At 68.7% G+C, this 55,819-nt stretch carries 52 protein-coding genes and 1 tRNA gene (1 of these 53 cut by a window edge); 29 read left to right on the top strand and 24 right to left on the bottom strand.

Annotation, left to right across the window (positions count from 1 at the left end; genetic code table 11):
• From cysS to KHC19_RS00255, 3 genes are all read left to right on the top strand, one after another.
• Nucleotides 1–982 carry the 3' portion of a cysteine--tRNA ligase gene (cysS, locus tag KHC19_RS00265; RefSeq protein ID WP_213350031.1) on the top strand. It extends 428 nt beyond the left edge of the window, so only the last 982 of its 1,410 coding nucleotides appear in the window; its start codon lies off the left edge, out of view; the stop codon is at nt 980–982.
• Nucleotides 979–1,491 (top strand): GNAT family N-acetyltransferase, encoded by a 513-nt coding sequence (locus KHC19_RS00260; protein WP_213350030.1) that lies wholly within the window; start codon nt 979–981, stop codon nt 1,489–1,491. The genes cysS and KHC19_RS00260 overlap by 4 nt, the downstream gene beginning before the upstream one ends.
• A gap of 95 nt (nt 1,492–1,586) precedes the next feature.
• Nucleotides 1,587–1,835 (top strand): DUF2188 domain-containing protein, encoded by a 249-nt coding sequence (locus KHC19_RS00255; RefSeq protein ID WP_213350029.1) that lies wholly within the window; start codon nt 1,587–1,589, stop codon nt 1,833–1,835.
• A gap of 40 nt (nt 1,836–1,875) precedes the next feature.
• On the opposite strand, the gene KHC19_RS00250 is transcribed toward KHC19_RS00255, so the two are convergent.
• The gene (locus KHC19_RS00250; RefSeq protein ID WP_213350028.1) at nt 1,876–2,487 is read right to left on the bottom strand and encodes an LOG family protein; all 612 of its coding nucleotides are present in this window, start codon (nt 2,485–2,487) and stop codon (nt 1,876–1,878) included.
• A 137-nt stretch (nt 2,488–2,624) separates the two neighbouring features.
• Here KHC19_RS00250 and KHC19_RS00245 point away from each other — a divergent pair, with 137 nt between their 5' ends.
• From KHC19_RS00245 to pssA, 5 genes are all read left to right on the top strand, one after another.
• Nucleotides 2,625–3,125 (top strand): peptide deformylase, encoded by a 501-nt coding sequence (locus KHC19_RS00245; protein ID WP_213350027.1) that lies wholly within the window; start codon nt 2,625–2,627, stop codon nt 3,123–3,125.
• A 61-nt stretch (nt 3,126–3,186) separates the two neighbouring features.
• Nucleotides 3,187–3,645, top strand: coding sequence for an ArsR/SmtB family transcription factor (locus tag KHC19_RS00240; RefSeq protein ID WP_213350026.1), 459 nt, complete (start codon nt 3,187–3,189; stop codon nt 3,643–3,645).
• 17 nt (nt 3,646–3,662) lie between these two features.
• On the top strand, nt 3,663–5,582 hold the full coding sequence (locus tag KHC19_RS00235) for an ABCB family ABC transporter ATP-binding protein/permease (RefSeq protein ID WP_213350025.1): 1,920 nt from the start codon (nt 3,663–3,665) through the stop codon (nt 5,580–5,582).
• Between the two features lie 70 nt (nt 5,583–5,652).
• Complete coding sequence (locus tag KHC19_RS00230; RefSeq protein ID WP_213350024.1) at nt 5,653–6,348, top strand: phosphatidylserine decarboxylase; 696 nt, start codon at nt 5,653–5,655, stop codon at nt 6,346–6,348.
• Between the two features lie 69 nt (nt 6,349–6,417).
• Nucleotides 6,418–7,293, top strand: coding sequence for a CDP-diacylglycerol--serine O-phosphatidyltransferase (pssA, locus tag KHC19_RS00225; protein ID WP_213350023.1), 876 nt, complete (start codon nt 6,418–6,420; stop codon nt 7,291–7,293).
• Between the two features lie 52 nt (nt 7,294–7,345).
• Here the strand turns inward: pssA and KHC19_RS00220 are convergent, their stop codons facing one another.
• Both KHC19_RS00220 and KHC19_RS00215 read right to left on the bottom strand, forming a co-directional pair.
• The gene (locus tag KHC19_RS00220) at nt 7,346–7,597 is read right to left on the bottom strand and encodes a transferase (RefSeq protein WP_246548042.1); all 252 of its coding nucleotides are present in this window, start codon (nt 7,595–7,597) and stop codon (nt 7,346–7,348) included.
• Nucleotides 7,598–7,832: 235 nt separating this feature from the next.
• Nucleotides 7,833–8,429, bottom strand: a complete 597-nt coding sequence (locus tag KHC19_RS00215; RefSeq protein WP_213350022.1) for a protease inhibitor Inh/omp19 family protein — start codon at nt 8,427–8,429, stop codon at nt 7,833–7,835.
• Nucleotides 8,430–8,687: 258 nt separating this feature from the next.
• Between KHC19_RS00215 and KHC19_RS00210 the strand changes: the two genes are divergently transcribed.
• Nucleotides 8,688–9,461, top strand: coding sequence for an SDR family NAD(P)-dependent oxidoreductase (locus KHC19_RS00210; protein WP_213350021.1), 774 nt, complete (start codon nt 8,688–8,690; stop codon nt 9,459–9,461).
• An 18-nt stretch (nt 9,462–9,479) separates the two neighbouring features.
• Here KHC19_RS00210 and KHC19_RS00205 read toward each other — a convergent pair whose 3' ends face one another.
• On the bottom strand, nt 9,480–10,349 hold the full coding sequence (locus KHC19_RS00205) for a LysR substrate-binding domain-containing protein (protein ID WP_213350020.1): 870 nt from the start codon (nt 10,347–10,349) through the stop codon (nt 9,480–9,482).
• Nucleotides 10,350–10,558: 209 nt separating this feature from the next.
• On the opposite strand from KHC19_RS00205, the gene KHC19_RS00200 reads away from it, so the two are divergent.
• Nucleotides 10,559–11,575 carry a DMT family transporter gene (locus tag KHC19_RS00200; protein WP_213350019.1) on the top strand — a complete coding sequence of 339 codons (1,017 nt, stop codon included), beginning with the start codon at nt 10,559–10,561 and terminating at the stop codon, nt 11,573–11,575.
• A 115-nt stretch (nt 11,576–11,690) separates the two neighbouring features.
• Nucleotides 11,691–12,029, top strand: a complete 339-nt coding sequence (locus KHC19_RS00195; RefSeq protein ID WP_213350018.1) for a rhodanese-like domain-containing protein — start codon at nt 11,691–11,693, stop codon at nt 12,027–12,029.
• Nucleotides 12,030–12,211: 182 nt separating this feature from the next.
• On the opposite strand, the gene KHC19_RS00190 is transcribed toward KHC19_RS00195, so the two are convergent.
• Both KHC19_RS00190 and KHC19_RS00185 read right to left on the bottom strand, forming a co-directional pair.
• Entirely contained in the window at nt 12,212–13,591 is a 1,380-nt protein-coding gene (locus tag KHC19_RS00190) for a transaminase (RefSeq protein WP_213350017.1), read from the bottom strand.
• Between the two features lie 47 nt (nt 13,592–13,638).
• A complete protein-coding gene (locus KHC19_RS00185; protein ID WP_213350016.1) occupies nt 13,639–15,018 on the bottom strand; it encodes an aspartate aminotransferase family protein in 1,380 nt (459 codons plus the stop codon).
• Nucleotides 15,019–15,214: 196 nt separating this feature from the next.
• Between KHC19_RS00185 and KHC19_RS00180 the strand changes: the two genes are divergently transcribed.
• Both KHC19_RS00180 and KHC19_RS00175 read left to right on the top strand, forming a co-directional pair.
• Nucleotides 15,215–16,645 carry a glutamine synthetase family protein gene (locus KHC19_RS00180; protein ID WP_213350015.1) on the top strand — a complete coding sequence of 477 codons (1,431 nt, stop codon included), beginning with the start codon at nt 15,215–15,217 and terminating at the stop codon, nt 16,643–16,645.
• Between the two features lie 266 nt (nt 16,646–16,911).
• On the top strand, nt 16,912–18,021 hold the full coding sequence (locus KHC19_RS00175) for a polyamine ABC transporter substrate-binding protein (protein WP_213350014.1): 1,110 nt from the start codon (nt 16,912–16,914) through the stop codon (nt 18,019–18,021).
• Nucleotides 18,022–18,087: 66 nt separating this feature from the next.
• Here KHC19_RS00175 and KHC19_RS00170 read toward each other — a convergent pair whose 3' ends face one another.
• On the bottom strand, nt 18,088–19,470 hold the full coding sequence (locus tag KHC19_RS00170) for an aminotransferase-like domain-containing protein (protein ID WP_213350013.1): 1,383 nt from the start codon (nt 19,468–19,470) through the stop codon (nt 18,088–18,090).
• Nucleotides 19,471–20,282: 812 nt separating this feature from the next.
• Between KHC19_RS00170 and KHC19_RS00165 the strand changes: the two genes are divergently transcribed.
• The 10 genes from KHC19_RS00165 (at nt 20,283) to KHC19_RS00120 (ending at nt 28,499) form a co-directional block, all read left to right on the top strand.
• Entirely contained in the window at nt 20,283–20,765 is a 483-nt protein-coding gene (locus tag KHC19_RS00165; protein WP_213350012.1) for an MSMEG_0572/Sll0783 family nitrogen starvation response protein, read from the top strand.
• A gap of 61 nt (nt 20,766–20,826) precedes the next feature.
• Nucleotides 20,827–21,894, top strand: coding sequence for a Nit6803 family nitrilase (locus tag KHC19_RS00160; protein ID WP_213350011.1), 1,068 nt, complete (start codon nt 20,827–20,829; stop codon nt 21,892–21,894).
• Nucleotides 21,797–22,939 (top strand): MSMEG_0568 family radical SAM protein, encoded by a 1,143-nt coding sequence (locus tag KHC19_RS00155; RefSeq protein WP_213350010.1) that lies wholly within the window; start codon nt 21,797–21,799, stop codon nt 22,937–22,939. The genes KHC19_RS00160 and KHC19_RS00155 overlap by 98 nt, the downstream gene beginning before the upstream one ends.
• A complete protein-coding gene (locus tag KHC19_RS00150) occupies nt 22,936–23,490 on the top strand; it encodes an MSMEG_0567/Sll0786 family nitrogen starvation N-acetyltransferase (protein ID WP_213350009.1) in 555 nt (184 codons plus the stop codon). The genes KHC19_RS00155 and KHC19_RS00150 overlap by 4 nt, the downstream gene beginning before the upstream one ends.
• A gap of 1 nt (nt 23,491) precedes the next feature.
• Complete coding sequence (locus KHC19_RS00145; RefSeq protein ID WP_213350008.1) at nt 23,492–24,481, top strand: sll0787 family AIR synthase-like protein; 990 nt, start codon at nt 23,492–23,494, stop codon at nt 24,479–24,481.
• Nucleotides 24,481–25,644, top strand: a complete 1,164-nt coding sequence (locus KHC19_RS00140; protein WP_213350007.1) for an MSMEG_0565 family glycosyltransferase — start codon at nt 24,481–24,483, stop codon at nt 25,642–25,644. The genes KHC19_RS00145 and KHC19_RS00140 overlap by 1 nt, the downstream gene beginning before the upstream one ends.
• On the top strand, nt 25,637–25,954 hold the full coding sequence (locus KHC19_RS00135; RefSeq protein WP_213350006.1) for an MSMEG_0570 family nitrogen starvation response protein: 318 nt from the start codon (nt 25,637–25,639) through the stop codon (nt 25,952–25,954). Before KHC19_RS00140 ends, KHC19_RS00135 begins: the two co-directional genes overlap by 8 nt.
• On the top strand, nt 25,951–27,225 hold the full coding sequence (locus KHC19_RS00130; protein ID WP_213350005.1) for an MSMEG_0569 family flavin-dependent oxidoreductase: 1,275 nt from the start codon (nt 25,951–25,953) through the stop codon (nt 27,223–27,225). Before KHC19_RS00135 ends, KHC19_RS00130 begins: the two co-directional genes overlap by 4 nt.
• 4 nt (nt 27,226–27,229) lie before the next feature.
• A complete protein-coding gene (locus tag KHC19_RS00125; protein ID WP_213350004.1) occupies nt 27,230–28,069 on the top strand; it encodes a Pnap_2097 family protein in 840 nt (279 codons plus the stop codon).
• A 40-nt stretch (nt 28,070–28,109) separates the two neighbouring features.
• Nucleotides 28,110–28,499 (top strand): VOC family protein, encoded by a 390-nt coding sequence (locus KHC19_RS00120; RefSeq protein WP_213350003.1) that lies wholly within the window; start codon nt 28,110–28,112, stop codon nt 28,497–28,499.
• Between the two features lie 9 nt (nt 28,500–28,508).
• Here KHC19_RS00120 and KHC19_RS00115 read toward each other — a convergent pair whose 3' ends face one another.
• From KHC19_RS00115 to KHC19_RS00085, 7 genes are all read right to left on the bottom strand, one after another.
• Nucleotides 28,509–29,432, bottom strand: coding sequence for a lipid A biosynthesis lauroyl acyltransferase (locus tag KHC19_RS00115; RefSeq protein ID WP_343207611.1), 924 nt, complete (start codon nt 29,430–29,432; stop codon nt 28,509–28,511).
• A 20-nt stretch (nt 29,433–29,452) separates the two neighbouring features.
• Entirely contained in the window at nt 29,453–30,475 is a 1,023-nt protein-coding gene (locus KHC19_RS00110; RefSeq protein WP_213350002.1) for a zinc-binding dehydrogenase, read from the bottom strand.
• Nucleotides 30,476–30,512: 37 nt separating this feature from the next.
• Entirely contained in the window at nt 30,513–31,265 is a 753-nt protein-coding gene (locus KHC19_RS00105; RefSeq protein ID WP_213350001.1) for an SDR family NAD(P)-dependent oxidoreductase, read from the bottom strand.
• Between the two features lie 178 nt (nt 31,266–31,443).
• Nucleotides 31,444–32,724: a beta-ketoacyl-ACP synthase gene (locus KHC19_RS00100; RefSeq protein WP_213350000.1), complete on the bottom strand. Its 1,281-nt coding sequence runs from the start codon at nt 32,722–32,724 to the stop codon at nt 31,444–31,446.
• 145 nt (nt 32,725–32,869) lie between these two features.
• Nucleotides 32,870–34,051, bottom strand: coding sequence for a beta-ketoacyl-ACP synthase (locus KHC19_RS00095; protein WP_213349999.1), 1,182 nt, complete (start codon nt 34,049–34,051; stop codon nt 32,870–32,872).
• Nucleotides 34,044–34,559, bottom strand: coding sequence for a 3-hydroxyacyl-ACP dehydratase FabZ family protein (locus KHC19_RS00090; RefSeq protein ID WP_213349998.1), 516 nt, complete (start codon nt 34,557–34,559; stop codon nt 34,044–34,046). The genes KHC19_RS00095 and KHC19_RS00090 overlap by 8 nt, the downstream gene beginning before the upstream one ends.
• Nucleotides 34,560–34,596: 37 nt before the next feature.
• A complete protein-coding gene (locus KHC19_RS00085; protein ID WP_213349997.1) occupies nt 34,597–34,878 on the bottom strand; it encodes an acyl carrier protein in 282 nt (93 codons plus the stop codon).
• Between the two features lie 400 nt (nt 34,879–35,278).
• Here KHC19_RS00085 and KHC19_RS00080 point away from each other — a divergent pair, with 400 nt between their 5' ends.
• Both KHC19_RS00080 and pbpC read left to right on the top strand, forming a co-directional pair.
• Nucleotides 35,279–40,705 (top strand): alpha-2-macroglobulin family protein, encoded by a 5,427-nt coding sequence (locus tag KHC19_RS00080; protein WP_213349996.1) that lies wholly within the window; start codon nt 35,279–35,281, stop codon nt 40,703–40,705.
• Nucleotides 40,702–42,783 (top strand): penicillin-binding protein 1C, encoded by a 2,082-nt coding sequence (gene pbpC, locus KHC19_RS00075; RefSeq protein WP_343207610.1) that lies wholly within the window; start codon nt 40,702–40,704, stop codon nt 42,781–42,783. The genes KHC19_RS00080 and pbpC overlap by 4 nt, the downstream gene beginning before the upstream one ends.
• Nucleotides 42,784–42,787: 4 nt before the next feature.
• Here pbpC and KHC19_RS00070 read toward each other — a convergent pair whose 3' ends face one another.
• On the bottom strand, nt 42,788–42,994 hold the full coding sequence (locus KHC19_RS00070) for a DUF1127 domain-containing protein (RefSeq protein ID WP_213349995.1): 207 nt from the start codon (nt 42,992–42,994) through the stop codon (nt 42,788–42,790).
• Between the two features lie 458 nt (nt 42,995–43,452).
• On the opposite strand from KHC19_RS00070, the gene KHC19_RS00065 reads away from it, so the two are divergent.
• Nucleotides 43,453–43,526 (top strand) — tRNA-Gln (locus tag KHC19_RS00065).
• Nucleotides 43,527–44,421: 895 nt separating this feature from the next.
• Here the strand turns inward: KHC19_RS00065 and KHC19_RS00060 are convergent.
• Both KHC19_RS00060 and KHC19_RS00055 read right to left on the bottom strand, forming a co-directional pair.
• Nucleotides 44,422–45,390, bottom strand: a complete 969-nt coding sequence (locus KHC19_RS00060; protein ID WP_213349994.1) for an alpha/beta hydrolase — start codon at nt 45,388–45,390, stop codon at nt 44,422–44,424.
• A 61-nt stretch (nt 45,391–45,451) separates the two neighbouring features.
• Nucleotides 45,452–46,402, bottom strand: a complete 951-nt coding sequence (locus KHC19_RS00055) for an alpha/beta hydrolase (RefSeq protein ID WP_213349993.1) — start codon at nt 46,400–46,402, stop codon at nt 45,452–45,454.
• Between the two features lie 118 nt (nt 46,403–46,520).
• Between KHC19_RS00055 and KHC19_RS00050 the strand changes: the two genes are divergently transcribed.
• The gene (locus KHC19_RS00050; protein ID WP_213349992.1) at nt 46,521–47,414 is read left to right on the top strand and encodes a LysR family transcriptional regulator; all 894 of its coding nucleotides are present in this window, start codon (nt 46,521–46,523) and stop codon (nt 47,412–47,414) included.
• Between the two features lie 60 nt (nt 47,415–47,474).
• On the opposite strand, the gene KHC19_RS00045 is transcribed toward KHC19_RS00050, so the two are convergent.
• The 4 genes from KHC19_RS00045 to KHC19_RS00030 form a co-directional block, all read right to left on the bottom strand.
• Nucleotides 47,475–48,383: a LysR family transcriptional regulator gene (locus KHC19_RS00045; protein ID WP_213349991.1), complete on the bottom strand. Its 909-nt coding sequence runs from the start codon at nt 48,381–48,383 to the stop codon at nt 47,475–47,477.
• A gap of 87 nt (nt 48,384–48,470) precedes the next feature.
• The gene (locus KHC19_RS00040) at nt 48,471–49,292 is read right to left on the bottom strand and encodes an NADPH-dependent F420 reductase (RefSeq protein WP_246548039.1); all 822 of its coding nucleotides are present in this window, start codon (nt 49,290–49,292) and stop codon (nt 48,471–48,473) included.
• Between the two features lie 309 nt (nt 49,293–49,601).
• Nucleotides 49,602–50,369 (bottom strand): SDR family NAD(P)-dependent oxidoreductase, encoded by a 768-nt coding sequence (locus tag KHC19_RS00035; RefSeq protein WP_213349990.1) that lies wholly within the window; start codon nt 50,367–50,369, stop codon nt 49,602–49,604.
• A gap of 44 nt (nt 50,370–50,413) precedes the next feature.
• A complete protein-coding gene (locus tag KHC19_RS00030) occupies nt 50,414–51,208 on the bottom strand; it encodes an NADPH-dependent F420 reductase (protein WP_246548037.1) in 795 nt (264 codons plus the stop codon).
• Here KHC19_RS00030 and KHC19_RS00025 point away from each other — a divergent pair.
• Entirely contained in the window at nt 51,207–52,172 is a 966-nt protein-coding gene (locus tag KHC19_RS00025; protein WP_213349989.1) for a LysR family transcriptional regulator, read from the top strand. The genes KHC19_RS00030 and KHC19_RS00025 overlap by 2 nt on opposite strands.
• A gap of 90 nt (nt 52,173–52,262) precedes the next feature.
• Here KHC19_RS00025 and KHC19_RS00020 read toward each other — a convergent pair whose 3' ends face one another.
• Nucleotides 52,263–52,688: a GFA family protein gene (locus KHC19_RS00020; RefSeq protein ID WP_213349988.1), complete on the bottom strand. Its 426-nt coding sequence runs from the start codon at nt 52,686–52,688 to the stop codon at nt 52,263–52,265.
• Between the two features lie 111 nt (nt 52,689–52,799).
• Nucleotides 52,800–54,002 carry an MFS transporter gene (locus KHC19_RS00015; protein WP_378297113.1) on the bottom strand — a complete coding sequence of 401 codons (1,203 nt, stop codon included), beginning with the start codon at nt 54,000–54,002 and terminating at the stop codon, nt 52,800–52,802.
• A gap of 76 nt (nt 54,003–54,078) precedes the next feature.
• On the opposite strand from KHC19_RS00015, the gene KHC19_RS00010 reads away from it, so the two are divergent.
• On the top strand, nt 54,079–55,008 hold the full coding sequence (locus KHC19_RS00010) for a LysR substrate-binding domain-containing protein (RefSeq protein WP_213349986.1): 930 nt from the start codon (nt 54,079–54,081) through the stop codon (nt 55,006–55,008).
• A 191-nt stretch (nt 55,009–55,199) separates the two neighbouring features.
• Here KHC19_RS00010 and KHC19_RS00005 read toward each other — a convergent pair.
• A partial coding sequence (locus KHC19_RS00005) for a substrate-binding domain-containing protein (RefSeq protein WP_213349985.1) occupies nt 55,200–55,819 on the bottom strand: 620 nt, incomplete at its 5' end.

Raw genomic sequence — 55,819 nt, 5'->3', positions numbered from 1 at the left:
GATGCGCGACCTCATCGAGCGCCTCGTCGCCTCCGGCCATGCCTATGTCGCCGAGGACCATGTGCTGTTCTCGGTGCCGGCCATGCCGGATTATGGCCAGCTCTCGCACCGGCCGCTGGACGACATGCTGGCCGGCGCCCGCGTCGACGTCGCGCCCTACAAGCGCGACGCCATGGACTTCGTGCTGTGGAAGCCGTCCAAGCCCGGCGAACCGGGCTGGCCCTCGCCGGCCGGCATCGGCCCGCTCGGCCGGCCCGGCTGGCACATCGAATGCTCCGCCATGAGCTGGAAGCATCTCGGCGAGACCTTCGACATCCATGGCGGCGGCATCGACCTCGTCTTCCCGCATCACGAGAACGAGGTGGCGCAGTCGCGCTGCGCCTTCCACACCGGCATCATGGCCAAGGTCTGGATGCATAACGGCTTCCTGCAGGTGGAAGGCGAGAAGATGTCGAAATCGCTCGGCAACTTCGTCACCATCCGCGACCTGCTGGCCGACTGGCCGGGCGACGTGCTGCGTCTCAACATGCTGAAGACCCATTACCGCCAGCCGATCGACTGGACGGTGAAGGGGCTGGAGGAGAGCGCCAAGACGCTGGAGCAGTGGTTCGACGCCGCCGCGCCCGAGGCCTATCCGCGCCCGGCCCCCGGCGTGCTGGAAGCGCTGTGCGACGACCTCAATACGCCCAAGGCCATCGCCGAGATGCATGCTCTGAAGGACCACGCCGGCAAGAAGGCGCTGGCCGGCACGCTGGCCTTCCTCGGCTTCGAGGCGTCGCGCCTTGCGGCGTGGAGTACCGCGCATGCGCCGGTGCTGGCGATCTCCGAGCCAGAGATCGAGGCGCGCATCGCCGAGCGCATCGCCGCCCGGCGCAACCGCGACTTCGCCGCCTCCGACCGCATCCGCGACGAATTGCTCGCGCAGGGCGTGGCGCTGAAGGACAACAAGGACGGCACCACCAGCTGGGAGGCCAAGCGATGAGCGCACGTCCCGCGGGGACACCCGCCGCCGGCCTGCGCCCCTTCCTGCCCAGCGATACGCCGACCCTCGCCTCCATCCTTTCGGCCGCGATCTTCGAGCTGACGAGCGAGGACTACGATCCCGACCAGCAGGACGGCTGGGCCGCCGCCGCTGCCAGCGACGAGGAGGCGCTCGCCAAGCGGCTGGCCAGCTCGCTGACGCTGGTGGCCGAGCGCGACGGCGAGGTGGTGGGCTTCATCGCGCTCGCCGACAACAAGCTCATCGACCTGCTCTACGTGCATCCGAAGGTGGCGGGGAAGGGCGTGGCGGCGCTGCTCTGCGACGCCATCGAGCGCCTCGCCGCGGCGCGCGGCGCCACCAGCCTGATCGCGGATGCGAGCGATACCGCGCTCGGCTTCTTCCAGAAGCGCGGCTATGTCGCGCGCCAGCGCAACTCGGTGCTGCGCGGCGCGGTCTGGCTCGGCGACACCACGGTGGAGAAGCAGCTCGGCGAGCCGGCCGAGGGCTGAGCCGGGGCGGGACCGAAACGTCGGCTCTCCCTGGCAGGCGTTTCTTGACGTGCTTTTTGTTCCTGATATGTTCTGTTCGGCGCAAGGAGGGCATGATGAGCAAAGATCAGGATCGCACGGTTTATCGCAATGCGCAGGGAGAATGGGTCAACAAGCGCAACGATGCAGAGCGAGCATCGACTTTGCACCGAACTCAGGCCGAGGCTGAAGCCGCAGCACGTGGAATGTTGTCGCGGCAGGCCGGAGGTGAACTGACCCTCAAGGGGGTAAATGGTCAAATCCGCAGCAAGGACACCATTGCCCCCGGCAATGATCCGTTGCCGCCCCGGGATAGCGAGAACTGAGTGAGCGGCGGGCGCACTGAGCAGTGCGCCGCTTCTCTTCTCACATGCGGTCCAGCACCTGCTCGGCCGCGGCGTCGTGCAGCTCGGCCTCCGGCACGTTGGACAGCGCGGTGGCGAGCTTCGGCATCACCGCGCGCACATTGTGCGCGACCAGCATCCGTATCGGCCGGGCGACGTTCACGAAGCCGGTCGACTGCATGTGTTCGAACAGCCGCAGCAGCGGATCCCAGAAGCCGGCGATGTTGAGCACCATCACCGGCTTGCGGTGACGGTTCAGCTGCACCCAGGTGAGCTGCTCGACCAGCTCCTCCAGCGTGCCGACCCCGCCCGGCAGCGCGAGGAAGGCGTCGGCGCGCTCGAACATCAGCCGCTTGCGCTCATGCATGTCGCGGGTGACGATCAGCTCGTGGGCGTATTCGAAAGCCTGTTCCTTGCCGATCAGGAAATCCGGGATGATGCCGGTGACATGGCCGCCGGCCTCGGCGCAGGCGCGGGCGGTGGCGCCCATCAGCCCGACGCCGCCGCCGCCATAGATGAGGCGGATGTTCTCCTGCGCCAGCAGGCGCCCGAGCTCCATGGCGGATTCGAGATAGATGGAGTCGTCGCCGGTGGCCGCTCCGCAATAGACGCATAAGCTCTTGATCTTGGTCATGCCTGCCATGATGCAGTGCGGGACGGGGCCGTCAAGCGGCAGCGCTACCCGGCTTCGTGATCGGCGGCCCCGGGGCCGGGTGTGGAATCGGCGCGCCGGTGCCATGATGGCGCGACGCAACGCACCCGGACGACATCATGACTTCTCGACCTCTCGTCACGTTCCCCGACCCCCGCCTCAAGCAGGTCGCGGCGCCCGTGACGCTGTTCGACGACGAGCTGCGCATCCTGGCGCTGGACCTCGTCGACACCCTGCGGGCAGCGCCGGGCATCGGCATCACCGCCGGCCATGTCGGCGTGCCGCTACGGGTGGTGGTGCTGGAACTGCCGGACGACCCGGAGCCGAGCCTCTACGTCAACCCGGAGGTGGTCTGGGCCTCCGACGAGCTGCAGCGCCATGCCGAGGGAAGCGTGTCGATGCCTGGCGTCACCGAGGAGATCGAGCGCCCGGCGAAGATTCGCCTGCGCTACCAGGACCTCGAGGGAACCTTTCACGAGGAGGAGACCGGCGGCCTGCGCGCCGTCTGCCACCAGCACGAGATCGACCAACTCGATGGACTCTTCTGGCTGCAGCGGCTGTCGCGGCTGAAGCGCGAGCGGGTGATCAAGCGCTATGAGAGGCTGCGCAAGGCCGGATAGCCCGGCGCGCGGATCCGGCCGTCTTCCCAATGCCGCAATCATCGTCTATCGACGATGAACGATGACTGCGGTTTCTCCGCCTGACGACGATCTCCTTGCCCTTCGCCTGCGTGCGCTCGGCCATCCGGCGCGCCTCGCGATCCTGCGCGCGCTCGCCGAGCGCGACCGCTGCGTCTGCGGCGAGATCGTCAAGGGCCTGCCGCTCGCGCAGTCGACCGTCTCCCAGCATCTCAAGATACTGAAGGAAGCCGGGCTGATCGCCGGTACGGTCGACGGGCCGCGCTCCTGCTATTGCCTCGACCGCGACGGGCTGGCGGTCTTCGCCGCCGACGTCTCGGCGCTGCTGGCGCAGATGATGGACCGGGGCGCCGCACCCGTCGCGGCGGCGGCCGAGCTGCCGCAAAGCTGCAACCCTCCCATGCCGCCCGCGGACCCTTCATCCGCCGCCCGGCGCTTGGATTCCACTCCCGCCCAACCTATTTCCACAGCGGCCGTCGGCGAAATGCCGGCCGGTTCCTGATCACCCGGAAGCTCCCCATGTCCGCACCCGAGGCCGGCACCGCCCTGTCGCGCCGCAGCAACAAGCCCGACGATCCCCCGCGCGGCAGCCTTCTCGTCGCGCTGAAGGGGCTGACGCCCTATCTGTGGCCGGCCGAGCGGCTCGATCTGCGCGCGCGCGTGCTTTGGGGCCTGCTGCTGCTGGTGGCCGCCAAGATCACCACCATGGCGACGCCCTTCCTCTTCAAATGGGCGACCGATGCGGTGGCGGAAGGCGAGGGCGCCCATATCGGCACCGACGCCATCAGCCTGATCATTGCCGCGCCGGTGGTGCTCACCCTCGGCTACGGCTTCTCCCGCATCGCCATGGCGGCGCTGACCCAGTGGCGCGACGGCCTGTTCGCCAAGGTGGCGATGCACGCCGTGCGGCGGCTGGCGCTGGAGACCTTCCAGCACATGCACGCGCTGTCGCTACGCTTCCATCTGGAGCGCAAGACCGGCGGGCTGACCCGCGTGCTGGAGCGCTCGCGCGAGGGCATCGAGACCATCGTGCGCATGCTGGTGCTGCATCTCGCGCCCACCATCCTCGAATTCGTGATGGTGGTGGTGGTCCTCGTCTGGCAGTTCGACTGGCGCTATGCCGCCGTCACCGTGGCGATGATCGGCGCCTATACCTTCTTCACCTTCCTGATGACCGAATGGCGCATGGGCATCCGCCGCTCGATGAACGAGAGCGACACCGACGCCAATGCCAAGGCGGTGGACAGCCTGCTCAACTACGAGACGGTGAAGTATTTCGGCGCCGAGAAGTGGGAAGCCGAGCGCTACGACCGTTCCATGGAGCGCTATGAGCGCGCCTCGATCCACACCCATACCTCGCTGGCGTGGCTCAATGCCGGCCAGGCGGCGATCTTCACCGCCGGCCTGACGGCGGTGATGGTGCTGTGCGTGTTCGACATCCGCGCCGGCTACCAGTCGGTCGGCTCCTTCGTCATGGTCAACGCCATGATGATCCAGCTCTACCAGCCGCTGAACTTCCTCGGCATGATCTATCGCGAGATCAAGCAGTCGCTGATCGACATCGAGGCGATGTTCGCCATTCTCGCCCGCAATCCCGAGATCGAGGACAGGAAGGGCGCCAAGCCGCTGGAATTGAAGGGCGCGGCCATCCGCTTCGAGGATGTGCGCTTCTCCTACGATCCCGAGCGCGAGATCCTGAAGGGCGTGTCCTTCGAGGTGCCGGCGGGGCAGACGGTGGCCATCGTCGGCCCGTCCGGCGCCGGCAAGTCGACCATCTCGCGGCTGCTGTACCGCTTCTACGACGTGGCGTCCGGCCGCATCACCGTCGACGGGCAGGACATTCGCGACATCACGCAGGAGAGCCTGCGCGCCGCCATCGGCATGGTGCCGCAGGACACGGTGCTGTTCAACGACACGCTCGCCTACAACATCCGCTACGGCCGGCCCGGTGCCGGCGACGCCGAGGTGGAGCGTGCGGCCGAGCTGGCGCAGATCGACGGCTTCGTGAAGCGCACGCCGAAGGGCTACGCCACCGAGGTCGGCGAGCGCGGGCTGAAGCTTTCCGGCGGCGAGAAGCAGCGCGTCGCCATCGCCCGCACCATCCTCAAGGACCCGGCGATCCTGCTGCTCGACGAGGCGACCTCGGCGCTCGACAGCCACACCGAGCGCGAGATCCAGGATGCGCTGGAGCGCGTCTCGCGCGGGCGCACCACGCTCGTCGTGGCGCACCGGCTCTCCACCGTGGTCGGGGCGGACGAGATCATCGTGCTGGAGCACGGCCGCATCGCCGAGCGCGGCACCCATGCCGAGCTGATGGCGCGGCGCGGGCTCTATCACTCCATGTGGCAGCGCCAGCGCGAGGTCGACGAGGCCAAGGCGACGCTGTCGCGCGGCGAGGACGACCTGAAGGCGCCCGAGGATGCCGACGCCGCGGCCTGAGCGACGCCCGCGCATTTGACGCGCTCCCCGCGCGGCACTACCTGTGCCTCAGCTTTGTGCGGGAGACGTCATGTCGGTCATCGATTCCATCCGCGGCGGCCTCGCCCCGATCCATCGCGAGGGCTACCCCTTCATCCTGATCGGGGTCGCCGTCTCCCTGCTGCTGCTGTGGCTGCTGCCGCCGCTCGGCTGGATCGCGGTGCTGATCACCGTATGGATCTGCTATTTCTTCCGCGATCCCGAGCGGGTGACGCCGCTGCGCGAGGGGCTGGTCGTCTCGCCGGCCGATGGGCGGGTGTGCCTCGTCGGGCCGGCGGTGCCGCCGCCGGAACTCGGCCTCGGCGTGGAACCCATGTCGCGCATCTGCATTTTCATGAACGTCTTCGACGTGCATGTGAACCGGTCGCCGGTCGCCGGCCGTATCGAGCGCATCGCCTACAAGCCGGGCAAGTTCCTTTCCGCCGATCTCGACAAGGCCAGCGAGGACAATGAGCGCAACGGCCTCGTGCTTGACACCGCGCTGGGGCGCATCGGGGTGGTGCAGATCGCCGGGCTGGTGGCGCGGCGCATCGTCGGCTTCAAGCAGGAAGGCGACATGCTGGCGCCGGGCCAGCGTTTCGGCCTCATCCGCTTCGGCTCGCGGGTGGACGTCTACCTGCCCGCCGGCATCGCGCCGCTGGTGGCCGAGGGCCAGCGGGCGGTGGCGGGCGAGACCGTGCTGGCGGATGCGGGCGCCCTCGGCGGCCTGACCTTCCGGGTAGACTGAACGCCGGGTGGACTGAACGCAGGATATGGCGCTGCGGCGCCGGCGAGACGATGTGAGCGAGACGGACCGATGTCGAACATCTTCGTGCCCTTCGAGCCCGATCCCGAGGTGCCGGAGCCGCGCCGCCGCCGTTTCCAGGCGGTGCCCGCCCGGCTGCTCATCCCGAATCTGGTGACGCTGCTGGCGCTCTGCGCCGGCCTCACCGGCATCCGCATGGCGATCGAGGGGCGGATGGAGCTGGCGCTGGGCGCCATCGTCATCGCCGCCGTGCTCGACGGCATGGACGGGCGACTCGCCCGCATGCTGAAGGGCACCTCGCGCTTCGGCGCCGAGCTGGACAGCCTCTCGGACTTCGTCTGCTTCGGCGTGGCGCCCGGCCTGGTGCTCTATATGTGGGGCCTGGAGACGCTGGGTTCGATCGGCTGGATCGCCTCGCTCGCCTTCGCCATCTGCGCGGCGCTGCGCCTCGCCCGCTTCAACGTGATGCTCGAGGATCCCAACCGCCCGGCCTTCGCCGCCGATTTCTTCACCGGCGTGCCGGCGCCGCTCGGGGCGATCTGCGTGCTGCTGCCGGTTTATGTCGAGCTGATCGGCCTGCCCCGCCTCGTCGCCTCGCCGGCGGTGGCGGCGTTCTACACCCTTGCGATCGCCCTGCTGATGGTCTCGAAGCTGCCGGCCTATTCCGGCAAGAAGCTGGGCAGCCGCATCCCGCGCGACGCGGTATTGCCGCTCTTCGTCTGCGTGGTGCTGTTCGTGGCGGTGCTGGTCACCTGGCCATGGACGGTGCTGTCGGTGCTGTCGGTCGGCTATCTGGCGGCGCTGCCCTTCTCGGCGCTGCGCTATGCCCGGCTGGCGCGCGAGCATGAGGCGCACCTGAAGGCCGGGGGCTTCCCCCCGGCGCCGCCCGAGGAGGCCGCCGAGGAACGGCCGGGCCACCTGAACTGATCGGAAGGCGCCGTCCGCGAGAGGGGGGCGCGAGAGGCTGGCGACCGAAAGCCTAGCGCGCGCGGTCGGCCATCGCCGCGACGCGGGCGGCGAGCGGCGCCGCCGGAAAGGCCTGGCGTAGGATCCGCAGCGCCTCGGCATCGCTGCGCGGGCGGGCCATGTCGAGATGATCGCGCATCAGCACGGTGACGGAGGGCGCTTCCGCAGGGCGCCGCGGGAAGGTCGTCGCCGCACGCTCCGCGACCGCTACATCGCGCTCGCGGCTTGCCGGCTCCGTCGGCCCGGTCCCCTCATTCCCCAGCATGACCACCGCCTCCGATCGGAATTGCGAATCAATCAGCTTTGCTCATGCACAGCTTGAGCCAACTCTGCTGACAACGCACGAACCAAATGCTGGTTCCCAACTTCGTGACCATAGGGCGTGTCCATGCGAACACATCCATATGGCCCGAAAACTGGCGGGATCGGAAGCAAGTTTATTTCGAATACTGTCGTATTTGTTTCACAAATGCCCGGCCGACAGCTCCGGGCCTGCGGTCTCAGCTCCGGTTGAGCGAGATCTTGCCGCCGTCGCTGGTGGCGACGCCGTCATAATGGCCGTTGCCGGCGGGCTGCAGCCGCGCCGTGACCTTGCCGAGATGGTTCTGCAGCACGATCTCGTTGCCCCAGACGTCCCAGCCCTTGGTCATGAAGATGTCGTTGGGGCACCCGACATCGGCATTGGCCGCGAAGCCGGACATGCCCCGCTCGGTGGTGAGGGTGAGCTTGCAGCTGCGGGCGCCGTTGTCCCAGCTATAGCTCCAGTTGCCGGCGAGCTGGGTGCGGGTGGCGCCGGGCTCGGCATAGGCGACGCCGCCGGGGGCGGTGGCGCCGGGCTGGGTAAGCGGCACCGAAGTGGCGGCATTGGTGGTTTCGCGCGGCGTCACGGCGTCGCCCGCGGTCGCCGCGCTGGCGCCGGTGGGAGCGGGGGAGGGCACCGGCGCGCTCTCCACGGAGCCGGTCGGGGCGGGGGTGATGGCGCTGGGCGCAGGGTCGGCCGCCGCCGTCTTGCGTTCGCCGAAACCGTCCAGCGCGGTGCTGCATCCGGCGAGCAGCAGGGCGGTGGCAGAGGCGGCGGCAACGGCGGTGATCTTCATCGACTCGAGACTCCTCGCACGCCACGCCGGCCATGCCTCGGAACACATTACCCTTTTTCGGTGACGTGTCCGCTCACCCAATCGTTTTCTTTTCCCCGAGGATCGTGGCACCAGCGTGGCCCCCTTGCGGCAACCACCGGCCGCAGACGCGTATCCGGCGACATGAACAACGGAATCTTAACGGCCTTTGCGGTTCTGCCGGCCAGTGGACGCGCTGCCGGCATCGCGGTATGTGCGGTGCAGCAACAGGAGGCGTTCATGTCCGGCTACCAGATGCTCGATCCCTCGACCCTCGTCGTCCTGATCACCGGCGCCACGTCCGGCATCGGCGCGGCCACGGCGCGCCGCTTCGCGCTCGCCGGCGCCAGGGTGATCGCGACCGGTCGCCGGGCCGACCGCCTCATCGCGCTACGCGACGAGCTCGGCCCCAATCTGCTGCCGCTGGAAGTCGACGTGCGCGACAACGAGGCGTTCACGGCCGCCATTGCCGGCCTGCCGCCGGCCTTCGCCGGCATCAACGTCGTCTTCGCCAATGCCGGCCTCGCCCTCGGCCTGGAGCCCGCCCACAAGGCGAGCCTGAAGGACTGGGAGGACATGGTCGACACCAACATCAAGGGGCTGCTCTACACCGTGCGGGCCGTGCTGCCGGGCATGGTGGAGCGCGGCGCCGGCCATGTGGTGTTCACCGGCTCGGTGGCCGGCGACTATGCCTATCCGGGCGGCAATGCCTATGGCGGCACCAAGGCCTTCGTGAAGCAGTTCGCGCTCAATCTGCAGGCCGACCTGCTCGGCACGCCGGTGCGCGTTACCAATATCGAGCCGGGCATGGTGGAGACCGAGTTCTCGCTGGTCCGCTTCCACGGCGATGCCGGCAAGTCGGACTCGGTCTATGAGGGCATCGAGGCGCTGAGCGGCGAGGACATCGCCGAGCAGATCTTCTTCTGCTGCACCGTGCCGCGGCATGTGAACATCAACAGCCTGCAGGTGTTTCCGGTGGCGCAGAGCTTCGCCGGCTTCAAGGTCGCACGCTGACGCGCCGCCGGGGGCCGCTCAGGCGGCCGCCACCACACTCGGCGTCGCGAAGGAGCTGCGCAGCGTGTCGGCCAGCCGGCGGGCCGCGGTCGAGGCGTTGGGCGACAGCAGCAGCCCGATCTCCAGGTCCGGCAGCGGCGGCAGCCCATCGGCGGCGCCGAGCCGGCGCCATTCCGGCGGCGCGGCGCATTCGGCCATGGCGGTGAGGCACAGCCCGGTCTCCACCGCCGAATAGATGCCGCCCTGCGAGGACGAGGTGCAGGCGACGCGCCAGCGCAGGCCGGCCGTGTCGAGCGCGGCGGCGATGTGCGGGCGGGCGCGGCAGCCGGTGGGAAACAGGGCGAGCGGCAGCGGGTCCTGGCGTTCGGGGCGATGGCCGCGCGCGGCGAGCCACAGCAGCTTCTCGCGCTTCAGGAGTTCGCCGGTCGGCCGGTTGAGGTCGCGGGTGAACAGCGCGACGTCGATCTGCCCGCGCTCGACTTCCGGCTCCAGCGTCTTGGACAGGTCGCAGCGGATCGAGATCTCCACCCGCGGATAGGCGGCGGCGAAGCGCGAGATCACCGGGGTGAAATAGGCGTCGACATAATCGTCGGGCATGCCGAGCCGCACATTGCCCTCCGGCGTGCCGCCCTTGAGGTCGGCCAGCGCCTCGCTCTCGAAGGCGAGCATGCGGCGGGCATGCGCCACCAGCCGCTCGCCGGTCTCGGTCAGCGAAATGCCGCGGCGCGAGCGCTCCAGCAGCCGCACGCCGAGATTTTCCTCCAGCTGCGCGATGCGCGCCGACACCGCCGATTGCGTGCGCCCCACGCGCTCCGCCGCCGCGGTGAAGCCGCCATTGTCGACGACGGCGATGAGCATTCCCAGCGATTCGGTGTCGAGATGACGCATGGTGAGGTCCGGTGGTGAGATCCGGCGTTTGTCGCTGCGTAATAGTATCAAATTTGCTCATCCATTCACAAATTAAATTCGTTTTCACGATCTTTGTGCATCGTGCTACGGCATGTCCGACCGTGGGATGCCCATATGCCGAGCAGCTTGCTCGCTGTTGCGGCACCAACCGGTCCGCTCTCCACTCGCAAACCTTTCGAGCCCGGCTCATGTCCCCGCCGCCCCCCGTCTCCGCCGCCCTGTCGCCGACAGGCGTGGACGATACGTCGCTGCTGTCTCCCGTTCTGGTCGAGGCCGACGATGCGCGGCTGCGCCGGCAGGCCTTCGGCGCGGTGGTGCTGGCGGCGGTGATCATCGGCTTCTCGCCGATCCTGGTGCGGCTGTCGGATGTCGGGCCGGCGGCGATCGGCTTCTGGCGGATGTTCTTCTCGCTGGGGCCGACCGCGCTGTGGGCGCTGGCGGAGCGGCGCGAGGCGCGGCTCAATGCCCGCATCCGCGCCCAGACCGCGCCGCGCCTCAACTGGCGGCAGGTGCTGCTGGTGGCGGCGGCCGGCGTCGCCTTCGGCGCCGACCTCATCCTGTTCCATGCCGGGCTGGCTCTCACCAGCACCGCCAATGGCGTGCTGATCGGCAATCTCTACGTCATCTTCGTCTTCGGGCTGGGCTGGCTGTGCCTCGGCGAGCGGCCGACGCGCGGCCTCGTGGTCGCCCTCGGCTTCGCCATGGTCGGCGCCGCGCTCATCGTCGCCTCGAGCCTGGGCGGCGGCGGCCGGCCGGGCAGCGTGGTGGGCGACCTGCTCTGCGTCGCCGCGGCGCTCGCCTATGCCTTCTACATGCTGTTCGTGCGCATCCTGCGCCGCGCCAGCCCCGGCCGACCGGCGCTCGGCGGCGGCATGACGGCGCTCCTCTCCAGCGCGGTCGGCATGGTGCTGTGCCTCGCCTGGGCGCTGGCCACCGGCGAGCGCATCATGCCGGCGAGCATGGGCGGCCTGCTGGCGGTCGCCGCGCTGGGCGCCATCGTGCATGCCGGCGGGCAGGGGCTCACCACCTTCGCGCTCGGCCGGCTGCCCGCCGGGCTGATCTCGATGGTGATGCTGCTGCAGATCCTGGTCGGCACGGCGCTGGCGGCGCTGCTGTTCCGCGAGTTCCCGCCGGCGCTGGTGCTGATCGGCGGCGGCCTGCTCATCGCCGGCGTGGTGGCCGCGCGCCCGCGCGGCACGCGCTGAAGGCGGAGGGCGGCGGAGCCCTTCGCGGGGTGGCCCTTGCGCCGCCGGGCGGCTGGTATTAGGTCGAAGGCGGTTTCCAGCCGGATCTCCAGCCCGGCTCCAAGGAGTGCGCGCGATGCAGCCCAACCCGTTCGGTGGCGTGATTGAGCACCTGTCGGTCGACGAGGTGAAGGCGGGGCTCGATAACGGCACCATCCTCCTCGTCGATGTCCGCGAGCCGAACGAACTCGCCGCCGAGCGCATTCCCGGCGCCGTGGAGTTCCCGCTCTCGACCTTCGATGCCGCCGCCTTGCCCGATCCCGGCGACAAGCTTCTCGTCTTTTCCTGCCGCTCCGGCCAGCGCTCGCAGAAGGCCGCCGCCGCCGCGCAGGCGGCCGGCTACGATTTGCACCGCCACATGGCGGGCGGCATCCTCGCCTGGAAGGAAGCCGGCCTGCCGACCGAGCAGGGCTGAGCGGGTCGACCCTCGCGATAACCGATAGATCGCCTCATCCTGAGGCGTGGGCGAAGCGAGCCTCGAAGGATGCCCGCCAGATGCACCCGGACAAGCATCCTTCGAGGCCGGGCTACGCCCGGCACCTCAGGATGAGGGTGTGCCTTTTGGCAAGGCGGTGAGCGCTGGCGGCGCGGCGGCGCTTAGCCGGCCAGCCGCCCCAGCACCTCACCCATGGCGCGGCCCATGCAGTCGACCTGCTCCGCCGTGGTGGACGGGCTGGCCAACATCATGTCGTGGAAGGGCGAGATCAGCGTGCCCCGCACCAGCATGGCGAGGTGGATCGTCGCTTCCAGCGCGCCGAAATGCGCCGCCTTCGCCTCGGCGCCGTTGCGCAGCGGGCGGGCCGAGCGCACCACTTCGACGCGGGCGCCGCAGCGGGCGACGTGCCAGGGCAGGGCCGCCATGGCGATCACCGCGTCCAGCGTCGCCTGCATGGCGTCGGCGGTGGCGTTCATGTGGGCATAGGCCGCCTCCGTCGCGACCTCCTCCAGCGTCGCGCGCAGGGCGGCGAGCTGCAGCGGGCTGCCCGACAGCGTGGTGCCGATGCCGGAGTGGCCGGGCGGCACGCTGGCCCGCGCCGCGTTCAGCCGCGCCACCACCTCCTCGCTCATCCCCCACACCGCGGCGGGCACACCGCCGGCGATGGCCTTGCCGACCACGAACAGGTCCGGCTCCAGCCCGAAGGCGCGGGCATAGCCGCCCGGCCCGGTGGAAAGCGTGTGGGTCTCGTCGATCAGCAGCAGCGTGCCGTGGCGGCGGGTGAGGGCGCGCAGGCCCTCATGGAAGCCGGGCTGCGGCAGCACCATGGCGCAGTTGGTCATCACCGGCTCGGTGATGACGCAGGCGACCGTGCCGTCCTTGAGCGCCGCCTCCACCGCGTCGAGATCGTTGAACGGCGCCACCCGCGTCAACTGGGTGAGGTCGCGCGGCTCGCCCACCAGCCCGGCCTTGTTGGCCGGCTGGCCGCTGCGGTCGATCTCCACGAAGGTCTCGTCCACGGCGCCGTGATAGGCGCCGTCGAACACCAGGATGCGCGGGCGCCCGGTCGCCGCGCGGGCGGCGCGGATGGCGAAGCGGTTGGCGTCGCTCGCCGTGGTGGCGATCTGCCATTTGCCGAGGCCGAAACGGGCGGCGAGAAGATCGCCGACCGCCGCCGCGTCCGGGCTCGGCAGCATGGTGGCGAGGCCGCGCGCCGCCTGCTCGGTCAGCGCCCGGCGCACCGGGGCCGGCCCGTGGCCGAACAGCGCCGCGGTGTCGCCGAGGCAGAAATCGTCATAGGCATTGCCGTCGATGTCGACGAGGCGCGCGCCGGTCGCCTCGGCCACCACCAGCGGCACCGGCGTCGACCAGTCGCTCATCCAGTGCATCGGCACGCCTTCGAACAGGTGTGCCGCCGCGCCGGCCGCCGCGCGGGTCTTCGGGCGGGTGCCGAGATAGAGCGCCTCGGCCTCCGCGCGCAGGGCGGTGACGCGCGCGGGATCGACGCCGCCCTGCTCGGAAGGAACGAAAGGCGCATTCATCGGCAATCCTCCCTTACGTCACCTTCATTGAAGCACGAGCGGGCCGGTCAGCCCACCCAGCCCCAGCGCTTCAGCTCGGCATGGGTGTCGTCGAGCGTCTTCTTCGCCCGCGTCACCAGCTCGTCGGCCTCGCCATGCGAGAGGGTGAGGGGCGGGGCGATGATCAGCCGGTCGCGCACGGCACGCATGACGAGGCCGTTCTTGAACGAGAAGTCGCGCGCCAGCGTGCCGACCTTGCCGACATCCTGGAAGGCGGTGCGCCCAGGCTTGTCCGGGGTGAGCTCCAGCGCGCCGACCATGCCGAGCATCGGCGCCTCGCCGACCAGCGGATGCTCGGCGAGCTTGGACCAGCGGGCCTTGAGATAGGGGCCGATGTCGTCGGCGACCCGCTCCACCAGCTTCTCGCGCTGCATGATGTCGAGGTTGACGAGCGCGGCGGCGCAGGCGGCCGGATGGCCGGAATAGGTGTAGCCATGGTTGAAGTCGCCGCCCTCCAGCAGCACCTCGACCACCCGGTCGGCCACCATCACCCCGCCGAGCGGCATGTAGCCGGAGGTGATGCCCTTGGCCATGACGAGCAGGTCCGGCTTGGTACCGAAGGTCTCGCAGCCGAACCACGAGCCGGTGCGCCCGAAGCCGCAGATCACCTCGTCGGAGACGAACAGGATATCGCGCTCGCGGCAGATCCGGGCGATCTCCGGCCAGTAGGTGGCGGGCGGCACGATGACGCCGCCGGCGCCCTGGATCGGCTCGGCGATGAAGGCGGCGATGCGGTCCTCGCCCAGCGCGTCGATGGTGGCTTCCAGCGCCTGGGCGGCGCGCAGGCCGAACTCGTCCGGCGTCTCGCCCTGGCGCGCCTCGCCCCAGAAATAGGGCTGGGCGATGTGGACGACGCCGGGGATCGCCACGTTCTGCGCGTGCATCGGCGCCATGCCGCCGAGATTGGCCGCACCCACCGTCGAGCCGTGATAGGCGTTGCGGCGGGAGATGATGACCTTCTTCTCCGGCTTCTCCTTGATGTCCCAATAGCGGCGGACGAGGCGGATCACCGTGTCGTTGGATTCCGAGCCGGAGCCGGTGAAGAACACCCGGTTGAACTGCGGCGGGGTGAGCTCGGCCAGCTTGGCGGCAAGCTCGATGGCCGGCGTGTGGGTGGTCTTGAAGAAGGTGTTGTAATAGGGCAGCTCGCGCAGCTGCCGGGCCACCGCGTCGGCGATCTCCTCGCGGCCATAGCCGACATTCACGCACCACAGGCCGGACATGCCGTCGAGATAGCGGTTGCCGTCGGAATCGGTCAGCCACACGCCATCCGCCTTCACGATGACGCGCGAGCCCTCGGCGTTGAGCGCCTTGGTGTCGCTGAACGGGTGCAGGTGATGCGCGGCGTCGAGCGCGCGCAGCTCGGCGGTGGTCTTCGGCAGGGTCATGATGGGTCGCTCCAAGGGTTGCTGCACAATGTGATCACATTTTGCGTGCGTCAAGCCCGCCGCCGTGGCACAAAGGCGTCATCACGGCGCGTGGAGCCGGCACGACCCTTGCGAGAGCCTCTGGCCCGGCGGGTGGTCTTGACCGAACCGCTCGCCGCATGACCACAATCAGACAGGGCATTAACCGGAAGCCATCATGCCGTCCACCGAAGCCGCGCCGGTCGCGGTAGCCGATCTTGCAACCAACCCGACGATTGCCGCGCCGTCCAATACGGACGAGTTCGGCGCCTTCATCGCCCGCGAGGGCGTGCCCGACATCGTCGAAGTGCTCCTGCCCGACACCCACGGGGTGCTGCGGGGCAAATGGATCCCCGGCACCGCCGGGGGCAAGATCTGGACGGACGGCGTCGCCATCCCGCTGTCGATCTTCGGGCTGGACGTCTGGGGTCGCGAGGTGATGGAGACCGGCCTGCATGTGGAGACCGGCGACCGCGACGGCATGTGCCGGCCGGTGCCCGGTACGCTCACCCCGGTGCCGTGGTCGCCGCGCCCGGCCGCCCAGGTCCTGCTTACCATGCACGAGCCCATTCGTCTGCCGGACGGCCGCGGCGGCGAGCGGCCGTGGGAGCTCGATCCGCGCCACAAGCTGGCCCGACAGGTCGAGCGGCTCGCCGCGCTGGGGCTGTCGCCCTGCGTCGCCTTCGAGCTCGAATTCTACCTGATGAAGCAGCAGCCCGGCCCGGACGGGGCGCCGGAGCCGGTGTTCCCGGCCAAGGGGCTGGCGCGGCAGAACATGTACGCCATGTCCGACCTCGACGCCTATGCCGGCCTGCTGCACGAGGTGCGGGAAGCCGCGCGCATCCAGGGCCTGCCGGCCGATACGGTGATCTCCGAGGCGGCGCCCGGCCAGTACGAGGTGAACCTCTATCACCGCACCGACGCCATGGCGGCGGCGGACGACGCCATCCTGCTGCGCCGCCTCATCGACGGCGTCGCCCGCAAGCACGGCCTGCGCGCCAGCTTCATGGCCAAGCCGCTGCTCGATTTCGCCGGCTCGGGCATGCATGTGCATGTCAGCCTGATGGACCGTTCCGGCTCCAACGCCTTCGGCAAGGGCGAGGAGGGCGAGGCGCTGCTGCGCCATGCCGCCGCCGGCATGCTCTCCACCATGGCGGAGACCGCGCTGTTCTACGTGCCCGGCTTCAACGGCTATCGCCGCCTGGTGCCCGGCAGCTACGCGCCGACCGGCATTTCCTGGGGCTATGACAACCGCTCGGTGGCGGTGCGGGTGCCGAACGGCCCGCCCAAGGCGCGGCGGCTGGAGCACCGCATCGCCGGCGCCGACGCGCATCCGCATCTGGTGCTCGCCGGCATCCTCGGCGGCATGCTGGAAGGCATCGAGCGCAAGCTCGAGCCGCCGGCGCCGCTGGTCGGCGACGCCTACAGCACCGAGGCGCCGCTGCTCAGCCCGGACATGGGCGAGGCGATCCGCCGCTTCGCCGCGTCGGATTTCGTGGGCCGGGCCTTCGGCGCCGAATACAGGCGGGTGTTCGCGGTCATGAAGGAGGCGGAGCTCGCCGCCTTCCAGGGGCGCATCAACCCGCTGGAATACGAGACCTATCTGTGAGCCTCGCCCGCGCGGCCGGTCCTCTTCCCGGCGCGCGGGGTGGCGCGACGACGCGGTCATGCGATCGAAAAGAACATGCGCCAGTCTCGGGAATGGTGGCGGCCGGGAAATGTCCCGGTCCCCATCGCCCACGCTCTGGGCACGATGACGGCTTGAGCAGGCCGGGGCGAGCTACTAGCCTTGGCCCGATCGCCGACGAGCCGCCCGCGACTCACCGGTTCTCAGTGCCTCGTTCAACGCCTACCTTCCCGAAGGAGAACACCAAAATGGCCCGCCTACTCGCGACACTCGCGGCAGGTTTCCTGGCCGCCCTGGCGATCGGTCCCGCCAGCGCGCAGGAAAAGGTCGTCAACGTCTACAACTGGTCCGACTATATCGACGAGTCCGTGCTGGAGGAGTTCACCAAGGAAACGGGCATCAAGGTCCGCTACGACGTGTTCGATTCCAACGAGGTGCTGGAGACCAAGCTCCTCGGCGGCAAGACCGGCTACGACGTCGTGGTGCCCACCGGCTCCTTCCTGCAGCGCCAGATCCAGGCCGGTGTGTTCCTGCCGCTGGACAAGGCCAAGCTGCCGAACATCAAGGACCAGTGGCCGATGATCGCCGAGCGCCTGGCGGTCTACGATCCCGGCAACCAGTACGCCGTCAACTACATGTGGGGCACCACCGGCATCGGCATCAATGTCGACAAGGTGAAGCAGCGGCTCGGCGACATCCCGCTCAACACCTGGGACATCGTCTTCAAGCCGGAGCTGCTCGGCAAGCTGAAGGATTGCGGCGTCTACATGCTGGACGGCCCGGAGGAGATCATCCCCACCGCGCTGCGCTATCTCGGCAAGGACCCGAATTCCAAGGACCCGGCAGACATCGAGGCGGCCGGCAAGCTGCTGGCGCCGATCCGCAAGTTCATCAAGAAGTTCGATTCGTCGGGTTACATCAACGCGCTGGCCGGCGGCGACATCTGCCTCGCCACCGGCTGGTCGGGCGACGTCTTCCAGGCCAAGACCCGCGCCGAGGAAGCCGCGAAGAAGACCGGCAAGAAGCCGGTGAACATCGAGTACATCATCCCCAAGGAAGGTGCGCTGATGTGGTTCGACAACTTCGCCATCCCGAAGGATGCCCCGCACCCGGAAGAGGCGCTGGCCTTCATCAACTTCATGATGAAGCCGGAAGTGGCGGCCAAGAACGCCGACTACATCTCCTATGCCAGCGGCAGCGAGGGGGCTCAGAAGTTCATGAGCAAGGAGATCCTCGAAAACCCGGCGATCTACCCGGACAAGGAGACGCAGGAGAAGCTGTTCACCGTCACCACCTATCCGCAGAAGGTGCAGCGCGTCGTCACCAAGACCTGGAACGACTTCAAGCGCGGCCGCTGAGCCGGGCACTCGTCCCACGATACGGAAAGGCCGGGCGCATGCCCGGCCTTTTTGTTTGCGGCCGGTTCAGAAATAGCTCGCCGCCATTTCCGGCGAGACCTCCAGCGTGTGCGCCATGAATTCCAGCCCGCGCTCCAGCTGGGCGCGGCTCACCGGCCCGCCGAGGCCGACGCGCACCGCTTCCGGCGGCGGCCCGGCGACGGTGAAGGCGTCGCTCGCCACCACGCCGATGCCGGTGCTGCGCACATGGGCGGCGAAGGCCGGGCAGCTCCAGCCCTTGGCGAGCGGCAGCCAGATGTTGAAGCTCAGGGGATCGGACAGATAGGTGCCCGGCTCGAAGAAGCGGGCGGCGATCTTCTGCCGCGCCGCGGTTTCCGAGCGGATGAAGCGCAGGATGGTGTCGGCGGTGCCGTCGTCGATCCAGCGCGTCGCCACCGCCGCCATCAGCGGCGAGGCCATCACCGCCACCGCCCGCATGGCGGCGTTGAACGACCAGCCCGAGCGGGTGTCCGGCACCACCACATAGGCGAGCCGCAGCCCGGCGCCGATGCATTTGGCCAGACCGGCGATGTGCCAGCAGATGTCGGGCGCGATCGCCGCCAGTGGCGGCGGGCCATAGGAGGCGATGAAGCCATAGGCGTCGTCCTCGACGATCGGCAGCCCGTGGCGGCGGGCGATGGCGCAGATCGCCGTGCGCCGCCGCTCGGGGGTGGTGAGGGTCAGCGGATTCTGCAGCGTCGGGTTGAGGTAGAGCGCCTTGGGCTTGTGGCGGCGGATCGCCTCCTCCAGCGCCTCGGGCACGATGCCGTCGCCGTCCATCTCGACGCCGGCGAGGGTGAGTTCCAGCTGGGCGGTGATCGCCCGGATGCCGGGATAGGTGATGGCTTCCGCCAGCACGGTGTCGCCGGCCTTGGCGAGCAGCGAGAAGATGCCCACCAGCGCCGGATGCGCGCCGGGGGTGATGAAGATGCGTTCCTGCGCCGGCACCAGCGCCCGCCGGCCGAGCCAGGCGGAAGCGGCGTCCTTGTCGAGCGGCGAGCCGCCGAAGCCCTGGTAGCGCAGCAGCGGCAGGAGATCGCGCGCCACCGCGGCATACCCCTCCTGCATGCGGGCGATCAATTCGGGATCGTCCGGTTCCGGCGGCATGTTCATGGTGAAGTCGGCGGCCCGCAGCCGCTGCGGGGCAGGGGCCTTGTGCCCGGTGGCCGATTTGCGCACGAAGCTGCCGCGCCCGACGGTGGAATCGATCAGCCCGCGCTTGCCGGCCTCGACATAGCCGCGCGCCACGGTGGTGAAGTCCACCCCGAGGAGGGCGGCGAGCCGGCGCTGCGGCGGCAGCTGGTCGCCCGGCACCAGCAGGCCGGCGGCGATGTCGGCGGCGATCGCCTCGGCGATGGCGAGATAGCGCGGCCCCTCGCGACCCTCGATCCGCGGCACCCAGTCCTTCATCGGTGTTCTCCTTCCGGCGGCAGGCTCGTCGTTCTCAGGCACTTACATTCCAGGGGTATCCGCGCGAGCGCTCCTGCCCGCTCGCTTTGGAACCACCTCACCCGGTCGTCGCTTTCTTTCCCTTTCCCTGCCGAACCCGGTTGTCGCCGGGTTCGGCAGGGAGGGTCGAAACCGGAAACATCCGGCTGCGACGGAGAGGTGGCCCGCGAAGCGGGTCGGTGAGGGGCGACGCCATGAGAAGCGAAGAAGCCCTCACCCCACCCCTCTCCCCGACGGGGAGAGGGAGCAGGTCCCGACAGCGGCAGGCCGATCCCCGCCGCTTATCGCCCGCTCATCGCTTATCCGCCGCTCATCGCCCGAGCGCCCTCATCCTGAGGTGCCCGGCCATCGGCTGGGCCTCGAAGGATGCTCGCCCGGGTACGGATGCGCTTCGCCGAACCTCCTTCGAGGCTCGCTTACGCTCGCACTCAGGATGAGGGGCTCGGTGGGGCAGAACACGAGATAAGGCCGGTCGGCTGGTAAAACTCAGCCGGCTCCCTATCGGCTTCCACCGCCGCTGTCACCCGCTTTCCGCGGCTCCGCTGTCGATTGACCTCACATTGTTGCATCCGGCGCTGCGGCACATTTCGGCAAACTGGCGCACAGCGCGCCAATGGCTTTCATCGATATTGACAGTATCTAGCACAAAATTGACTGCAAATATCCTATCATAATACCGCAATTGATCGTATTTTTGATTGTGGCATTGTTGGCATGCTCGTTGCTCTCCTGTTGCACGCCCCTCCGGGCAAACCCGCAACAAGGAGTGACCCATGCCCGCCGTGACCCATCCGCCCCACAAGTCCGGTGACTTCTTCGTCGATTATGAGGAGAAGCTGTTCGAGGACGTCAAAGCCGAGCCGGGCGAGAAGGCGCTCGTCACCTTCCACACCGTCGCCTTCGAGGGCTCGATCGGCCTCGTCAACCTGCTGCAGGCCACCCGCCTCCAGCGCAAGGGCTACGAGACCTCGGTGCTGCTCTATGGCCCCGGCGTGCTGCTCGGCGTGCAGCGCGGCTTTCCCAAGATCGGCGACGAGGCCTTTCCCGGCCACCAGAACTTCAACAACCAGATCAAGAAGTTCCTCGCCGAGGGCGGCAAGGTCTATGCCTGCCGCTTCGCCCTGCAGGCGCTGTACGGCCATGGCGAGCCCTCGCTCATCGAGGGCATCACCCCGATCAGCCCGCTCGATGTGCTTGACGTGGTGCTGATCCACAAGCGCGCCAACGCCGTCATCCTCGATACCTGGACGCTCTGACCGGGCCGATCACCGGGCGCGGGCGGGCCTGCCCGCCGCCCCCTTCTCGCGAGGAGCGACGATGACAGACAGTTCCATCATCCGCGCGGCGGCGGTGCAGATCGCGCCTGATCTCGCCTCCCGCGCGGGCACCATGGAGAGGGTGCTGAACGCCATCGCCGAGGCGGCGGCGAAGGGGGCGAAGCTCGCGGTGTTCCCCGAGACTTTCGTGCCCTGGTACCCGTATTTTTCCTTCGTGCTGCCGCCTGTGCTGTCGGGCCGCGAGCATCTGCGGCTCTACGAGCAGGCGGTGGTGGTGCCCTCCGCCGAGACCGAGGCGGTGGCCGCCGCCGCCCGGCGCCACGCCATGGTGATCGTGCTCGGCGTCAACGAGCGCGACCACGGCTCGCTCTACAACACCCAGCTCATCTTCGACGCCGACGGCTCCTTGAGGCTCAAGCGCCGCAAGCTCACCCCCACCTTCCACGAGCGGATGATCTGGGGCCAGGGCGACGGCGCCGGCCTCAAGGTGGTGGACACCGCCGTGGGCAAGGTCGGGGCGCTGGCCTGCTGGGAGCATTACAACCCGCTCGCCCGCTACGCGCTGATGGCGCAGCACGAGCAGATCCATGTCGCGCAGTTCCCCGGCTCGCTGGTGGGGCCGATCTTCGCCGAGCAGATCGAGGTGACGATCCGCCACCACGCGCTGGAATCGGGCTGCTTCGTGGTCAATTCCACCGGCTGGCTCACCGAGGAGCAGATCGCCTCGGTGACACCGGATACGGGCTTGCAGAACGCCCTGCGCGGCGGCTGCATGACCGCCATCGTCGGGCCGGAGGGCCGGCATGTGGTGCCGCCGCTGACCTCCGGCGAGGGCATCCTGATCGCCGATCTCGATCTCGGCCTGATCACCAAGCGCAAGCGGATGATGGACAGCGTCGGCCATTACGCCCGGCCGGAGCTCCTGCACCTGGTGCTCGACCCGCGCCCCGCCCAGCCGCTGCATCTCGACGGTGCCTTCCCCTCTCAGCCCGAAACCGGGAGCCCCTCCGATGGAAGACCAGACCTCCTTGCCGACGAATCCGACGCAGGATCTGCCGACCGAGCTTCTGATCAGCGAACTGCAATCCTTCGGCGCGCGGCTGTCTGATCCGAAGGCCGGGCTGGAGAGCCGTCGCGGCGGCGCCGGGCCCTCCGACCACAAGGCGCTGACGCTGGACGGCATGACGGTGATGGTGCCCGTCCACACCGCGCCGGCCTTCGACAGCCCCTATGTGGTGGAGAAGCCCGACGAGGCCGGGCGCAGCCGCATCATCCGCGACGGCCGCAGAGTCGGCGAGGTGAGCTTCCCGGCGCGGCCGCGCTTCTACGACCTCACCACGGCGGACGGCATCCCCTACAGCAAGATCGCCGTACTGCACGGGCGCGACGTGCTGGCGACCACGGTGCTGCAGACCTGCATCCGCTACCAGAGCCGCACCAAGACCTGCCAGTTCTGCTCCATCGGCCAGTCGCTGGCGGCCGGGCGCACCATCGCCCACAAGACGCCGGCGCAGCTCGCCGAGGTGGCGAAGGCGGCCGTCGAGCTCGATGGCGTCAAGCACATGGTGATGACCACCGGCACGCCGAAGGGCGACGACCGCGGCTGCGCCATCCTCGCCGAGAGCGTGCGGGCGGTGAAGGCGGCGGTCGATTTGCCGGTGCAGGTGCAGAGCGAGCCGCCGGAGGATTTCGGCTGGTTCCAGCGGCTGAAGGACGCCGGCGCCGATGCGCTGGGCATGCATCTGGAGGCCGTCACCGAGGGGGTGCGCCAGCGCATCATGCCGGGCAAGGCGCAGGTGTCGGTCGAGAGATACATGGAGGCCTTCGCCGCGGCGGTGCCGGTGTTCGGCCGCGGGCAGGTGTCGACCTACATCCTTGCCGGGCTCGGCGACACCGCCGAGGCGATCCTTGCCATCAGCGAGAAGCTGGTCGCGCTGGGCGTCTATCCCTTCGTGGTGCCGTTCGTGCCGATCTCCGGCACGCCGCTGGAAAGCTACCCGACGCCGTCCTCCGCCTTCATGAACTCCATCCTGGCGCCGCTGTCGCGGATGCTGGTGACAAGCGGGCTGAAGGCCACCGACATCAAGGCCGGCTGCGGGCGCTGCGGCGCCTGCTCGGCGCTCGCCACCTATGAGCGGAGGCTGGCACCATGATCATCGATGGAGGCGTCCCGCACCCGCAGCCTTTCGTCGCCAGCGCCTATCAGGTGAAGTTCTCGGCCTCGCGCTGGGAGCGCGAGGGCGCCTATGCCCTGCGCCGCGCGGTGTTCTGCGGCGAGCAGGGCCTGTTCGCGGGCGATGACCGCGACGGCATCGACGACTACGCCATCCCGATCGTCGCGCTGGCCATGATGGGGGTGGCGGCCGACCGGGTGGTCGGCACGGTGCGCATCCATGAGGAAGCGCCCGGCACCTGGTGGGGCTCGCGCCTCGCGGTCGATGCCGATTATCGCAGCGTCGGCGCGCTGGGGGCGACGCTGATCAGGCTCGCCGTCTCCTCCGCCCACGCCATGGGCTGCACGACCTTCCTCGCCCATGTGCAGGAGCAGAACGCGCTGCTGTTCCGCCGGCTGCACTGGCGCATCGTCGAGGAGGTCGAGCTGCACGGCCGCCGGCATTTCCGCATGCAGGCCGACCTCGCGTATTACCCGCCCTGCTTCAAGCCGGAATTCGGCTTCGTGGCGCTGCCCAGAAAGGCGGCCTGAGATGGACGCCATCGCCTTCGCCACCCTCGTCGAGGAATTGCGCGCCAATGCCGGTCTGAGAGCCAAGGCGGAGATCGGCGAGGTTGCCGCGCGCCTCGGATTATCCGGCGCGCAGGTGCCGGTGGGCGACGACTGCGCGGCGATCCCGGACGGCGACGGGCACCTCCTGTTCGCCATCGAGGGCTTCATCAACGGCTTCGTCGCCGCCGATCCGTGGTTCGCCGGCTGGTGCGGGGTGATGGTGAACCTCTCCGACATCGCCGCCATGGGCGGCCGCCCGCTCGCGGTGGTCGACGCGGTGTGGGCCAAGGATGGCGACAGCGCCGCCGCCGTGCTCGACGGCATGCGGGCGGCCTCGCAGGCCTATGGCGTGCCGATCGTCGGCGGGCATTCCAACCTGCACACCGCGCAGGAGCAGCTCGCGGTGGCGGTGCTCGGCCGAGCCGGTCCGCGCCTGCTCACCAGCTTCGACGCCCGCCCCGGCGAGGTGCTGATCGCCGCCATCGATGCGCGGGGCAGCTATCGCGAACCCTTCGACAACTGGCAGGCGGCCTTGGCCGCCCCGCCGGAGCGCCTGCGCGCGGATCTCGCGCTGCTGCCGGAAATCGCCGAGCGCGGCCTCTCCCGCGCCGCCAAGGACATCAGCCAGGCCGGCCTCGTCGGCACGGCGGTGATGCTGGCGGAATGCTCCGGCGTCGCCATCGACGTCGACCTCGACGCCATCCCGCTGCCGGCGGGCGTCGAGCTCCCGCGCTGGCTGCGCAGCTTCCCGAGCTTCGGCTTCCTCATCACGGCGACGCCGGCGGACGTGCCGGCGATCCTCTCGCTGTTCGCCGACCGCGACATCGCCGCCGCGACCATCGGCACCGTCTCCGCCGGCCATGCCGTGAGCGTGTCGAGCGGCCCGCACCGCGCGGTCGTCCGCGATTATGCCGCCGAGCGGCTGATGGGGCTCGGCACGCCGGACCTCGCACAGGCGGAGATGGCGTGATGGCGCGTTCCCTGCGCATCGCCATGCTCACCCATTCCACCAATCCGCGCGGCGGCGTCGTGCATGCGATGTCGCTGTGCGAGGCGCTGGCGGCGCTCGGCCATCGCCCGGTGCTGTTCGCCCCCGACGCCGGGGGCGCCGGCTTCTTCCGCGCGCCGGCCTGCGAGGCGGTGGCCTTCAAGGCCGGCCCGGCCCCGGCCGGCATGACGGCGATGGTCGAGCAGCGCATCGCCGACTATGTCGCCCATTTCGAGAGCGAGGGCACCGAGGGCTTCGATCTCTTCCACGCCCATGACGGTATTTCCGGCAATGCGCTGGCGACCCTGAAGCAGCGGGGCGCGATCCCCGGCTTCCTGCGCACCGTGCACCACATCGACACCTTCACCGATCCGCGCCTCGCCGCCTTGCAGGAGCGCGCCATCCGGGCCGCCGACGGCTGGTTCGCGGTCAGCCATCTCTGGCAGACGCATCTCGCGGAGACTTACGGCCTCGCCGCCGCGCTTTCCGGCAATGGCGTCGACCTCGCCCGCTTCCGGCCGCAGCCGGATGGCGGGGAGGGGGCGTTGCGCGTCCGGCTCGGCCTCGGCGACGGGCCGGTACTGCTGGCGGTGGGCGGCATCGAGGCGCGCAAGAACACGCTGCGCATTCTCGAGGCCTTCCTGCAATTGCGCGCCTTGCATCCGAAGGCCGAGCTGGTGATCGCCGGCGGCGCCTCGCTGCTGGACCATGGCGCCTATCAGGAGGAATTCGCCGCTCGGCTGGCACAGGCGGGCGGCCACGGCATCCATGTCACCGGCCCGCTGGCCGATGCCGACATGCCGCGCCTCTACCGGCTCGCCGACGCGCTCGTCTTCGCCTCGGTGAAGGAGGGCTTCGGCCTCTGCGTGCTGGAGGCGATGGCATCCGGCCTCCCGGTGGTCGTCTCCCGCATCGCCCCCTTCACCGGCTATCTCGCCGATGACGAGGCGATCTGGTGCGATCCGCAGCGCCCCGCCGCCATCGCCGATGCCATGGCGCTCGCTTTGCGCCCCGGAGCGCGCGGCGCCTTCGTCCCGCGCGGCTTCGACGTCGCCGCCCGTCATGACTGGGCGCGCGTCGCCCAGGCGCACCTGCCCCTTTACATCCGCTTCGCGGAGATCGCCCGGAGATCGCTCCATGCCTGAGATGAGGTTCCGCATAACCTGGCCGGACGGCACGACGGAGGAGTGCTACTCGCCCTCCCTCGTCATCCGCGACCATTTCGAGGAGGGCGAGGTCTATCCGCTGGCCGAGTTCATGGCCCGCGCCCGCACGTCGCTCACCCTCGCCTCGGAGCGGGTGGCCGCCCGTTACGGCCATCCCTGCTCGCTGGCGCTCGGCCAGCTGGCGCGGCTGGAGAGCCGCGCCGCCCTCTTCGCCGATCACCCGCAGGCGCAGGTCGCCTGCCTCCGCTTCCTGCTTCCCCAAGGATTTGCCCAAGGATCCGCCCGATGACCACGCGCAACCCGCATGACGGCGCCCATTATGGCTGCATCGTCGTCGGCGGCGGCCAGGCCGGCCTGTCCGCCTCCTTCCATCTCACCCGTGCCGGCATCGACCATCTCGTCGTCGAGAAGAAGACCGCCATGCACAAATGGTGCGACGAGCGCTGGGACGCGTTCTGCCTGGTCACGCCGAACTGGCAGTGCCAGCTTCCCGGCCATCCCTATGACGGCGACGACCCCAACGGCTTCATGGTGAAGCACGAGATCCTCGGCTATCTCGACCGCTTCCGCGCCAAGGTGAAGCCGCCGATCCTCGAGCACACCGCCGTCACCGCGGTGGAGCGCCACGGCAGCGGCTTCCGGGTGGAGACCTCAGCCGGCACCTTCACCGCCGATGCGGTGATCCTCGCCACCAGCCTCTATGGCACGCCCTCCATTCCCCGCGCCGCCGAGCGGCTGCCGGACGACATCGTGCAGATGCACACCGTCGACTACCGCAGCGCCGCCGCCCTGCCGCCGGGCGCGGTGATGGTGGTGGGCTCCGGCCAGTCCGGCGCGCAGATCGCCGAGGACCTGCACCTCGCCGGGCGCAAGGTGCACCTCGCCACCGGCAACGCGCCGCGCTGCGCCCGCTTCTATCGCGGCCGCGACGTGGTGGACTGGCTGTGGGACATCGGCCAATACGCCATCACCGTCGCCGATGACGGTATGGGCAAGAAGCGGCACGACACCAACCACTATCTCACCGGCCGCGACGGCGGCCGCGACATCGATCTGCGCCGCTTCGCGCTGGACGGCATGGCGCTCTATGGCCGGGTGCAGGGCGTCTCCGGTGGGCGCATGCGGTTCGCCGCCGACCTCAAGACCAATCTCGACGCCGCAGACAAGGTCTATAACGGCATCAACGCGCTGATCGACCGTCACATCGCCGAGAAGGCCATCGAGGCGCCGCCGGCCTCGGTCTATGTCCCGCTGTGGGAGCCGGCGGAGGAGCCGGCCGAACTCGACCTCGCGGGCGCCGGCATCACCAGCGTCATCTGGGCCACCGGCTTCCGGCCGGACTGGTCCTTCGTCGGCCTGCCGATCTTCGACGGCATCGGCTATCCCGTGCAGCGGCGCGGCGTCACCCATGTGCCCGGCCTCTATGTGCTCGGCCTGCCCTGGCTGTGGACCTGGGGCTCGGGCCGTTTCCTCGGCGTCGCCGCCGATGCCGAGCATGTGGTTGAGCATCTCGTCGGCGCGGTGTCGGCGCCGCGCCAGCTGCTCGCGCAGGCGGGGTAGCGCCATGAGCTTCCTCGCCCCCGCGCATCGCCTCGTCATGGAGCCGGGATTGCAGACCGTGCTGCGGCTCGGCATGCCGCATCTGGTGCCCGGCGGGCTCTCGGAGAGCTGGCTGCTCAAGCAGCTCGGCGATCTCCACTGGCAGATGCTGGCCGATCGCCTCGGCTGCCCGCCCTCGGCGGTGGAGGATCGGGAGGGCAACCGCGTCTATGCCGCCTTCCGTCATCTCCGGCTGGAGGCGGCCCGGCTCGATCTGGCGCGCGAGGACGCCGTCCTCGTCATCCGCTCGCGGCTGTGGCGCCTGTCGCGCACCCAGCTGATCAGCCGGCACGAATTGGAGGCCGGTGGCGAGGCGCTGGGGCTGGTGACGCTGGTGTCCGCCTTCATCCGTCGCGAGGACGGCTCGAACCGGCGCGTCTGCCGGGTCGAGGTGCCCGGCCTCGCCGAGCTGCCGCTGTGGGAGCGCGCGCAGCCGGAGCCGCCGGCGCTCGACGAGGGGGAGGGGCCATCGGCCGATTTCTCCTTCACGCCCTGTCCGCCGGAGGATTTCAACGGCGCCGGCTTCCTGTATTTCCCTGCCTATGTCGCCATCGCCGAGCGCGCGCTGCACGCGGCGGGCTGGCTGCCGGCGTCCGGCCTGCCGGTGGGCGAGCGTATCGTCCGCTTCCACGCCAATCTCGATGCCGGCGACAGCATCGATGTCCGCACCCGCCTGCTGCCCGGGGGAGTGGACGAGCTGCGTATCGCCGCTGAGCTGCATCGGGCCTCGGACGGCGCGCGGATGGCGGAGATCGTCACCCGCCGTCATGGCGCGTTCGCTCCGGCGCCGCTACAAGCGATCTAGGCGCAGGGCCGGCATCCGGCCGCGGGTGGGGGAGGCGACGATGTTCTCGCATGTGCGTATCGGCGTGAGCGATTACGAACGTGCCCTGGCCTTCTACGCGCCGCTGATGGAGATGCTCGGGCTGGCGCTCAAATTCGCCGAGCCGGAAAGCCGCTGGGCCGGCTGGAAGCCCGCCGATGCCGACCGGCCGCTCTTCCTCATTGGCGCCCCGTTCGACGGCACCCACGATCCCGGCAATGGCCAGATGACGGCCTTCCTCGCCCCGGACCGGGCGACGGTCGCCCGCTGGCACGCCTTCGCGCTGGAGCTCGGCGGCCGCGACGAGGGCGCGCCGGGCCTGCGCCCGCACTATCATCCGAACTATTACGGCGCCTATGTCCGCGACCCCGACGGCAACAAGCTCTGCGTCTGCTGCCACGCGGCGGAGTAGGCCGGCGCGCTACGGCTCGCGCCAGCGGCGGTAGAACCAGGTCCACTGCTCGGGATGCTCGCGCACCCAGCCCTCGACCACCGAGGTGATCGCCTGCATCGAGGCGTCGACGTCGATCTTGCCGTTGGCGTCGCGCGGCAGGTCGAGCGGCGGCGTGCAGGTGATGCGGAAGCGCCCGCCGGGCAGCCGGATCACCCGCACCCCGTGCACCGGGCACTCATAGAGCCGGGCGAGGCGGGCGATGGTCGGGTTCGCTGTGCAGGGATGGCCGAAGAAGTTCACCACCGGCCCGCCGCGCCGGTCCTGGTCGACGAGGATACCGAGATGCTTGCCCTGGTCGAGCACGGCGGCGAGCTCGAATACCGCCACATGCGAGGCGGCGACGAGGTTGCCCATCACCTTGGCGCGCTGGTCGAGCAGCAATTCGGCGAGGAAATCATTGTCCGGCGGGCGGAACAGCACCGCGCTGTCGAGGCCCTGGGCGGCGGCGGCGATGGCCGGCAGTTCCCAATTGGCGAGATGCGCGGTGAAGATCAGCGCCGGCTTGCCGTCATAGCGCATGGCGATGAACTGCGTCGCGCCCGACACCTCGATCCGGCTCTTGGCCGGTTCCCACATATTGTACTGCCAGATGTGGTCGAGATGGACGAACTCGCCGCCGACGCGGCCCATATTGTCCCACATGCCCCGCGCGATCGCCTCGCGCTCGGCCTCGGTCTTCTCAGGGTAGGCGCGGCGCAGATTGCGCAGCGCCCGCTGGTGCACGGAGGTGCGGGGGCCGATCAGCTTGGCCCAGAAGGCGCCGGCCTCGGCGGCCCGCTCGGCGCTCACCAGCCGCAGCAGGCGCACCACTCCCCACACCGTGCCGGAGATCACGGCGTTGCGCAGCTTCTTGTGCCAAGGCAGCCTGGAATTGGGCAGGGCGGTGCTCACCCGTGGGTCCGTCCGTCGGATCAGAAGGTGATGACGACCTTGCCGAACACCCGGCGGGTCTCCAGCCGCTCCAGTCCCTTGGCGAAGTCTTCCAGGGCGAACTGGCTGTCGATCACCGGCTTCACGCCGCGCGCCATGCGGGTCAGCCCGTCGGCGATGGCGCGGATCGGTGCGCCGAACGAGCCGATGATGCGGTACTGCCGCTGGAACAGCTGCATGAGGTTCATGTTCACCGACACGCCGGAGGTCGAGCCGCAGGTGACGAGGCGCGCGCCGGGGCGCATGGAGAGCAGCGAGCCGTTCCAGGTCTCGGCGCCCACATGCTCGAACACCACGTCGACGCCCTTCTTCTTGGTGATCTTGCGGACCTCGTGCTCGAAGCGGTCGGTCTTGTAGTTGATGACGTGGTCGGCGCCGAGCGCCAGCGCCTTGGCGCATTTCTCGTCGTCGCCGGCGGTGGTGATCACCGTGCAGCCGATCTCCTTGGCCATGCGGATCGCCACCGTGCCGATGCCCGAGCCGGCGGCGTGGACGAGAATGGTCTCGCCCGGCTCCAGCTTGGCGTTGTCGAACAGCATGTGCTCGACGGTGGAGAAGGTGACGGGGGCGGTGGCGGCGTCGACCCAGTCGATCCCGTCCGGGATCGGCACGCAGAGCCGCTCCTTGATGTTGAGCTGGTCGCGGGCGAAGCCGTCGACATGGAAGCCCATCACGCCGGCGACCTCTTCGCACAGGTTGTCGCGGCCGGACTTGCACATGCGGCACTGGCCGCAGGTGAGGGCGCCGTACATCGCGACCTTGGAGCCGGGCTTGAAGCGGGTCACGCCCTCGCCGATGGCGGTCACTTCGCCCACCGCCTCGGCGCCGACGATGAGGGGCATCTTGCGCTTGGCGAAGGCCATGCCGCGCCAGCCCCACACGTCGATATGGTTGAGCGCCAGCGCCTTGATCGAAACCTGCACCTCGCCGGGGGCCGGGGCTTCGGGGGCGGGCAGGTCGACGAGATCGAGCTGGCGGTCGGAGACGAGTTGAAGCGCGCGCATGGCGAGGCTCACTTCCTTCAGGAGCGGAACGGAAAGATCAGCGCTGGATGGCTAGAGCAGCTGTGAGGCCGCCGTCAACCGGCAGTGTCGCGCCGGTGACATAGCCCGCGCCGGGCGAAAGCAGGAAGGCCACCACCGAGGCGACGTCCTCCGGCCTGGCGAAACGCCCGGCCGGGATCTGCTTCTCGACATTGGCGCGATAGGCGGCATAGGGCGCCAGCATCTCGGTATCGACGAAGCCGGGGGCGACGACGTTCACCGTCACCCCGCGCCGGGCGCCCTCGATGGCCAGCGTGCGGCAATAGCCGGCCAGCGCCGCCTTGGAGCCGGCATAGATGGCGTTGCCGGCATTGGCAACGTCGGCGGCGATGGAGCCGATGGCGACGATGCGGCCGGCCCGCGCCCGCGACATCGGGCGGATCAGCGCGCCGGCCAGCTTCACGAACGACCAGTAATTGACCTGCATCAGCCGCTCGGCCTTGTCCTGGTCGACCATGGCGGCGAGCGTGTCGTAGCTCATGCCGGCATTGTGGACGAGGCCGAAGAACGGCTCCTCGGCCACCTGCGCCGCGAACGCATCGACCGCACCCTTGTCGGCGAGGTCGAGCGGGCGCGCCTCCAGCACCGCCTCGGGCCGCGCGGCCTTGATCTCGGCGATCAGCGCCTCGGCCTCGGCGACGGCGGTGCGGACGGTGAACACCACCTCGAAGCCGCCGAACGCCAGCGCCCGCACGATGGCGGCGCCGACGCCGCGCCCGCCGCCGGTGACGAGAACGCGGGACATCGTCATGCGTGCGCCCTTTCCTTACCTCTCCCCGAGGGGGAGAGGTCGGCGCGCAGCGCCGGGTGAGGGGGAAGGACGCCTGCGAAACCCTGGAGCGTGCGATGCCCCTCACCCCGACCCTCTCCCCCACGGGGAGAGGGAGCAGGGGTCGACGAGATCATCGCGGGCGTGAAGACGAAGACCCTCACGCCGGCTCGCCCGTCATGATCACGCACACATTCTGCCCGCCGAAGCCGAACGAATTCGACATCACCCGGTTCACCTGCGCGTCGCGGGCGACGTTCGGCACCACGTCGAGCGGGATCGCCGGATCCGGCGTCTCGTAATTGATGGTCGGCGGGATGCGGCCGTTCTGGATGGTCAGCACCGACACCACCGCCTCGATGGCGCCGGCGGCGGTCAGCGTGTGGCCGATCATCGACTTGTTGGACGACAGCGGGATCGAGCCGATCCGCTCGCCGAACACCGCGCTCATGCCGGTGAACTCCATGCGGTCGTTCTCCGGCGTCGAGGTGCCGTGGGCGTTGATGTAGTCGATCTCGTCCGGGCTCACCCCGGCATCGGCCAGCGCCGCGCGCATGCAGCCGATCACCGGCTTGGCGTCCGGCGAGGAGCGGGTGCGGTGGAAGCTGTCGGCCATCTCGCCGACGCCCTCGATCACGCCGAGGATCTTCGCCCCGCGCGCCACTGCGTGCTCCAGGCTTTCCAGCACCAGCGCGCCGGCGCCCTCGGCGATGATGAAGCCGTCGCGGTTCTTGGAGAACGGCCGCGAGGCCGCCGCCGGGTTCTCGTTATTGGTCGACAGCGCCGAGAGCAGCGAGAAGCGGATGAGGGCTTCCGCCGTCACCGAGCCGTCGGTGGCGATGGACAGCGCCGCGTCGCAGTCGCCGCGGCGGATCGCCTCGACGCCGAGCTGGATCGAGGTATTGCCGGAGGCGCAGGCGGTGGACAGCGAGATCGGCTGGCCGCGGGTGCCGAAGCGGTCGGCGAGGTGATCGGCGATCGAGCCGTAGAGGAAGCGCTCGTGCCAGGCGCCGTGGTCGTGCGTCTCGGCGGCGCGCAGCAGGTCGTCATAGGTGACGGCGGCGTTGGCGGCGGCTTCCTGCGCCAGGATGCGGCGCTGCGGCCACTCGATCTCGATCGGCGGCACGGCGCAGAACAGCGGGCCGGGGAAATTGCCCTTGGAGCCGATGCCCGACTGCGCGATCGCCTCGTCCGCCGCCAGCTGCGCCAGCTGCTCGGAGAGGTCCGGCGCGGTGCGGCCCGAGTCGGACAGGAAGTCGACGGTGCCGGCGATGGTGGTGCGCAGCGAATCGAGCGGGAAACGGGTGATGCGGTGGATGCCGGACTTGCCCGCAGTGAGCTTCGCCCAGTTGTCCTCTTTGCCCTGGCCGAGCGACGTCACCAGGCCCATGCCGGTGACGACGACGATCGGCCGACCGGCCTTGTCGGTATAGGACGCCATGATGTGCTCCTCGGGAGCTCGCGCTCCCCGTGCGGGTTAGACCTTGTCGATCAAGCGGATAGGCCTGATCGTCAAGAAGGCGCTTTAAGATCGGTCGGCCAGGTCCGTTCCCTTGCAGGGCTTCCTCTTCCCTGCGGAACCGGACCTAGTCGATACGCTCCACCAGCGCCACGCCTTCTCCGCGCCAATGCCCCACTCCGGTGACGATGGCACGCTTCAGCGGGCCGTCGAAAGGCTTTTCCAGCGTCTCGCCGGCGAGCGGCGGAAACAGCCGGCCTTCGGAGACGCTCAGCGCCGCGATGGCCAGCGCCACCGGCATCTGCGCCTCCAGGCCATGGCCGACGCGGTCGGTGACCGAGCGCACCGGCAGGCCGGAGCGCTCCAGCACCACGGCCTCGGCCTTGGTCGGCTGCGGCGCGCCCGAGGCGGCGGAAAGGATGGCGGTGCCGTCGGTGGTGTCGCCGAGGGCGCCGGCGATCATCGTCGCCAGCGTCGCCTCGATGGCGCCGTCCTCGCCGCGCCGCGCCCGTTCGGACCAGATGCCGGACAGCTTGGCTATCGGCTTCGCACCGCGCGCGCGGGCATGTTCCGGCGATTCCAGCACCAGGAAGGCGCCGGCCGAGCCGGTCGGCACGCCGTTCGCGTCCCTCAGCACCGGCGACCAGGGCGCGGCCTTGGCGAGATGCTTCAGCGCGTAGAGCAGCAGCATGTCGCGCCGCTCGGCATTGTAGGCGCCGCCGACGAGGGCGATCTCGCTGGTGCCGGCGGCGATGCGCGAGAAGCCGATGCGCACCGCGTCGGTGCCCGAGCTCTCCTCGCCCATGAAGGTGCGCGACGAGCCGGTGACGCCGTGCACGATGGAGATGTTGCCGGCGAGCAGGTTGGACAGCTGGGCGAGGAACAGCGTCGGGCGCAGGTTGGACTGCAACTGTTCGTTCAGGAACACGTCCGGCTTCGGCTGCTTCTCGATCTCGGTCAGGATGGCGCCGTCGACCGTCTGGTCGCGCTCGCCGCCACCGGCCGCCACCACCATGTCGGTGGCGCCGAGGATTTCCTTGTCGCCCTTGATCCCGGCCGAATCGAGCGCCAGCCCGGCGGCATAGGTGCCGATGCGCTGCCAGGGCTCCATCTGCCGCTGGTCGCCCTTCTTGGGGATCTGGCTGTCGAAATTGATCTTGGCCAGCGGGTGGACGACATAGGGCGAGAAGCCCGTCTCGTCGACGACCGGCTGGCCCTGGTTCAGCGCCGCCCAATGGGCTTCCAGCCCTTCACCGAGCGACGAGACGAGCCCGATGCCGGTGATCCAGACGTCACGGCGCTTAGACATGCGTGAGGTTTCCTACGCTCGCCGGGGCCGGCCCGCCCGCGGGGGCGGATGCGTCCATCGGCATGCCGATGCGCTCGGCGGTTTGGAGGAGGTAGCCGCGCAGCTCCGGCGCCGGGAACGGCATGGTCTTGAGCGTCACCTCGGCATTGCACACCAGCTTGCCCTCGACCCGCCCCTCGGCCTTCAGCCGCGCGAAGCCGGAGCCGTCATGCACCAGCTGGGAGAACACCTCGATGACCTGGCCCGGGGTGACGAAGGTGCGCAGCTTGCCCTTGTCGACCGTGGCGAGGAACGCCATGCGGTCGTAATTGTGCAGCCGCAGCAGCAGCATGCCGCTGGTCTGGGCCATGATCTCGAACAGAAGCACGCCCGGCAGCAGCGGATGGCCCGGAAAGTGCCCCTCGAAGATCGGGCTCTGGTCCGGCACGGTGTTGGCCGTCCTCAGGGTGCGGGCCTCGAGATCGAGAGCCAGCACCTTGTCGACCATCTGGAAATATTCGAGCCGCATGTCTGCCTGCGCCTGCCCGTACGCCCTGCCAGCCCGCTCAGGCGGACTTGGCGGCGATCAGCTCATCGATGCGGGCGCAGAGGTTCTCGAGCACGAAATACTGCTCGGTGGTCGCCTTGCCCTCGTTCACTTCCTGGGTCCACTGCTCGAGCGGCAGCTTGATGCCGAACGCCTTGTCGATCGCGAAGGCGATGTCGAGGAAGTCCAGGCTGTCGATGCCGAGATCGTCGATGGCATGGCTCTCGGGCGTGATGTTCTCGCGCGGGATGTCGCACGTCTCGGCGATGATGTTGGCGACGGTCTCGAACGTGGAAGACATGGAATGCCTCTGTCTCTGTGGCCGCGTCCGGCCACGATGTGAATCGGAATATGCCCGCCGGAGCGCTCGTCCCGGCAGGCCTCCCGCGTGGGTGACGGCCCGTATACCTAAGCGCGCCCGGCTATTCAATGGCGCCGGCGCAGCAATCTCCCGTGCCCACAGCGCCGTGTCGCATCCGCGTCATATGTGGCGCCCGCGTTTCGCCGCCAGTGGCGGGCCGCTCGCGAGCGCGCCGTGGCGGGCGCGGCGGGGCGCCGACGACATGGCGGGGCGGCCGATTCCGGCCTATCCTTCCGTCACTTCATGCGACCGTCGCCAAGACGGCGGAAGGTTCCGACACGTTGCCCGCCGCGGTTCCGTTCCGGCGGCGGCAGGCCGGAAACACCCGGGGAGAGACGAGATGCCCGCTGCCGTTCGTGCCGCCATCCTTCGCCCGGTCCTGTCGGTGCGAAGCCTGATGCATGGCTTGGCCGCCCCGCTCGTCCTCGCGCTTCTCGCCGGCGCGCCGGCCTTCGCCCAGACCGCGCCGCCGAAGCCCGCGCCGGCCGCCCGGCCGGCGGCGGCGCAACCGGCCGCGCCCGCCAAGCCGCCCGCCAAGCCGCCCGCCAAGCCGCCCGCCAAGCCGCCCGTCCAGCCCGCCGCCACCGCGCAGCCGGCGGCCGATCCGGCGCTGCCGCGAACCTATTCGCGTCCCGATCTCGTCGAATCCGCCCGTCGCCTGCAGTCGCTGGTCGATCGCGACCGCACGCCGCTGGAGAAGCCCGCCGCGCAGCTGCGCCGCGATGCCGATGCCGCGCTTCAGGCCGGCGATGCGCGCACCGCCGCCGATCTCTACGCCCGGCTGGCCCGCGTGACGCCGGACGATGCCGGCCTGTGGATGCGCCTGTCGCGCGCGCTCGCCCGCATCAAGCCGAACCAGGACGAGAGCGCCGATACCTTCCTCGACCGCGCCACCGCGAGCGCCTTCATCGCCTATCGCCGGGCGACCACCCGCAACGCGCAGGCCGACGCGCTCTACGCCGTCGGCCATCTCTATGCCGAGCGCTCGCTCTGGCGCGCCGCGCTGGACACGCTGTCGCTCGCGCTGGACGTGCGCGACGTGCCCGCCGAGCGCGCCTATTACGACAAGCTGCGCGCCGAGCAGGGCTTCCGCATGCTCGACTACACCGTCGATTCGGACGCGGCCAGCCCGCGTGCCTGCGTGCAGTTCTCCGAGGATCTGGCGAAGGGGCCGGTCGATTTCGCCACCTTCGTCACCCTGGCCGGTCCCGGCGGGGCGGTCGACAAGCCGGCGGTGTCGGTGGACGGCCAGCAGCTCTGCGTCGAGGGCCTGCGCCATGGCGGGGCCTATGACGTCACCCTGCGCGCCGGCCTGCCCTCGGTGGTGGTGGCGGAGAAGCTGCAGGCCAATGCCGACCTCACCATCTATGTGCGGGACCGCAAGCCCGGCGTGCGCTTCACCGGCCGCGCCTATGTGCTGCCGCGCACCGGGCCGCGCTCCATCCCCGTCGTCACGGTGAACACCTCCCGCGTGGCGGTGGAAGTGCTGCGCATCGGCGACCGCTCGCTGATTCCCATCGCGCTGGACGGCGATTTCCGCCGCGACCTCGGCTCCTACGATCTCTCGCAGCTCAAGGACGGGCAGGCGGAGCGGGTCTTCGCCGGCGAACTCGAGACCGCCTCGCCGCTCAACGAGGACACCACCACCGCCTTTCCGGTCGACGAGGCGGTCGGGGCGCTGAAGCCCGGCGTCTATGTGCTCGCCGCCCGCCCGGCCGGCGATGCCGCCGGCCCGGACGACGACTACGCCACCCGCTCGGCGCAGTGGTTCATCGTCTCCGATCTCGGCATGACCGCGCTGTCCGGCACCGACGGCCTGCATGTGCTGGTGCGCGCGCTCGGCTCGGCGAAGCCGGTGGCCAATGCCGAGATCCGCCTGCTGGCCAAGTCCAACGAGCTGCTCGCCACCGCCCGCACCAATGCGAACGGCGCCGCCATGTTCGACGCCGCCATCACCCGCGGCACCGAGGGTTTCGCCCCGGCCGTCGTGGTGGCGCGGGGGGAGGGCGACGATTATGCCTTCCTGTCGCTGGAGGATCAGGCCTTCGACCTGACGGATCGCGGGGTGGGCGGGCGCGCCGCTCCCGGCCGCATGGATGCCTTCGTCACCACCGAGCGCGGCGTCTACCGCCCCGGCGAGAGCGTGCATCTCACCGCGCTGCTGCGCGATCCGCAGGTGGCGGCGGTGGGCGGCGTGCCGCTCACCTTCGTGCTCAAGCGCCCAGACGGCGTCGAGGATCGCCGCGTGCTCGTGGACGATCAGGGCGCCGGCGGGCGCGGCACCGCCTTCGAGCTGATGGGCGGCGCCATGACCGGCACCTGGCGCGTCGAGGCCTATGTCGACCCGCGCGGCACGCCGGTCGGCTCGACGACCTTCCTTGTGGAGGATTACGTCCCCGAGCGGCTCGCTCTCGAGCTTTCCACCAGCGCGAAGCAGATCGCCCCCGGTGCGCCCGCCACCATCGATGCCGCGGGGCGCTGGCTGTTCGGCCCGCCGGCCGCCGGGCTCGACGTTTCCGGCGAGATCGAACTCAAGGTCGCCGCGGCGCGCCCCGGCTGGCCGGGCTGGCGCTTCGGCCGGCCGGATGACGGCTTCACCGCGGTGCGCGAGCCGTTGCCGGACACCCGCGTCACCGACAATGCCGGCAAGGCGCATCTTTCCGCCGCGCTGCCCGCCGCCCAGGCGACCGGCCAGCCGCTGGAGGCGGAGATCTTCGTGTCGCTGGAGGAGGGGGGCGGCCGCGCCATCCGCCGGTCGCTGACCCTGCCGGTGATGCCGTCCGCGGCTGGTCTCGGCGTCAAGCCGCTCTGGACCGGCTCCGGCCCAGCCGAGGGCACCAGCGCCGTCGTGGAGATGGCGATGGTCGACAGCTCCGGCCAGCAGCAGCCGGCAGCCGGCGTCGCCTGGACGCTCTACCGTGTCGAGAACCGCTATCAATGGTATCGCGTCGGCAATAGCTGGGATTTCGAGCCGGTGCAGGCCACCCGCAAGGTGGCCGACGGCACGCTGGACCTCGCCGCCGACAAGCCGGCGCGGCTGGAGGTGCCGGTCGAATGGGGCCGCTACCGGCTGGAAGTGACCTCGGGCGCCGGTGCCAGCCGCCTCTCCACCGCCGTGTCCTTCGAGGCCGGCTGGGGCGGAGGCGCCACCGCCGATGCGCCGGATCGGCTCGATCTCACCCTCGACAAGCCGCACTATGCCGCCGGCGAAAAGCTCAACCTTCACCTGAGCAGCCGTTATGCCGGCTCGGCGACGGTGCTGATCGTCGGCGATGGCGTGCTGGCGTCGAAGACGCTCGACGTGCCCGCCGGCGATTCGAGCGTCGGCTTCGACGTCGCGGCGGCGTGGGGGCCGGGCGCCTATGCGCTCGCCTTCCTGCATCGGCCGCTCGATGTCGCCGCCGGCCGCAATCCCGGCCGTGCCATCGGCCTCGCCTGGTTCGGGGTGGATCGCGCCGCGCGGGTGCTGGAAGTGGCGCTCGACGCTCCCGAGCGCATCCGCCCGGAGACCACCCTCTCGGTTCCCGTCTCCGTGAAGGGCGCCGGCGCCGGCGAGGCCTATGTGACGCTCGCCCTGGTCGATGTCGGCATCCTCAACCTCACCGGCTTCAAGGCGCCGGACCCGGACGGCTTCTATCTCGGCCAGCGCCAGCTGGGGACGCAGGTACGCGATTTCTACGGCCAGCTGATCGACGGCATGCAGGGCGCGCGCGGTCGCCTGCGCTCCGGCGGCGATGCCATGGACGAGGGCCTGCAGGCCGATCCGCCGACCCAGCCGCCGCTCGCCCTGTTCGCCGGCCCGGTGAAGCTGGACGGGCAGGGCAGGGCGACCATCGATTTCGCGGTGCCGGCTTTCGACGGCACCGGCAAGCTGATGGCAGTGGCATGGTCCGGCGAGGCGGTCGGCCATGGCGAGAAGGACGTGGTGATCCGCGATCCGGTGGTGGCGACGACGACGCTGCCGCGCTTCCTCGGCGCCGGCGACCGCTCGACGCTCAACCTCGCGCTCGACAATGTCGATGGCCCGGCCGGCGATTATTCCCTGTCGCTGGTGGCCGACGGCCCGGTGAAGCTCGGCAATGCCCCGGCGACGCTGGCACTGGCGCCGGGCGCCCGCCACAGCCTCAGGGTGCCGTTGCAGGGCGCCGGCATCGGTCCGGCCAAGGTCTCCGTCCGCCTCGGCGGGCCGGACGGGTTGAGCATCGTGCGCGACTATGCGCTGGAGGTGCGTCCGGCCTATCCCTCCATCAGCCGCCGCACCGTCACCTCGCTGCCGCCGGGCGGCGCGATGACGCTGAGCGGCGACCTGATCGCCGACCTCGTGCCTGGCACCGGCCGCGTCACCGTCTCGGCCGGCGGCGATCCCGCCTTCGACGTGCCGGCGCTGATGGTGGCGCTCGACCGCTATCCCTTTGCCTGCTCCGAGCAGCTCACCAGCCGCGCTTTGCCGCTGCTCTATTCCGCCGAGCTGGCCAAGGGTCTCGATTTGAAGAACGACCCGGGCAAGACCGTGCGCGACGCCATTGCCCGGCTGGTGGCGCGGCAGGGCTCGGATGGTTCGTTCGGGTTGTGGCAGGCCGGCGGCAACGACCTTTTCCTCGACGCCTATGTCAGCGATTTCCTCACCCGCGCCCGCGAGCGTGGCTTCGTGGTGCCGGAAGTGCCGTTCCGCCTCGCCCTCGACCGGCTGCGCAACGCGCTCGCCTATGCCGGCGACGGGGCGACCGACGACGGCGCCGCCTATGCCCTCTATGTGCTCGCCCGCAACGGCCGCGCCCCGCTCGGCGATCTCCGCTACGTCGCCGATGCCAAGATGGACGACGTCTCCTCACCCTTCGCGCGGGGCAACATCGCCGCTGCCCTCGGCCTGCTCGGGGACAAGGGGCGCGCCGAGAAGGCCTTCACCGCCGCGCTGGAGCTGCTGCCGGCGCAGCCGGAGGCCGACCTGCTGGGGCGCGCCGACTTCGGCTCGCAACTGCGCGACGCCGCCGGGGTCGCGACGCTCGCCGCGGAAGGCGGCTTCCCCGCCACCGCGCGCACCGCCCGCGCCCGGGCGGTGGCCGTCGGGAAGGAAGCGGGGCCGACCTCGACCCAGGAGGATGCCTGGCTGCTGCTCGCTGCCCGTGCCGCCCGCGAGGCCAGGGGAGTGAGCCTCGATATCGACGGTTCGGCCCATTCTGGCCTGTTCGAACGGATTTTCGCACCGGCTGGACTCACTGCACACCGCACCGTACTGACCAATCGCGGTTCGGCGCCGGTCGATGTCGCGGTGTCGATCGACGGTCCGCCCGCGAGCCCGGAGCCGGCCGCCGCCAGCGGCTTCGCCCTCGAACGCTCCTATTTCGATCTCGCCGGCAACTCCATCGATCCCTCAAAAGTCGAGCAAAACCAGCGCCTTGTCGTCGTTCTTGAAGCCCGCGAGGACGAATATGCCCCCTCGCAGGTGATGATCGTCGATTGGCTGCCGGCCGGTTTCGAGATCGACAATCCCGCCCTGGCGGTGGGCGCGGATGCCGGCACGCTGTCCTGGCTGGGGGAGACCACCGAAACCGCGCATGCCGAGTTCCGCGACACCCATTTCCTGGCGGCATTCGATCGAACGCAAGCCTCTGAAGAACCAGAGGTTTTGCGCGTGGCCTATATCGTGCGCGCCGTCGCGCCGGGCACTTATGCGCATCCCCCGGCGACCGTGGAGGACATGTATCGCCCAGGCCGCTTCGCCCGTACCGGAGCCGGCACCACCGTGGTGACGGAGCGCGGCCGGTGAGCGAGAAGCCGCGCCCGCTCTGGCAGCGTCTCGCTGCGGGCGCGTTGCTGGCGGGTACGATTTTCGCAGCGGGATCATATGCTTGGCTCGCCGGCGTGCGCGCCGCCGCATCGCCGCCGCCGATGATCGCCACCTCCGTCGAGGTGCTCGACCGCAATGGACGGCTGCTGCGGCCCTTCACCTTGCCGGATGGCCGCTGGCGGCTGGCCGCCGATGCCTCGCAGGTCGATCCACGTTATGTATCCATGCTAATCGCGTATGAAGACAAGCGTTTCTATGAGCATGCCGGCATCGATCCGAGGGCGATCCTGCGAGCGGCCTGGCAGTTCGTCACCCATGGCCGCATCGTTTCCGGCGGCTCGACCCTGACCATGCAGGTCGCTCGCCTGCTGGAGCCGCGCCCCGAGCGCACCTTATGGGCGAAGCTGGCGGAAATGCGCCGTGCCATCGAGCTGGAAGCCCGACTCTCAAAGCAGGAAATCCTTCAGCTTTACATAACGTTGGCGCCATTCGGCGGCAATCTCGAAGGCGTGCGGGCGGCGAGTCTCGCCTATTTCGGCAAGGAGCCGCGCCGGCTCTCTCTGGCCGAAGCCGCGCTGCTGGTCGCCCTACCGCAGGCCCCGGAGGCGCGGCGGCCGGACCGGCAGGCTTCCGCCGCCGCGTCGGGACGCCGGCGGGTGATACAACGTCTTGAGGGAAAAGGTCTATTCGAGGCCGCGGAGGCGGAGTTCGCCTTTGCTGCCGAGGCGCCTGCGGGGCGTCGGGCATTGCCGAATCTCGCCTTCCACGCGGCGGAGGAGGCCCGACAGGAATGCCCTTCCGCGACGCTCCACCGCCTGACCATCGACATGGCGGCACAGGAGCGGCTCGAAGCCCTCGCCATCGAGCGCGCGGCGACGCTGGAGCCGGGCGTCTCGCTGGCGATGGTGGTGGTCGACAACGCATCCGGGGAGATTCTGGCACGGGTCAGCGGCGCCGATCCGCAGGACCGCGGCCGGGCGGGCGCGGTCGACCTGACGCACGCGTTCCGCTCGCCGGGTTCGACCCTCAAGCCCTTGATATATGGGATGGCTTTCGAAGATGGGCTGGTCCACCCGGAGACGCTGATCGAGGACCGGCCGACCCGCTTCGGGGCTTACCGGCCCCGCAACTTCGACCTCGACTATCAGGGCACGGTTTCGGTGAAGCGGGCATTGCAGATGTCGCTCAACGTACCAGCGGTCGTCCTGATGCAGGCGGTAGGGCCGCAGCGTCTTGCCGCTCGCCTCGGCGCCGCGGGCGTCGACATGCGGCTGCCACCGGGGGATGTGCCGGGATTGGCGGTCGGGCTGGGTGGCGCAGGGGTCACGCTGGAAGGGCTTGCGACCCTCTATGCAGGGCTCGCGAATGGCGGCGCGTTGCACCGGGCCCGTCATCGCCTCGAAGAGGGAATTGCGGGACAAGCTGTTGAAAGCAGGACGATTTTGTCGCCGGTCGCGAGCTGGTATCTCGCCGGGATACTGGCCGGCTCGCCCCCGCCCCGCAACGCACGCGGCGGCCTGATCGCCTTCAAGACCGGAACATCTTTCGGCTACCGGGATGCCTGGTCGGTCGGTTTCGACGGGCGTCGCACGATTGCCGTATGGATCGGCCGGCCCGACGGCCAACCCGTGCCGGGGATGATCGGGCGGGAAAGGGCCGCGCCTTTATTGTTCGATGCCTTCGCCCGGCTGGTGTCCCGGCCGGCACCCTTGCCGCCGCCGCCGCACGACGCACTGGTCGCTCGGAACGGCGACCTGCCGGTGGCACTGCGACGCTTTCAGGGATGGGACGGGTATGCCGGAGCGTCGAACGGTCCACGCATCGTCTTTCCGCCTTCGGGCGCGACGCTGGACGTCGAGCCCTCAACGCCGGTTCCCTTGAAAATACAAGGCGGGGAGGGCGTGAGGGTGCTCGTCGACGAAGAGCCGGCAGGAGTGACCGACGCGGCCGGTCTCCTGATGTGGCAGCCAGCGGGCGAGGGGTTCGTCCGACTGACGGTCATGGACGCTGCCGGTTCATCCGACAGCGTGTCCATTCGTCTGCGCAGGAGCCGCTAGCGGCTCAGCGGCCGGCGACCGCAGCCTTGGCGATGTCCTGACGGGTCAGGCCACGGCGGGCAAGAGCGGCGTCGGACAGGCGCGAGAGAGCCTCGTAGCGCTGCGCGATGCGACGGCCTTCGCTGACGGCGTCGAAAAAGGCGCTGACGGTCTCGACGAAACGCGAGAAGAAGTCGGGAGAAGTGGGACGGGAAAGCGACACGGTGCTCATATGAGCCTCCAACGGTTAGGCATTCTGTATGCCAGGAATATAGACCGTTTGGTGCGGCGCAGAAGACGATATGCTGCATGACAGCACTGAGCTGGTTGCATGCCGTTGCGTGACCAGGACGGGGCTTATCTGCGGTTGAGACGCGGAAAATCTCCGCCGTAGGCCTAAAATAGGTATCTAAAAACCATCCAGGTCCATCGCTATGCACTTTTCGCGTCCCCAGCATGACATCCGGTCATGCGTCTGGTGCAGCCGCCTTTGGCCGTGAACTTTGTTTCCTTCATCCCGGCAAAGCGGGTTTCGCATTCTTCTGGGACAAGTGATGACTTTCTGCGCGAGGGGGTAGACCGGGGCGATGGGAAGCGCTATATGCCCCTCCGTTCGCCGGACGGCTTGCACAGCCGGCTGCCGACTTTGAAGGACGCTTCTGAAAAAGACGTTTGTTCTCAGAGGTTTGGTGGGGGATAGTTTAACGGTAGAACTGCGGACTCTGACTCCGTTAGTCCAGGTTCGAATCCTGGTCCCCCAGCCAAAATTTCGATTGAAATCTCAATAATTTACCTGATGACGCAGCGCGCCACAGGCGCCTGGTATGTGACGTGGAAGCGCCTTGCAAGCGGCGCGATGCGTTCGAAACCAAGCCGCGGCTGCTCGACGCCGCCGAACGCCGACAATACCGCTCCCCGAAGCTCCGCGTGTCGAGCTTGAGCGGCCGAGATCCAGGCCGATGTCCGGCAGGGCATGCGGGAAGACGCGGTGGTGTTCTCGTGCAACGCCAACGCTGCGCATGGCCTTCGCAGGACGAACGCGGACAAGCGCCGCGCTGCGACGCGAATGCTCGACCTTTTTGGGGGGCGTGGTCCGACAGCTGCATCGCCCGCCATTGTGGCGCGTCGCATACCTTCGTTGGACGTAGGAGTAGCTCTGGTGAGTGTATGCTTGGCTTCCGGTTCAAGACCTAGGCGATGTGGTGGATCGAGCCGCGCATGGAACGCACCATCGCAGATGAGGGCGGCATCGTCCGGCCGGAGGTTCAAGCCGTGTTGCAGCCGCGGCCGGAAAATAGCGATTCTCATCGACGCCGGTGACCAGCCGGCCGGGGCCGTGAATCGCCTCCGATAGAGCGCCCAGCTCCCTGACCAAGGCGGCAGCCAATGTCGAGACCCGCGAGATCCAGCCCGCGGCGACCAGTTCGAATGCTAGGGGGGCGTAGGGGCCTCTCAGCGCCGTAGCGATCGGAATTCACACCCCATTCGCGAGCATAAATCTCCTGCGCCACCGCGACCGCCTTGCCCTTGGCGGCTTTGTAGAGGGGATGGTTGCACTTGGGCGACCATCCCAATTCTGCTTTTGGCGCGAACTGAAGAAAGGCCGTGATAACCCGGCACCGGCAGAGCGCCGGCCTGGCTCACGGTCCATAACGGATGCTACTCGGCGGCGACGCGTTTCGCTGCGGTGCTCGTCTCGTGCAAGTGCTTCTTGAAGAAGGGTACCAGCTTCTCCAGCGCCAGCCCGACCGGTTCGGACTTGTCGTAGAGATCGTAATGCGACCAATCCTCCAGGGAGACCAGCTGGCGATCCTTCGAGGCAGTGGCGCGGCCATAGATCTCCATGCCGTCGCGATAGGCGCCGAAGGCGCCGACCTTCTGGCCGATCACAACCATGACAGGCTGCGTCAGCAGCGTCTCGGCGAAGGCGAAGGCGTCCCACGCCAGCGTCTTCTGTGCATGGCTGAACAGCATACGGGTAGCGCCGCCGGGCTGCTGGCCGCGCGGCGTCTTGTAGTAGTCCGTCGCTTCGAAGACGTCCCGTTCGGTCAGGCCGTTCTGCTTCGCCACCTGCGGGGTGGCGGGCAGCAATTCATCGACCTGAAGCTCGCCGCCGCGCGCTTCCTTCGTGCGCTGTGCCGCCATCGCCTCGAGCGCCCCGAGCGGGTCGTAGTTGCTGAAGCCCTCGCGGAACAGCCGGCCGATGTTCACGCCGGTGATACTGACGACGGCCTTGATGCGCTTTTCGGTCAGCGTCGCATTGATCGCGTAGCCGCCGCCACCGCAAACGCCGAGCACGCCGATGCGCGCTTCGTCGACATAGGGCAGTGTCACTGCGTAATCGATGACGCGGCTGATGTCTTCGACCCGCTGGGTCGGGTCTTCGATCCAGCGCGGCTCGCCACCGGATGCACCCTGGAAGCTCGCATCATAGGCCATGACGACGAAGCCCTGCTCGGCGAGCGCTTTACCGTAGACATTGCCCGCGGTCTGTTCCTTGCAGCTGCCGAAGGGGTGGACGGCGACAATCGCCGGATAGCTCTGCTTGTCGTCGAAGTCCGGCGGGAACTGGATGGTGGCCGCGATCGGCCAGGCCATGTCGCGATTCTTGATCTCGACCGTTTTCATGATGGTCTCCTTTCGAGAAAGAACGGGGCGCGGCGAGACGCCCGGCATCTCATCGGGGTGACTATTCTGCAGCCTGCTTGGTCGTGGCGGAGTCTTTCAGCCTGCTCTCGAAGAACGGTGCCAGTACCGAGACGGCCTCGGCGACGAAGGGCTTGCCGTCATAGAGGTCCATGTGGTTGGCCCCCTCGACGACGTACATCGCCTTGTCCTTGCTGGCGGCGCGAGCAAGCAGATCGTCGCTCATCCACTTGCTGCCGGCAACGGAGCCGGCCACTGCCAGGATGGGCTGGGTGAGGAAGGCCTCGGCCTTGTGATAGGCGTCATAGGTGATGATCTGATTCAGGCTGCGGGCGGTGGCGAAGCCCGGCGCGGTCGGGCATTCGGCCCGCGGCGTATGGTAGTATTCCCAGGCTTGGCGCAGTTCCTCATTGGGCGCGTCGCTCTCCTTCTCCGGCGCCAGCGGCATGCGTGCCTTCGCGGCGCCGGCGGCGTCGGCGGTGCGGGCATTGGAGCCCGCCTCGATATAGGGCAGGGCGTCGGCATCCTTGACGGTGTTCTCCCAGCCATTGCGGAACATCGAGCCGATATTGACGGCACTGACCGTGCCGAGCGCCTTGATGCGATGGTCCTGCAGCGCGGCATTGGCGGAGTAGCCGGCGCCGGCGCAGATGCCCATGGCCCCGATGCGCCCGTTGTCGACGTAAGGCAGCGTCGTCAGATAGTCGACGACAGCGCTGACGTCCTCGGTGCGGATATGCGGGTTCTCGAGCTGGCGCGGCTCGCCGCCACTCTCGCCCTGATAGGAGGCGTCATAGGCGATGGTGACGAAACCGGCCTTGGCGAGCTCGGCGGCATAGGTACCGGCCGTCTGTTCTTTCACGCCTCCGCCGGGATGCGAGACGATGATTGCCGGATAGCTGCGCTTCTCGTCGAAGCCCTCGGGAACATTGATGACGGCCGACATGGTGATGGTCGGATTGTTGCTGTTCTGGAAGCTGATCTGGCGAGCCATCGTCGTCTCCTCCGTTTCGGAGTGGTGGGGCGCCATCGGCGCGACACCGAAAAGATAGGCTGGCTCCAGCCATCAGACTATAAGGTCAATCCGATTGAACTTATCACTGAGGTGATGAATGCGTCGTGAGGACATGGCCGATCTGGCGGCGTTCGCCATCGTCGTGGAAGAGCGCAACTTCACCCGCGCCGCCACGAAGCTCGGCTTGTCGCAGTCGGCGCTGAGCCAGATCGTCAAGCGGCTGGAAGAGCGGCTCGGCGTGGCACTGATTGCCCGCACCACGCGGAGCGTCGCACCGACGCCGGCAGGCGAGCGGCTCTGGCAGACCTTGGCGCCGATGCTGCGCGACCTCGACCAGAGCCTTGCCGCGCTCGGCGAGTTCCGCGACAAGCCATCGGGAACGATCCGCATCACAAGTGTGGAGCACGCCGCCAAAACAATACTGCTTCCGGCCGTTGCGACGCTCATCGCCGATTATCCCGATATCGACGTGGAGATCGTCACGACCTACGAGCTTTCCGACGTCGTCGCCGAGGGCTTCGATGCCGGCGTGCGCCTCGGCGAGCATGTCTCGAAGGACATGGTTGCGGTCCGCATGGGGCCGGACATTCCGATGGCGATCATTGCGGCTCCCGGCTATCTGAGCCAACGTCCGGTTCCGTCGACGCCGCACGATCTCGCAGGCCATCGCGGCATCAATCTGCGACTGCCGACACCGGGCACGGTCAATGCCTGGCGTTTGGGCCATGGCGGTCGCGAGATCCGCGTTCGTGTCGATGGGCCGCTGATCCTAAATACGATCGAGCTCATCCTCGATGCTGCCCTCGCAGGCCTCGGGCTCGCCTATCTGCCGCTCGCTCAGGTTGATGAGCATCTGCGCCAGGGCCGACTGGTCGAGGTGCTGGGCGAGTGGACGCCGCCGCTACCGGGATATCACCTGTACTACGCCAGTCGCCGCCAGACCTCGCCGGCGTTCCGGCTGCTTCTGAATGCGGTGCGGTACAGAGTGTGATGCCTACGTCCCCTTTCCGCCGGCATATGAATGTCGGACGTTGGCGCGGCCGTCACCTTCTCAAGCCGAGTTGGCGCCGCCGTCCCTGAAAGCGTCCCGGCACAGATCCACGAAACCGCGCACCTTCGGGTCCATGTAGCGCGTCGAGGCGAAGACGGAGTGGACGGGCATCGGGGCGCTTGCCCAATCGGGCAGGACGTGGACAAGGGTACCCTCAGCCACATGCGGCCCGGCCATGTATCGGGGAAGTTGGGTTATTCCCAAACCAGATACGGCCAGGTTCTTGAGGGCGATCATGTTGTCGAGCGCGCAGCGCGGTGTCTGCGAGACCTTCTCCGAAGCCTGGCCGTTGACCAGAGTCCAGCTTGATCGCCCGCTCGACGTCTTCATGATGAGATCGTGGCGCTTGAGATCCTCGACCGTGCGGAGCGCCGCTGCGCGCTTCAGGTAGTCGGGGGACGCGTAAAGACCATAGGTGATCTCGCCGAGCTTGCGGGCCGAGAGATCCGAATCCGGCAACGTGCCGATGCGGATGGCGACGTCGATCCCTTCGTGGATGATGTCGACCGCACGGATCGTATAGACCGCCTCGATGGTAACCTTCGGCCAAGTGTGCAGATAGGCGGCGATCCAGCCGTCGACGCGCGTCGTCCCAAACTCCGGCGTTGCCGTGATCCTGAGGCGGCCGCTTGGCTTCTGATTCTGCTGCGCCACCGCGGCTTCGGCGGCCTCCGCGGCCGCAAGGATCGAGGAGGCGCGTTCGAAATAGTCCCGTCCAACCTCCGTCACGCTGAGCCGGCGGGTCGATCTGTTCAGCAGCCGCGCGCCGAGCTTTTCCTCGATCCGCTGCACGATGCGGCTGACTCGCGCCTTGTCGGTCTCCAGCCGTTCGGCGGCGGCGGTGAAGGATTCCTCCGTCACTACCGTGACGAAGACCTGCATTTCGGAGAAACCGACCGTTGTCGTCATGGACAACATTCTGTCCTTCGCGGGGCGAAACATCAATCTGAGAAGAGTCGCCGGGCGCCCGCGATGGAGGCGCCCGGCATAATGTTCCTAGGTCTTGACAGTATCGGCGCTGGCAAGCTCGAGGAACAGGGCGACGTGGATCGGCGGCATGCCCTCCAGGGTTCCACCGATCGGGGACGGACGTTGCGTCCCGTCGATCAGTTGCCGTGCCGTCTCCGGGGAGATTGGCTTGCCGGCCTGCTGATAGAGTTTCTTGGCCTCGGCATCCGTCAGGCCGTCCGGAATGGCGGGCACATAGGGCCAGAAATAGATCGGCGTGTTGGGCTCGATGCGCCAGCTCTCCGCGAGCGATCCGGCATCCACCACGTCGTAGCCGACGTCCTCGATGAAGCCACTCACCACCGCCTTCGCTGCCGCATCGTCACCGGCGACCGGCAGGGTCGTGCGCTCGGCATCGCCCCTCGGCCGGGCGTTGTGCTCCATATGGATCCAGCCGAGATTGTGGACGCCCTTGACCACCTTCGCGCCCCGGAGATGCCTCTGGACCAGCTCGCTCGACGTGAGCTCGCCCTTGTCCAGATCAGCCCTGCGGAAATTCCCGATGCCGGGATAGTAGTTGGTCTGATCGAGGACCACCTTGCCGACGAAGCTGTCGGCCGGCAGGGCCTCGAACACGGCGAGCTGGATGGAGAGCGTGACGATATCGCCAGCAGTGATCGCCTCGTCGACGGATCCGGCGCGCGCGAGCGGGCCGAGTTCCGCCACCAGCCCGGCGAGGGTTTCCGGGCCACGCGAATTGCTGATGACGACGTTGTATCCGGCCCGCACGGCCAGACGCGCGACGGCCTTTCCGACGAGGCCGGAGCCGATTATTCCGATTGTGCCTGTCAACTTCGATATCCTTCTCATAGGGATGCCGCGGGGACCCGCCGACAGGTTCGGCGGGTGCTCGTCTCGGCGACCGAGATGATCTCGAGCCGCGGCAAATGGTGCGCACCAGAGCTATGGCTTTACCTTCGAAGCCAACAGTGGTGAGCACGGCAACAAACCGTTGCCCCGTGAACCAACAATGATCGCTGCTTTCGGGCGCGTGATAAACAGGAGTTCCGCCTGGCAGGGGCGGCTCCTTCAGCAGGCTCCTTCCGCTCAGCGCGCCATGGCTTCCATCGCGATGTCCCCGGAGGATGGAGCGGACCACGGGCATCTGTCTGGATAGGGTCAGAGCTTGTAGCCGCCACTGGCCTCGATGACCTGAGCGGTGATCCAGCGGCCCTCGTCCGACGCGAGGAAGGCCACGACGGCGGCGATGTCGGAGGTCTCGCCGAAGCGGCCGAGCGCCGTGTCGGCCTCGATGGCCGTCACCATATCCGCATTCTCGCGGACGGCGGCGTTCATGTCGGTCCGCACCCAGCCCGGCGCGACGGCATTCACCGTGATCCCGCGCGGCCCAAGTTCGATGGCGAGCGCATGGATCAGGTTGTTGATGGCCGCCTTGGCCATGGAATAGATCGGAACCGCCGCCATGGGCCGCGTGCCTGCGGCGGAGGAGACGTTGACGATGCGCCCACCATCGCGCAGCCGTCCCAGCGCCGACTGCACCATGAAGAACGGCGCACGGGCATGGACCGCGAACATCGTGTCCCAGCCGTCCGGCGTCGCATCGGCGAGGCCGCCCCAGCCGGCATTGCCGGCATTGTTCACCAGGATGTCGAGGGCCGCGTTGCCTTTCCGGTCGACGAGTTCGCGGTCGAGCCGGTCGAACAAGGCGGGGATGGAGCCTGCATCGGCAAGGTCTGCCCGGAGCGCGAAAGCCTTGCCGCCGGATGCCTCGATAGCGGCGACGGTCTCGTCGGCGCCGACCTTGCTTGCATTGTAGGTCAGCGCGACGGTCCCGCCGTCCATCGCGAGGCGCTCCGCGATCCCCCGGCCGATGCCTCGCGATCCGCCGGTGACGAGGGCGGTCTTTCCTTTGAGCGACTGTGACATGTGTTTTCCTCGGCTGTGTTCGGTAGCGGGGGAGGCGATGCGCCTCAGGCGATGCGTTCGCGCGCGATGGGGCCGGGGCTGGCCTCGACGACTGTGAGGGCTAGGCGGATGAGGTCGGCGTCGCCGCCATATTCGTGATCGGCGACGTGGTGCAGGAACACGCCGAGCTGTTCGATCTGGCGGGCAGCGCGCAGCGGGCCGGTGGCCAGCGGACTGAAGCCGGCATCGGTGATCAGGCCGCGCGTGATTCGCCCGGCCTCCGCGTCGTCGCTCGCATAGGGCACGCCCGGTACCACCGGCGATGCCGACCAGGCCGCGGCTTCAAGCACCGGCGCCGCCAGCGTGCTGAACGCCTTGACGATCCGGGCTTTCGGCAGGCGCCTCTGCAGATCCTCCGCCGTCGAGCCGTCGCGCATGAAATCGAGATCGTGGAAGTGCTTGAATTCGGCGGTGACGCCGAGCGGGTTCATGGTCTCAATGACGACCTTGCCATCGAGCGCGTCGCCTACCTCGGCGACGACCGCTTCGACCCGTGGCCAGTAGACGGAGAACAGCACCGCCTCGCCGAACTCGGCCGCCTTGCGGATCGTGCCGAGCCGCGCCCGGTCGCCGAGCTCCATCAGTAGGGGAGCCAGCTTGCGATCCTCGCCGTCCTTGGCGAGGACGAGATCGTGGCCAGCGGCGGCCCAGGCCCTCGCGAGGCGACTGCCGACATTGCCAGTGTTCAAAATACCGATCTTCAATGGGGTTCCCGCATTCACTCGTGAACGATGTGAACGGAAGCTAGAAAGAAGGTGGGGGTAGATAAACCGGCCCAACTGCACCACATTGTCGCTCATGCAGGCGACAATCGATCCTGAACAGTTACAAGCTTTCGTCGCCGTGGTCCGCGCCGGATCCTTCACCCGCGCGGCCGATGCCCTCGCGACACGCAAGTCGCATCTCAGTCGTCTGGTGATCCGGCTGGAGGCGCGGCTGGATGGGCAGCTGCTGCGTAGGACGACGCGTTCGGTGACGGTCACCGAGCTCGGACGGGAGGTGTTCGAGCGCGCCGTCTCGATCCTTGACGCTTTGGAGGACACCGACCGACTGGCCGAGAGCGTCAAGGGCGAGCCGCGGGGCGTGCTCCGCCTTACCTGCGGCGAGGAGTTCGGCCTGTGCGTCGTGAGCCGATGGATCGCCGGCTATCTCGCCGCCTATCCAAAAGTGCGCGTGGAAGCCGACTACACCAATGGCATCGTCGATATCGTGAAGGAGGGATTCGATCTCGCGATCCGTGTCGGGACGTTGGGCGACGCAGACCTGACCGCGAGCCGGCTTGGGGAAGCCGAATACGGGATGTTCGCGAGCCCCGGCTATCTGGCAGATCGAGGTGCACCGAGACAGCCCCGCGACCTTGACGGGCACGACACCGTCGTCTTCGGGGCGGCCGGACACGTCGTCGAACTGGAAGTCCGCCGCGGCTCGGATTCCGAAATCCTTCGCCTCGCCCCGCGCCTCCTCGTCAACAACAACCTGGCGGCCCGCGACGCCGTCGCGGCCGGCCTCGGCATCGCTCTGCTGCCGCGCTTTCAGGTGGCGCAACTCGTGATCGAAGGGCGTCTGGAAGAGGTCCTTCCAGGCTGGTCGAAGCCGCCGGTGCCCGTCCACGCCGTATTTTCTTCGAGCCGGTATCCGACGCCGAAGATTCGAGCCTTCGTGGACTATGCGAAGAAGAACTTCGTAACGGCGCTAGCGGGCGCGAACGGGCAGCAGGTCGCCGATGCGGACGTCCGATCACGGCCAAAGAGCTGGGGTCTGTAGTTGGCGCGAAGCGACGCGGGCGCCTCGGATGGCAGACCAAGACACGTCGCTGGCGCCTTGACGCCGAGTATGGCTGGGGACCCGTGACAGTCAGCTTGCCCGAATGAAGCGGAGGGTGCCGGCTCGACGGGGTGGCTTACCGGTGTCGTTCGTGTGCGCGACGCCGTCGATGACGGGCACCTCGGCGAAATCGAACGGGCTTACTCCGTCCAGGCAAGCGACATTTACGGCATAAAGGTTCTGATTGGATCGTCGTTGATGGTGCGTATAGATCCCGCAGCGAGAACAGAAGAAGTGTTGCGCTGATCCGGTATGGAAACGGTAGGTCGTCAGCATTGCCTCGCCCTGCAGAATGTCGACCCCGCCCATTTCGGCCATCACGACGACGGCACCGCGCATGCGGCAGTAGGAACAGGTGCAGCGCCGGATCGAGTTGAAGCCGTCGCTAAGCGACACCTTGAAGCGCACCGCACCGCAATGGCACTGGCCAGACCGGACTTTTGTGTTGTTCTCCATGTTGTCGTTCGTTCTGTTCTCATCGTGGGCCGACCTCGGGAAACCGGGTTTGAAAAGTGCGTCGCCCCATGCCCCGACCGGCAACCGCAGGCGTAACGGAATGATTGCCGCTCATCGCCTTGCGAGCTTCGGCCCGAGGGCGAGGGCGAGCGGCAGGTTCGCCAGCGCGGCGGTGGCGGTCCCCAGCGTCGCGACGACCGGCCCCGCCTGATCGCCCACCGCGCCGAACAGCAGCGGCGACAGCGCGCCCGAGCCGATGACGCCCGTATAGAAGATGGCGAAGGCGCGCTCGGTCCGGTCGGCGGGCGACAGTTCCGGCACGGTGCCGTAGAGCACCGAGGAGGTGCCGTTCAGCGTGAGCCCGAGCAGCGGCAGGATGATCAGCAGCGGCAGGAGCGGCAGGGCGGCGGCGAGCGCGATCATCAGGGCCGTCAGCCCCTCGGTGCACAGGGTGACGCTGACGACGCCCCAGCGCTGGGCGAGCCAGCCGCAGGCGAGCTTGCCGGCCGCGCCGCCTAGGAAGACGAGGGCAAGGGCCGTGCCGATGAGCGGCTGCGAGGCTCCCTTCAGCTGCAGCAGAAACGGCAGGAAGGTCAGGAAGCCCATGCGCACGCCGGTGTCGATCACCCCGATCGCCAATAGCAGCGGGAAGCCGCGTCCGGCGCGACGCGGCGCCCCACGCGCGGAGGGAGGCGGCGGCGGTGCCGGCGCGATCCTAGGCATGGACAGTGTGAGCAGGACGGCGACCGCGATCCCTACCAGCGCGAGCAGCCACAGGGCCGGCCGCCACGGCGCGAACGACAGGCCGAAGGACAGCGCCGCCGGAATGACGGCCTTGCCGAGGTCGCCGCTGAAATTATAGGTGCCGAGCGGCCCGCGCGCCGCCGCCCCATAGGCGCGCGACACCGCGCTGGAGGCGATCGGATGCTGGACGCTGGATCCGGCGCCGGAGACGAGCAGCGCGGCGCAGAGCCCCATCGCGCCGCCGCTGAAGCCAGCGAGGGCATAACCCGCCGCGGCAAGCACCGTCCCGAGGATCAGCACCGTCCGGCCGCCGACATGATCGGCGAGCCAGCTCGCCGGCACCTGCAACACGGCCATGGCGCCGGCATAGAGGCCGCGCAGTAGCGCAAGAGCGACATAGTCGAGCCCGAACTCGGCCCGCCAGACCGGAAGGAGCACGTAGATGGCGTCGGTGTAGCCGTCGTGCAGGGCGTGGGCGAGGCCGGCAAGGACCAGGGTACGCCGGCGGGTCTGCTGCGCCTGCGGCAGCCGCGACGGCTCGGCGGAAGGGGCTATCGTGGATGAATTTATCACATCAGCACTGTGCGCCTGCTAGAATGCGACGCGCAAACGACTAATTCGGCAGCCAGATGTCAGATAAACTCACATGAGGGGCCCGTCGAAAGACCGGCCTCTGCCGCCTCTCAACGCCGTCCGGGCGTTCGAAGCTGCCGCGCGCCGGTCGAGCTTCAAGGACGCGGCGGCGGAGCTCGGCGTCACCCATGGCGCGGTCAGCCGGCAGATCCGGCTTCTGGAGGAGTGGCTCGGCCCACCGGCGCTGTTCCGCCGCCTGAGCCACGGGGTTGCCCTGACGGCGGAGGGCCGGGCGCTGCTCGGTGAAATCCAGCCCGCGCTCGAGCGCATCTCCCGGGGAGCGGCATCGCACGGCCGGAATGCCAGCGGCACCGTGGCGCTCAGGGTCAATGCGCTCGCCACCTTCAGCCTGCGCTGGCTGGTGCCGAAGCTCGGCCTGCTACGGGAAGCGCATCCCGAGATCGAGATCGAGCTGACGACCGGCAACGAGCCGGTGGACGGGCTGGCCGGCGACTACGACCTGATCATTCGTGGCGGGCCTGATGCCTTCCACGGCTTCGAGGCCCGATTGCTGCTCCCGGAACGACGGCTCCCCGCGTGCAGCCCCGCACTGCTGCGACACCAGCCTCTGGATGAGGTGGGGGATCTCGCGCATCACACGCTTTTCCATGTCGCCAGCATGCCCAGACTCTGGCGCGACTGGCTGGCGAAGGCCGGGCATGGCTCGCTCGAACCGGTGGCGACGCTGACGCTGGACCATTTTTACCTGTCGATCCAGGCGGCCGTGGACGGGCTTGGCGTGGCGATGGCTCCGTCCACCCTGATCGAAGACGATCTGCGTACGGGACGGTTGATGACGCCCTTTCCGGACATCTCGCTGCCGTCGCGTAGCTATTTCGCCTATACGCCCCTCGACTCGCCGTTGCGCGCCGCCAGCGACAGACTATGCACCTGGATCGAGGACTTCGACAGCACGCTCCCGACGCGGATCGGTCAGCAGTAGAGCGCCTGCGCGCCGGCTTCGGTGGCGAGCTGGTTGGCCGCATCCGCCGAGGAGGCATAGGTGAACACGACTATTGCGCCGACTGCTGAGAAGCGCGTCCAGTCCATGCCGCTGCTAGCACTCTAGCGCCAGCCCATCTTCTCTCTGACACTGATGACCGGCCCTCAAGCTGTATTCGCCGACTGCAGCATTCATAGTTGGAGTGGTGTCTTCGTGATATAATATGTCACGGTGGCGATGAAGGCCCGCAGTCGCTGGAGGCGCCTCATGTCGCGGTGATAGCCCATCCAGATATCGCGTGAAGGCGGCTCCGTCGGCAGGTCCTGCCGGCGCAGGCCCGCCATCCGATCGCCCACGACGTGCGGCAGGACGGCGATGCCGATGCCCTGGCTGCACATGCGTCCCTGCACATTCCGGTTGTTCGACCGCAGGACCGTTCGGGCATTCGGGAAGCTCTCGGTGAGCCAGGCGATATCCGGGAACTGGCCCGTCGACGTGTCGTGGGTGATGAGCCGGAAGCCGGCTCCGTCGCCATAGGCCGGCTCGGGCGAGCCTGCCGCGACATAGGCCCCGTAGGCCAGGCGGACCAGCCGTCGCTGCACGATGTCGGGACTGTCGAACGGGACGATACGGAAGGCGATGTCGGCCTCCCGCTGCGCGAGGCTGAACAGGCGGGTGCCGGTCAGGATTTCGATGTCGACCCCGGGATAGGCCTTCGCGTAATCGTCGATGATCGGTGGCAGGACGTAGGCCCCGAACCAGTCGGCGGACGAGATGCGCAAGGTGCCCTGAAGGTCCTGTTCCTGCCCGG

Source organism: Ancylobacter oerskovii, assembly GCF_018390555.1.
Classification (GTDB): domain Bacteria; phylum Pseudomonadota; class Alphaproteobacteria; order Rhizobiales; family Xanthobacteraceae; genus Ancylobacter; species Ancylobacter oerskovii.
This window is presented reverse-complemented; position numbering and strand designations above follow the sequence as displayed.

Bases quoted from the DNA above. Each gene is read 5' to 3' on its own strand.
- KHC19_RS00260 (WP_213350030.1), top strand. From the start codon at position 979: ATGAGCGCACGTCCCGCGGGGACACCCGCCGCCGGCCTGCGCCCCTTC.
- KHC19_RS00255 (WP_213350029.1), top strand. From the start codon at position 1,587: ATGAGCAAAGATCAGGATCGCACGGTTTATCGCAATGCGCAGGGAGAA.
- KHC19_RS00250 (WP_213350028.1), bottom strand. From the start codon at position 2,487: ATGACCAAGATCAAGAGCTTATGCGTCTATTGCGGAGCGGCCACCGGC.
- KHC19_RS00245 (WP_213350027.1), top strand. From the start codon at position 2,625: ATGACTTCTCGACCTCTCGTCACGTTCCCCGACCCCCGCCTCAAGCAG.
- KHC19_RS00240 (WP_213350026.1), top strand. From the start codon at position 3,187: ATGACTGCGGTTTCTCCGCCTGACGACGATCTCCTTGCCCTTCGCCTG.
- KHC19_RS00235 (WP_213350025.1), top strand. From the start codon at position 3,663: ATGTCCGCACCCGAGGCCGGCACCGCCCTGTCGCGCCGCAGCAACAAG.
- KHC19_RS00230 (WP_213350024.1), top strand. From the start codon at position 5,653: ATGTCGGTCATCGATTCCATCCGCGGCGGCCTCGCCCCGATCCATCGC.
- pssA (WP_213350023.1), top strand. From the start codon at position 6,418: ATGTCGAACATCTTCGTGCCCTTCGAGCCCGATCCCGAGGTGCCGGAG.
- KHC19_RS00220 (WP_246548042.1), bottom strand. From the start codon at position 7,597: ATGCTGGGGAATGAGGGGACCGGGCCGACGGAGCCGGCAAGCCGCGAG.
- KHC19_RS00215 (WP_213350022.1), bottom strand. From the start codon at position 8,429: ATGAAGATCACCGCCGTTGCCGCCGCCTCTGCCACCGCCCTGCTGCTC.
- KHC19_RS00210 (WP_213350021.1), top strand. From the start codon at position 8,688: ATGTCCGGCTACCAGATGCTCGATCCCTCGACCCTCGTCGTCCTGATC.
- KHC19_RS00205 (WP_213350020.1), bottom strand. From the start codon at position 10,349: ATGCGTCATCTCGACACCGAATCGCTGGGAATGCTCATCGCCGTCGTC.
- KHC19_RS00200 (WP_213350019.1), top strand. From the start codon at position 10,559: ATGTCCCCGCCGCCCCCCGTCTCCGCCGCCCTGTCGCCGACAGGCGTG.
- KHC19_RS00195 (WP_213350018.1), top strand. From the start codon at position 11,691: ATGCAGCCCAACCCGTTCGGTGGCGTGATTGAGCACCTGTCGGTCGAC.
- KHC19_RS00190 (WP_213350017.1), bottom strand. From the start codon at position 13,591: ATGAATGCGCCTTTCGTTCCTTCCGAGCAGGGCGGCGTCGATCCCGCG.
- KHC19_RS00185 (WP_213350016.1), bottom strand. From the start codon at position 15,018: ATGACCCTGCCGAAGACCACCGCCGAGCTGCGCGCGCTCGACGCCGCG.
- KHC19_RS00180 (WP_213350015.1), top strand. From the start codon at position 15,215: ATGCCGTCCACCGAAGCCGCGCCGGTCGCGGTAGCCGATCTTGCAACC.
- KHC19_RS00175 (WP_213350014.1), top strand. From the start codon at position 16,912: ATGGCCCGCCTACTCGCGACACTCGCGGCAGGTTTCCTGGCCGCCCTG.
- KHC19_RS00170 (WP_213350013.1), bottom strand. From the start codon at position 19,470: ATGAAGGACTGGGTGCCGCGGATCGAGGGTCGCGAGGGGCCGCGCTAT.
- KHC19_RS00165 (WP_213350012.1), top strand. From the start codon at position 20,283: ATGCCCGCCGTGACCCATCCGCCCCACAAGTCCGGTGACTTCTTCGTC.
- KHC19_RS00160 (WP_213350011.1), top strand. From the start codon at position 20,827: ATGACAGACAGTTCCATCATCCGCGCGGCGGCGGTGCAGATCGCGCCT.
- KHC19_RS00155 (WP_213350010.1), top strand. From the start codon at position 21,797: ATGGAAGACCAGACCTCCTTGCCGACGAATCCGACGCAGGATCTGCCG.
- KHC19_RS00150 (WP_213350009.1), top strand. From the start codon at position 22,936: ATGATCATCGATGGAGGCGTCCCGCACCCGCAGCCTTTCGTCGCCAGC.
- KHC19_RS00145 (WP_213350008.1), top strand. From the start codon at position 23,492: ATGGACGCCATCGCCTTCGCCACCCTCGTCGAGGAATTGCGCGCCAAT.
- KHC19_RS00140 (WP_213350007.1), top strand. From the start codon at position 24,481: ATGGCGCGTTCCCTGCGCATCGCCATGCTCACCCATTCCACCAATCCG.
- KHC19_RS00135 (WP_213350006.1), top strand. From the start codon at position 25,637: ATGCCTGAGATGAGGTTCCGCATAACCTGGCCGGACGGCACGACGGAG.
- KHC19_RS00130 (WP_213350005.1), top strand. From the start codon at position 25,951: ATGACCACGCGCAACCCGCATGACGGCGCCCATTATGGCTGCATCGTC.
- KHC19_RS00125 (WP_213350004.1), top strand. From the start codon at position 27,230: ATGAGCTTCCTCGCCCCCGCGCATCGCCTCGTCATGGAGCCGGGATTG.
- KHC19_RS00120 (WP_213350003.1), top strand. From the start codon at position 28,110: ATGTTCTCGCATGTGCGTATCGGCGTGAGCGATTACGAACGTGCCCTG.
- KHC19_RS00110 (WP_213350002.1), bottom strand. From the start codon at position 30,475: ATGCGCGCGCTTCAACTCGTCTCCGACCGCCAGCTCGATCTCGTCGAC.
- KHC19_RS00105 (WP_213350001.1), bottom strand. From the start codon at position 31,265: ATGACGATGTCCCGCGTTCTCGTCACCGGCGGCGGGCGCGGCGTCGGC.
- KHC19_RS00100 (WP_213350000.1), bottom strand. From the start codon at position 32,724: ATGGCGTCCTATACCGACAAGGCCGGTCGGCCGATCGTCGTCGTCACC.
- KHC19_RS00095 (WP_213349999.1), bottom strand. From the start codon at position 34,051: ATGTCTAAGCGCCGTGACGTCTGGATCACCGGCATCGGGCTCGTCTCG.
- KHC19_RS00090 (WP_213349998.1), bottom strand. From the start codon at position 34,559: ATGCGGCTCGAATATTTCCAGATGGTCGACAAGGTGCTGGCTCTCGAT.
- KHC19_RS00085 (WP_213349997.1), bottom strand. From the start codon at position 34,878: ATGTCTTCCACGTTCGAGACCGTCGCCAACATCATCGCCGAGACGTGC.
- KHC19_RS00080 (WP_213349996.1), top strand. From the start codon at position 35,279: ATGCCCGCTGCCGTTCGTGCCGCCATCCTTCGCCCGGTCCTGTCGGTG.
- KHC19_RS00070 (WP_213349995.1), bottom strand. From the start codon at position 42,994: ATGAGCACCGTGTCGCTTTCCCGTCCCACTTCTCCCGACTTCTTCTCG.
- KHC19_RS00060 (WP_213349994.1), bottom strand. From the start codon at position 45,390: ATGAAAACGGTCGAGATCAAGAATCGCGACATGGCCTGGCCGATCGCG.
- KHC19_RS00055 (WP_213349993.1), bottom strand. From the start codon at position 46,402: ATGGCTCGCCAGATCAGCTTCCAGAACAGCAACAATCCGACCATCACC.
- KHC19_RS00050 (WP_213349992.1), top strand. From the start codon at position 46,521: ATGCGTCGTGAGGACATGGCCGATCTGGCGGCGTTCGCCATCGTCGTG.
- KHC19_RS00045 (WP_213349991.1), bottom strand. From the start codon at position 48,383: ATGACGACAACGGTCGGTTTCTCCGAAATGCAGGTCTTCGTCACGGTA.
- KHC19_RS00040 (WP_246548039.1), bottom strand. From the start codon at position 49,292: ATGAGAAGGATATCGAAGTTGACAGGCACAATCGGAATAATCGGCTCC.
- KHC19_RS00035 (WP_213349990.1), bottom strand. From the start codon at position 50,369: ATGTCACAGTCGCTCAAAGGAAAGACCGCCCTCGTCACCGGCGGATCG.
- KHC19_RS00025 (WP_213349989.1), top strand. From the start codon at position 51,207: ATGCAGGCGACAATCGATCCTGAACAGTTACAAGCTTTCGTCGCCGTG.
- KHC19_RS00030 (WP_246548037.1), bottom strand. From the start codon at position 51,208: ATGAGCGACAATGTGGTGCAGTTGGGCCGGTTTATCTACCCCCACCTT.
- KHC19_RS00020 (WP_213349988.1), bottom strand. From the start codon at position 52,688: ATGGAGAACAACACAAAAGTCCGGTCTGGCCAGTGCCATTGCGGTGCG.
- KHC19_RS00010 (WP_213349986.1), top strand. From the start codon at position 54,079: ATGAGGGGCCCGTCGAAAGACCGGCCTCTGCCGCCTCTCAACGCCGTC.